General features: G+C 61.1%; 51 protein-coding genes and 3 pseudogenes (2 of these 54 running past the window's edge). 22 read left to right on the top strand and 32 right to left on the bottom strand.

Annotated elements, in window-relative coordinates:
* The 3 genes from BLW22_RS15125 to BLW22_RS15115 all read left to right on the top strand — a co-directional run.
* A protein-coding gene (locus tag BLW22_RS15125; protein WP_074846932.1) for an XAC2610-related protein crosses the window boundary here: on the top strand, positions 1-861 show its 3' portion. Its footprint begins 546 nt before the window's first position; 861 of the gene's 1,407 nt are visible here — the last part of the coding sequence; its start codon lies beyond the left edge, outside the window; the stop codon is at positions 859-861.
* A 130-nt stretch (positions 862-991) separates the two neighbouring features.
* A complete protein-coding gene (locus tag BLW22_RS15120) occupies positions 992-2,119 on the top strand; it encodes a saccharopine dehydrogenase family protein (RefSeq protein WP_065928076.1) in 1,128 nt (375 codons plus the stop codon).
* Between the two features lie 3 nt (positions 2,120-2,122).
* Positions 2,123-2,620 carry a DUF2269 family protein gene (locus tag BLW22_RS15115; RefSeq protein WP_065928077.1) on the top strand — a complete coding sequence of 166 codons (498 nt, stop codon included), beginning with the start codon at positions 2,123-2,125 and terminating at the stop codon, positions 2,618-2,620.
* 124 nt (positions 2,621-2,744) lie between these two features.
* On the opposite strand, the gene BLW22_RS15110 is transcribed toward BLW22_RS15115, so the two are convergent.
* The 6 genes and pseudogenes from BLW22_RS15110 to BLW22_RS15090 all read right to left on the bottom strand — a co-directional run bounded on the left by BLW22_RS15110 (position 2,745) and on the right by BLW22_RS15090 (position 9,067).
* Positions 2,745-4,082: an MFS transporter gene (locus BLW22_RS15110; protein ID WP_074846931.1), complete on the bottom strand. Its 1,338-nt coding sequence runs from the start codon at positions 4,080-4,082 to the stop codon at positions 2,745-2,747.
* Positions 4,083-4,230: 148 nt separating this feature from the next.
* Complete coding sequence (locus BLW22_RS15105; RefSeq protein ID WP_074846930.1) at positions 4,231-5,166, bottom strand: EamA family transporter; 936 nt, start codon at positions 5,164-5,166, stop codon at positions 4,231-4,233.
* Positions 5,167-5,298: 132 nt separating this feature from the next.
* Positions 5,299-5,919, bottom strand: a complete 621-nt coding sequence (locus BLW22_RS15100; protein WP_074846929.1) for a LysE family translocator — start codon at positions 5,917-5,919, stop codon at positions 5,299-5,301.
* A 321-nt stretch (positions 5,920-6,240) separates the two neighbouring features.
* Positions 6,241-7,338, bottom strand: a complete 1,098-nt coding sequence (locus BLW22_RS15095; protein ID WP_419790228.1) for a methyl-accepting chemotaxis protein — start codon at positions 7,336-7,338, stop codon at positions 6,241-6,243.
* Positions 7,339-7,533: 195 nt separating this feature from the next.
* Positions 7,534-7,722: pseudogene (locus tag BLW22_RS36150) on the bottom strand (PAS domain-containing protein); the annotation flags it as partial.
* A gap of 190 nt (positions 7,723-7,912) precedes the next feature.
* Positions 7,913-9,067, bottom strand: a complete 1,155-nt coding sequence (locus tag BLW22_RS15090) for a GGDEF domain-containing protein (RefSeq protein WP_074846928.1) — start codon at positions 9,065-9,067, stop codon at positions 7,913-7,915.
* A 266-nt stretch (positions 9,068-9,333) separates the two neighbouring features.
* Between BLW22_RS15090 and BLW22_RS15085 the strand changes: the two genes are divergently transcribed.
* The gene (locus tag BLW22_RS15085; protein WP_065925185.1) at positions 9,334-11,532 is read left to right on the top strand and encodes an OsmC domain/YcaO domain-containing protein; all 2,199 of its coding nucleotides are present in this window, start codon (positions 9,334-9,336) and stop codon (positions 11,530-11,532) included.
* A gap of 63 nt (positions 11,533-11,595) precedes the next feature.
* Here the strand turns inward: BLW22_RS15085 and BLW22_RS15080 are convergent, their stop codons facing one another.
* Together BLW22_RS15080 and BLW22_RS15075 are read right to left on the bottom strand one after the other, a co-directional pair.
* Positions 11,596-12,762, bottom strand: a complete 1,167-nt coding sequence (locus BLW22_RS15080) for a cystathionine gamma-synthase (RefSeq protein WP_074846927.1) — start codon at positions 12,760-12,762, stop codon at positions 11,596-11,598.
* A complete protein-coding gene (locus BLW22_RS15075) occupies positions 12,759-14,135 on the bottom strand; it encodes a pyridoxal-phosphate dependent enzyme (protein ID WP_027608450.1) in 1,377 nt (458 codons plus the stop codon). The genes BLW22_RS15080 and BLW22_RS15075 overlap by 4 nt, the downstream gene beginning before the upstream one ends.
* 246 nt (positions 14,136-14,381) lie before the next feature.
* Here BLW22_RS15075 and atzF point away from each other — a divergent pair, with 246 nt between their 5' ends.
* Positions 14,382-16,178, top strand: a complete 1,797-nt coding sequence (gene atzF / locus BLW22_RS15070) for an allophanate hydrolase (protein ID WP_074846926.1) — start codon at positions 14,382-14,384, stop codon at positions 16,176-16,178.
* Positions 16,179-16,180: 2 nt separating this feature from the next.
* Entirely contained in the window at positions 16,181-16,873 is a 693-nt protein-coding gene (locus tag BLW22_RS15065) for a GntR family transcriptional regulator (RefSeq protein ID WP_074846925.1), read from the top strand.
* 1,338 nt (positions 16,874-18,211) lie between these two features.
* Here the strand turns inward: BLW22_RS15065 and dapA are convergent.
* From dapA to BLW22_RS15035, 7 genes and pseudogenes are all read right to left on the bottom strand, one after another.
* Positions 18,212-19,075, bottom strand: coding sequence for a 4-hydroxy-tetrahydrodipicolinate synthase (gene dapA / locus BLW22_RS15060; RefSeq protein ID WP_074846924.1), 864 nt, complete (start codon positions 19,073-19,075; stop codon positions 18,212-18,214).
* A 323-nt stretch (positions 19,076-19,398) separates the two neighbouring features.
* Positions 19,399-19,878, bottom strand: coding sequence for a VOC family protein (locus BLW22_RS15055; RefSeq protein WP_065925190.1), 480 nt, complete (start codon positions 19,876-19,878; stop codon positions 19,399-19,401).
* A gap of 33 nt (positions 19,879-19,911) precedes the next feature.
* Positions 19,912-20,304 carry an ester cyclase gene (locus tag BLW22_RS15050; protein ID WP_065948286.1) on the bottom strand — a complete coding sequence of 131 codons (393 nt, stop codon included), beginning with the start codon at positions 20,302-20,304 and terminating at the stop codon, positions 19,912-19,914.
* Positions 20,305-20,314: 10 nt separating this feature from the next.
* On the bottom strand, positions 20,315-20,935 hold the full coding sequence (locus BLW22_RS15045) for a LysE family translocator (protein WP_074846923.1): 621 nt from the start codon (positions 20,933-20,935) through the stop codon (positions 20,315-20,317).
* Positions 20,936-21,071: 136 nt separating this feature from the next.
* Positions 21,072-21,506 (bottom strand): annotated as a pseudogene (locus tag BLW22_RS36020) (methyl-accepting chemotaxis protein); the annotation flags it as partial.
* Between the two features lie 105 nt (positions 21,507-21,611).
* A pseudogene (locus tag BLW22_RS36015) lies at positions 21,612-22,295 on the bottom strand (PAS domain-containing protein); the annotation flags it as partial.
* Between the two features lie 190 nt (positions 22,296-22,485).
* Entirely contained in the window at positions 22,486-23,280 is a 795-nt protein-coding gene (locus BLW22_RS15035; protein WP_074848172.1) for an AraC family transcriptional regulator, read from the bottom strand.
* Between the two features lie 116 nt (positions 23,281-23,396).
* Between BLW22_RS15035 and BLW22_RS15030 the strand changes: the two genes are divergently transcribed.
* The 4 genes from BLW22_RS15030 to BLW22_RS15015 are packed head-to-tail and all read left to right on the top strand — an operon-like array spanning position 23,397 to position 26,653.
* Positions 23,397-23,585 (top strand): DUF1656 domain-containing protein, encoded by a 189-nt coding sequence (locus tag BLW22_RS15030; protein ID WP_065925194.1) that lies wholly within the window; start codon positions 23,397-23,399, stop codon positions 23,583-23,585.
* Positions 23,586-23,595: 10 nt separating this feature from the next.
* The gene (locus BLW22_RS15025; RefSeq protein ID WP_065925195.1) at positions 23,596-24,504 is read left to right on the top strand and encodes an efflux RND transporter periplasmic adaptor subunit; all 909 of its coding nucleotides are present in this window, start codon (positions 23,596-23,598) and stop codon (positions 24,502-24,504) included.
* Positions 24,504-26,459 (top strand): FUSC family protein, encoded by a 1,956-nt coding sequence (locus BLW22_RS15020; protein WP_074846922.1) that lies wholly within the window; start codon positions 24,504-24,506, stop codon positions 26,457-26,459. Before BLW22_RS15025 ends, BLW22_RS15020 begins: the two co-directional genes overlap by 1 nt.
* Positions 26,456-26,653: a hypothetical protein gene (locus tag BLW22_RS15015; RefSeq protein WP_065925197.1), complete on the top strand. Its 198-nt coding sequence runs from the start codon at positions 26,456-26,458 to the stop codon at positions 26,651-26,653. The genes BLW22_RS15020 and BLW22_RS15015 overlap by 4 nt, the downstream gene beginning before the upstream one ends.
* A gap of 85 nt (positions 26,654-26,738) precedes the next feature.
* On the opposite strand, the gene BLW22_RS15010 is transcribed toward BLW22_RS15015, so the two are convergent.
* Both BLW22_RS15010 and BLW22_RS15005 read right to left on the bottom strand, forming a co-directional pair.
* Positions 26,739-27,323, bottom strand: coding sequence for a DUF6630 family protein (locus BLW22_RS15010; RefSeq protein ID WP_065948290.1), 585 nt, complete (start codon positions 27,321-27,323; stop codon positions 26,739-26,741).
* Between the two features lie 74 nt (positions 27,324-27,397).
* A complete protein-coding gene (locus BLW22_RS15005) occupies positions 27,398-28,036 on the bottom strand; it encodes a hypothetical protein (RefSeq protein WP_065925198.1) in 639 nt (212 codons plus the stop codon).
* 198 nt (positions 28,037-28,234) lie between these two features.
* Between BLW22_RS15005 and BLW22_RS15000 the strand changes: the two genes are divergently transcribed.
* Entirely contained in the window at positions 28,235-28,717 is a 483-nt protein-coding gene (locus BLW22_RS15000; RefSeq protein ID WP_065925199.1) for a DUF2867 domain-containing protein, read from the top strand.
* A gap of 54 nt (positions 28,718-28,771) precedes the next feature.
* Here the strand turns inward: BLW22_RS15000 and BLW22_RS14995 are convergent, their stop codons facing one another.
* Positions 28,772-29,701: a LysR family transcriptional regulator gene (locus tag BLW22_RS14995; protein ID WP_074846921.1), complete on the bottom strand. Its 930-nt coding sequence runs from the start codon at positions 29,699-29,701 to the stop codon at positions 28,772-28,774.
* A 137-nt stretch (positions 29,702-29,838) separates the two neighbouring features.
* Between BLW22_RS14995 and BLW22_RS14990 the strand changes: the two genes are divergently transcribed.
* Both BLW22_RS14990 and BLW22_RS14985 read left to right on the top strand, forming a co-directional pair.
* A complete protein-coding gene (locus BLW22_RS14990; protein WP_065941717.1) occupies positions 29,839-30,231 on the top strand; it encodes a RidA family protein in 393 nt (130 codons plus the stop codon).
* 98 nt (positions 30,232-30,329) lie between these two features.
* The gene (locus BLW22_RS14985) at positions 30,330-31,199 is read left to right on the top strand and encodes an AraC family transcriptional regulator (RefSeq protein WP_074846920.1); all 870 of its coding nucleotides are present in this window, start codon (positions 30,330-30,332) and stop codon (positions 31,197-31,199) included.
* A gap of 58 nt (positions 31,200-31,257) precedes the next feature.
* Here BLW22_RS14985 and BLW22_RS14980 read toward each other — a convergent pair whose 3' ends face one another.
* Positions 31,258-31,614, bottom strand: coding sequence for a VOC family protein (locus BLW22_RS14980; RefSeq protein WP_065925203.1), 357 nt, complete (start codon positions 31,612-31,614; stop codon positions 31,258-31,260).
* A 103-nt stretch (positions 31,615-31,717) separates the two neighbouring features.
* Here BLW22_RS14980 and BLW22_RS14975 point away from each other — a divergent pair, with 103 nt between their 5' ends.
* On the top strand, positions 31,718-32,461 hold the full coding sequence (locus tag BLW22_RS14975) for a class I SAM-dependent DNA methyltransferase (protein WP_074846919.1): 744 nt from the start codon (positions 31,718-31,720) through the stop codon (positions 32,459-32,461).
* A 179-nt stretch (positions 32,462-32,640) separates the two neighbouring features.
* Here BLW22_RS14975 and BLW22_RS14970 read toward each other — a convergent pair whose 3' ends face one another.
* Positions 32,641-33,288, bottom strand: a complete 648-nt coding sequence (locus BLW22_RS14970) for a hydrolase (protein ID WP_065941713.1) — start codon at positions 33,286-33,288, stop codon at positions 32,641-32,643.
* 175 nt (positions 33,289-33,463) lie between these two features.
* Here BLW22_RS14970 and BLW22_RS14965 point away from each other — a divergent pair, with 175 nt between their 5' ends.
* Both BLW22_RS14965 and alaE read left to right on the top strand, forming a co-directional pair.
* Positions 33,464-34,387, top strand: coding sequence for a LysR family transcriptional regulator (locus BLW22_RS14965; RefSeq protein WP_074846918.1), 924 nt, complete (start codon positions 33,464-33,466; stop codon positions 34,385-34,387).
* Between the two features lie 113 nt (positions 34,388-34,500).
* Positions 34,501-34,962: an L-alanine exporter AlaE gene (alaE, locus tag BLW22_RS14960; RefSeq protein ID WP_065948295.1), complete on the top strand. Its 462-nt coding sequence runs from the start codon at positions 34,501-34,503 to the stop codon at positions 34,960-34,962.
* A gap of 77 nt (positions 34,963-35,039) precedes the next feature.
* Here the strand turns inward: alaE and BLW22_RS14955 are convergent, their stop codons facing one another.
* On the bottom strand, positions 35,040-36,656 hold the full coding sequence (locus BLW22_RS14955) for an ATP-binding response regulator (RefSeq protein WP_370737673.1): 1,617 nt from the start codon (positions 36,654-36,656) through the stop codon (positions 35,040-35,042).
* A gap of 96 nt (positions 36,657-36,752) precedes the next feature.
* On the opposite strand from BLW22_RS14955, the gene BLW22_RS14950 reads away from it, so the two are divergent.
* Entirely contained in the window at positions 36,753-37,391 is a 639-nt protein-coding gene (locus tag BLW22_RS14950; protein ID WP_027608115.1) for a response regulator, read from the top strand.
* 21 nt (positions 37,392-37,412) lie between these two features.
* Here BLW22_RS14950 and BLW22_RS14945 read toward each other — a convergent pair whose 3' ends face one another.
* A complete protein-coding gene (locus tag BLW22_RS14945; RefSeq protein ID WP_027608114.1) occupies positions 37,413-37,820 on the bottom strand; it encodes a hypothetical protein in 408 nt (135 codons plus the stop codon).
* Positions 37,821-38,279: 459 nt separating this feature from the next.
* Between BLW22_RS14945 and BLW22_RS14940 the strand changes: the two genes are divergently transcribed.
* The gene (locus BLW22_RS14940) at positions 38,280-38,675 is read left to right on the top strand and encodes a hypothetical protein (protein ID WP_065925237.1); all 396 of its coding nucleotides are present in this window, start codon (positions 38,280-38,282) and stop codon (positions 38,673-38,675) included.
* Between the two features lie 103 nt (positions 38,676-38,778).
* Positions 38,779-40,413 (top strand): ATP-binding response regulator, encoded by a 1,635-nt coding sequence (locus BLW22_RS14935; RefSeq protein ID WP_083381373.1) that lies wholly within the window; start codon positions 38,779-38,781, stop codon positions 40,411-40,413.
* 13 nt (positions 40,414-40,426) lie between these two features.
* On the opposite strand, the gene BLW22_RS14930 is transcribed toward BLW22_RS14935, so the two are convergent.
* Positions 40,427-41,047, bottom strand: coding sequence for a LuxR C-terminal-related transcriptional regulator (locus BLW22_RS14930; RefSeq protein WP_074846917.1), 621 nt, complete (start codon positions 41,045-41,047; stop codon positions 40,427-40,429).
* A gap of 230 nt (positions 41,048-41,277) precedes the next feature.
* A complete protein-coding gene (locus BLW22_RS14925) occupies positions 41,278-41,991 on the bottom strand; it encodes a hypothetical protein (protein WP_074848168.1) in 714 nt (237 codons plus the stop codon).
* A gap of 268 nt (positions 41,992-42,259) precedes the next feature.
* On the opposite strand from BLW22_RS14925, the gene BLW22_RS14920 reads away from it, so the two are divergent.
* A complete protein-coding gene (locus tag BLW22_RS14920; protein WP_074846916.1) occupies positions 42,260-43,228 on the top strand; it encodes an OmpA family protein in 969 nt (322 codons plus the stop codon).
* 82 nt (positions 43,229-43,310) lie between these two features.
* On the opposite strand, the gene BLW22_RS36010 is transcribed toward BLW22_RS14920, so the two are convergent.
* The 3 genes from BLW22_RS36010 to BLW22_RS14905 all read right to left on the bottom strand — a co-directional run bounded on the left by BLW22_RS36010 (position 43,311) and on the right by BLW22_RS14905 (position 47,876).
* The gene (locus BLW22_RS36010; protein ID WP_256098205.1) at positions 43,311-44,003 is read right to left on the bottom strand and encodes a methyl-accepting chemotaxis protein; all 693 of its coding nucleotides are present in this window, start codon (positions 44,001-44,003) and stop codon (positions 43,311-43,313) included.
* Positions 44,004-45,035: 1,032 nt separating this feature from the next.
* Positions 45,036-47,198, bottom strand: coding sequence for a TonB-dependent siderophore receptor (locus tag BLW22_RS14910; RefSeq protein WP_074846914.1), 2,163 nt, complete (start codon positions 47,196-47,198; stop codon positions 45,036-45,038).
* Between the two features lie 186 nt (positions 47,199-47,384).
* Positions 47,385-47,876, bottom strand: a complete 492-nt coding sequence (locus BLW22_RS14905; protein WP_027606753.1) for an Lrp/AsnC family transcriptional regulator — start codon at positions 47,874-47,876, stop codon at positions 47,385-47,387.
* A gap of 121 nt (positions 47,877-47,997) precedes the next feature.
* Here BLW22_RS14905 and BLW22_RS14900 point away from each other — a divergent pair, with 121 nt between their 5' ends.
* Both BLW22_RS14900 and BLW22_RS14895 read left to right on the top strand, forming a co-directional pair.
* Positions 47,998-49,032, top strand: a complete 1,035-nt coding sequence (locus BLW22_RS14900; RefSeq protein ID WP_074846913.1) for a histone deacetylase family protein — start codon at positions 47,998-48,000, stop codon at positions 49,030-49,032.
* Positions 49,033-49,099: 67 nt separating this feature from the next.
* Positions 49,100-50,506 (top strand): amino acid permease, encoded by a 1,407-nt coding sequence (locus BLW22_RS14895; protein ID WP_074846912.1) that lies wholly within the window; start codon positions 49,100-49,102, stop codon positions 50,504-50,506.
* Between the two features lie 12 nt (positions 50,507-50,518).
* Here the strand turns inward: BLW22_RS14895 and BLW22_RS14890 are convergent, their stop codons facing one another.
* The 5 genes from BLW22_RS14890 to BLW22_RS14870 form a co-directional block, all read right to left on the bottom strand.
* Entirely contained in the window at positions 50,519-53,062 is a 2,544-nt protein-coding gene (locus BLW22_RS14890; protein WP_074846911.1) for an autotransporter family protein, read from the bottom strand.
* Between the two features lie 249 nt (positions 53,063-53,311).
* A complete protein-coding gene (locus tag BLW22_RS14885) occupies positions 53,312-54,073 on the bottom strand; it encodes a PIG-L deacetylase family protein (protein WP_027606749.1) in 762 nt (253 codons plus the stop codon).
* A gap of 177 nt (positions 54,074-54,250) precedes the next feature.
* On the bottom strand, positions 54,251-54,910 hold the full coding sequence (locus tag BLW22_RS14880; RefSeq protein WP_074846910.1) for a glycosyltransferase family 2 protein: 660 nt from the start codon (positions 54,908-54,910) through the stop codon (positions 54,251-54,253).
* Entirely contained in the window at positions 54,907-55,506 is a 600-nt protein-coding gene (locus tag BLW22_RS14875) for an SAM-dependent methyltransferase (protein WP_074846909.1), read from the bottom strand. The genes BLW22_RS14880 and BLW22_RS14875 overlap by 4 nt, the downstream gene beginning before the upstream one ends.
* A protein-coding gene (locus BLW22_RS14870; RefSeq protein WP_074846908.1) for a PIG-L deacetylase family protein crosses the window boundary here: on the bottom strand, positions 55,503-56,185 show its 3' portion. It continues 76 nt past the right edge of the window; the window shows 683 of its 759 coding nt (coding positions 77-759); the start codon falls outside the window, past its right edge; the stop codon is at positions 55,503-55,505. Before BLW22_RS14870 ends, BLW22_RS14875 begins: the two co-directional genes overlap by 4 nt.

The raw sequence follows: 56,185 nt of genomic DNA, 5'->3' as shown, positions 1-56,185 counted from the left end.
CGCGATGGCAAACTGGTGCGACTCAGCGCGTACACCCAGGCAGAAGTGCCGGCGACGGACGATGACGCCAACAACAGCATGCCCAGCGGCTACATGCTGCGCACCACCGGTGAGTGGAAGGACGGCCAGTGGCTGGAAACGCCCAGGCTGGAAGGGCCGGTCAACGAAGACCCCGAGTTCCTGACCGGCACCCTCAACGGCAAGATCCCGGTGCAGCTCTGGTACCAGCAACAAGGCGCGGTGCTGATCGGTGAGTTGCGCTACACCAAAAGCGGCAGCGGCAAGCCGATCAAGCTGGTGGGCGACCAGGGTGAGTACGGCGACCAGTCGTTTATCTACCTGCACGAATATGCCGATGATGGCCGTCAAACCGGCATCTGGCGCATCACGCGGGAAACCGTCGAACCTTATGCCTACGCGGGCACCTGGGTCAGTGGCGCCAAGGGCGACCAGCCCGAGCTGCAGATTCAACTGCACAGGCAGGACCGGGAACCTGAGTACGACAAACTCGGCGACGTGGCCCGCGACCAGCGCGATGGCCATTACCAGATGCGCGATGACTTCCTCGGCCGCGACGGTGACCTGGACCTGAAAATCCTTCCCGAACGCGACGCCCAGGGCCGGGAAGTGGCGGAACTCAGCGTGACGCTCAAAGACACCGGCACCGACAAGATCATCATCACTACGCACCAAAGCGTGCCGATGGAAACCGAAAACCTGATCATCGTGCGCGCACCCCAGGCGCCCCCTCGGGCCGGGCCGTATCACATCCAACTGGTGAAGGGCTTTGCCGTGATCGAGCACAACTCGGCGCCGGACAGCCAGGACTACCTGACCGGGTTTTATCGTAAGCAGCCCTGAGGCTTGGGAGCAATGCTGCCTGAGTGTCGATCCTGGCTCAGGCGATTAAACAAATCGGGTATCTTTAGCCGTTTCAGCTGCTGGCCTGTCTCAGGCCCCGCGCACAATTGATTGATCAGGGAAGCATGCAATGGCACTCAGGGTGATGGTGATCGGCGGCTACGGCAACTTTGGCAGCATCATTTGCCAGCACCTGGCGGGCGCGCCGGGCATTGAACTGGTGGTCTCGGGCCGCCACCCACACAAGTTGCAGGGCAAAGTCGATGCGTTGAAAACATCCTCCGGCCGCGTGTGCGAAAGCTGGTGCGGCGATGCCATGGCGGCCGGGTTCGCTGGCGTCTTGCAGTCGATGGACATCCAGTTGGTGATCCACACCGGCGGCCCGTTCCAGGGGCAATCCTATGCCGTCGCCCAGCACTGCATCGACGCGGGCGTGAACTACTGCGACCTGTCGGATTGCCGGACCTTCGTCAATGGCGTCGGCGTGCTGGATGCGAAAGCCCGGCAGGCGAGCGTGGCCGTCCTCAGCGGTTGCAGCTCTGTACCGACGTTGTCGTCCGCCATCATCGATCAGTACCGCGATCGCTTTACGCGCATCGACACCATCGAGCATGGCATTTCCTCTTCGGCGAAGATGCCGGGGCTGTCGACCATCGAAGGTGTGCTTGCCTACGCGGGCAAACCGATCAAGCAACTCAAGCAGGGCCAGGTGCACGAAGTGCTGGGCTGGCAGGACCTGACCCTGCGCAGGATGCCCCAGCTCGGCACGCGGGTGCTGGCCAATGTGGACGTGCCCGACATGGATATATTCGCTGGTCGTTATGGCGCCCATACCTTGCGCTTCAAGGCCGGTGCGGGGCTCAAACTGGGCGGTGTCGCCAATTATCTGCTGGCGCAAGCGCTACGCATGGGCATTGTGCGCGACCACCTTGCATGGGCCGCCAGACTGCATCGCCTGGGCACCTGGTTCGAACGATTGGGTGATGGCAAAAGCGCGATGTACATCGACGTGCAAGGCCTGGGCATGCACGGTCAGCCGCTGTCCCTGGCGGTGCAACTCACGGCCCTGGACGACAAGGGCCCTGAAATCCCCAGCTGTGCAGCCGTTGCCCTTGCCACCAAAATGGCCCACGGTTACGTGCCCGAGCCCGGTGCCCGCCCGTGCGTAGGCGAAATCAGCGTCGACGAATACATGGCCGCCATCAACGAACCGACGAAGCTGAGCCTGACGGTGCGCTTCTCTGACGGGCAGGCCTGACGGATGCTCTACCTGTGCCTGAAGTACCTGCACATCATCGCGGCGATTTTCCTGTTCGGCTTCGGCATGGGCTCGTACCTCTACCTGATCGCCGCCAGTCGCACGGCCAACCCGCAAGTGATCGCCCATGTGGCGCGTATGGTCGTACGGTTTGATACTTGGATTACCACGCCGGCGGGCGTTATTCAGATCATCACGGGCTTGCTGCTGATCCAGCTTGCCGGGCTGTCTGTGACCACGGAATGGGTACTGACCGCGTTGATCATCTTCCTCTGCGTGGGCTCGCTGTGGCTGCCGGTGCTGGTACTGCAGAAGCGCTTGCAGCAGATGGCCTCGCGGGCGGTCGAGACCGACACGGTGCTGGATGATGGATTCCGTGGTGTGTACCGGAAATGGTTCTGGCTGGGCGTCTTCGGGTTCTTGGGGATGTTTGTGATCGTGATGATCATGGTGACGAAGATGACGCCGTGGCAGTTGGTTGGGCTGTTGGCGGGGGGCTGAGTGCCCGCTCAAGGCTTGGCATCCCAAACCGGTGCAACGATGCATACCGCTGTGTTCATAGCGGCTCCTTCAAAAAGCGCTGCTCATGCGTCGGCCGCTGCTACGGTTTGGACGGTGTGGGTGCTTAACGCGAGAGCAGCGGCGCCGGGCTTTTGTCCTCTGCGCCCACGTCGTGCAGGGAAATCCTCGACGTCTCCGGCAATGCCAGCCCGCCCGCCAACGCCAGCAATGCCACGGCAATCAGGTAGAACGCCGGTGACAGGTTGCTGCCGGTGGTGCTGATCAACCACGTGGCCATCAGCGGCGCGGTACCGCCGAAGATCGTATACGCCATGTTGTAGGTAATCGCCGAGGCGGTATAGCGCGTGCGGGTCGGAAAGGTCTCCGACAGCAACGCCGCCGTCACCACACCACACAGTACTGCGCCGACCGCCAGCAACATCACCCCGACAATTGACGCCGTGAACGAACCGGAACTGGCCATCAGGAACGACGGATACACCACCACCATCAACAACACGCACGCCGTCATCACCGTGACCCGACGCCCCACGCGATCCGAATACAGCCCCGCCAGCGGGCAAATCGCCGCGGCGAAGATCAACGCGATCAGCGACACCAGCAACGCCATCGCCCGACTCAGCCCACCGGCCACTTGCAGGTACGTCGCGAAGTAGGTGGTGAACATATAAAACGACAGCGCCGTCAGTGACACAAAAGCGCCCAGGCAGCAGATCGCCGCACCATGGTTGCGCAAGGTTTCCTTGAGTGGCGAGTGGGCCACCGCGTGCTCCTGCTTCACGGCCTGGAAGGCGGGCGTCTCATCCAGCTTCCAGCGCAGGTAAAGGCCCACCAGGCCCAGCGGCGCGGCGATCAGGAACGGCAGGCGCCAACCCCAATTGCCCATGGCCTCGGCGGACAACGACGCTTCAAGGGCGTACGCCACCACGGCGGCGGCGGCGAAGGCGGAGAACGTCGACACCGGCACGAAGCTGCCGTACCAGGCGCGTTTGTCCCGGGGCGCGTGCTCCATCAGGTAGGCACAGGCACCGGCGTATTCGCCGCCGGCGGAGAAACCCTGGGCACAGCGGATCAGCGACAACAGGATCGGCGCCGTGACGCCGATGGCGGCGTAGGTGGGCAGCAGGCCGATCAAGGTGGTGGCGCCGGCCATCAGCAGGATGGTCATGGCCAGGGTGCGCTTGCGCCCGATACGGTCGCCGAGCATGCCGAAGAAAATCCCGCCCAGGGGCCGGAAGGCGAAGGCGACGGCGAACACCGCGAAGGTTTTGAGCAAGGCCGCGCTGGCATCGCCGCTGGGGAAGAACTGTTGGGCGATGGTGGTGGCGAGGAAGCCGTACACGGCGAAGTCAAACCATTCGACGAAGTTACCGATGCCGGCGGCGATGATGACCTTGCGCAGGGTTTGGGGGCTTACCTGTTCGGTGGAGGGGCTCGTCATGGGGAAGGCCTCGGACGGGGTCGGGGATGCTGGATTATCCGGGGAGGGTGTTGGACGGCCGGGCTCAAAAGAGTCGTCCGCGTAGTCAGTAGCGACCGGGTGGGATTGGGGAGGCAGGAATTGGGCCAGGTCAGGCGGGGATTTATCGTTACCGGGCAGACTTGCGATAGGTCAGCAGCACAATCCCGGTCACCACGATGACGCCGCCGACTATCTGGCCGGCGCTGAGCATTTGATCGAGCACGATCCAGCCCATCAGCAACGTCGCCAGCGGCTCAATGTTCATGACCGGCGCATTGCGCGGCATGTCCAGGCGCGGGACCGACATGAACAGCACGATAAAACCGGTGCCGTACAGCACCATCAACGTTGCGAGTGCCAGCCAGCCGGTACCCGTGGCCGGCGGGTTCAGGCCGCCGGGAAGGGCGCCGCTGAGGCCGGCGAGGTTGACACTGCTGAATACGATGAAGATGGTCAGCAGGCTGCGCACGGAGCCGCGTACCTGGGACAACTTGTGGTCGGTGATCCACAGCGCGCAGGCGAACACGAACGCGGCGCAGAAGGCCAGGCCGACGCCGAGCAGCCATTGCGGGCCGATATCGGCACTGCCTGAGAGGCGGCCGGGTACGTCCAGCACAAACACCAGGCCCACCAGGATCAAGCCCATCAGCAAGGCGGTGCGCGCCGTCGGACGTGGGCCGCCGAATGCCCAGGTGAGCAGGGCAAGCAGAATCGGGAACACGTTGCCCACCAGCAGCGCCAGCGCCACCGGCACGCGGGCCACTGCGGAGTAGAGGCACAGGCTCTGGGTAGTGATAAGCAGGCCCAGCAGCACTTGCCAGCGCCATGCACCTGCGGGCAGGCGCAGGCTTTGGCGTTGCCACAGTACTAGCACCGCCAGCACCAGCAAGGTGCCACCCGAGCGCAGCAGAATGGCCAACAGCACACCGGCGCCATCATCGAAGGCGACCCGAGCGGCGATGTGATTGCCGGCGAAGGCACAGCCCATGCAGAGCAGAATCAACACGGCAATGGGGCGGGAGAACAGGGCGGGGGCAGTTTGCGTCGGGGCAGGCGGAGTCATGCTGGGGCTCGGGCGGTTGGCGCCATCGTCGGGGATGGCGATTTATTTTTAGGTTGTCGTACAACTTCGTGAAGGGGGATTTGTAGCGTGTTTGCGCCGAGGGGGCAAGGAGGGATTTGGCATGGGGAAAACTCAGCGCTTGCTGAACGCCAGCTTTGCGGCAAACAGCACGAAGATCACGCCGGTGGTGCGATCCATCCACTGGATGACCTTTTCGCGGCGCAGGAACCCGGACAGCGACTGCGTGGCGCCGATCAATACCAGCGACCACAGCAGCCCGAGCAACACATGGATGCTCACCAGGCCGAAGGTCCAGGCAATCAGCGAATGCCCTTGGGGGATAAATTGCGGCAGGAACGACACGTAGAAAATCCCCACCTTGGGGTTCAGCACATTGCCCAGCATGCCCTTGATAAACCCGTTGCCGCCGGGCTTGCCATCGGCTGAAGCGGGTGCCAATGAGCGGCGCGGACACACCAGCATGTTCAGCCCCAGCCAGGCCAGGTAAGCCGCGCCGCAGTACTTGAGCAGGTTGAACGCCATCTCCGACACCGCGATCAACGCGCCCAGGCCAAAGGCAACCGCGGCGCCCCACACCAGGCAACCCGCGTTGATGCCCAGCGTGGCCTGCAGCGCCTGGCGCTTGCCTTCCACCGTGGCGGTGCGCAGGACCAAGGCGGTGTCGAGCCCGGGCGTGAGGGTCAGCAGGGTGGCGGCGAAGGTGAAGGCGATGAGGTTCTCGGCGATGGACATGAGCGGGCTTCATGCAGAGGGATGAGTGGACGTTAACCCAAGCTTGGCATGAGTGGTTATCTTGTTGCGAGCGGGCTTGTTGTTGCAAGCCGGCTTGTAGTGGTGAGCAGGCTTACTATGGTGAGCAGGCCTGTTGTGAGTGACCGGGCTTGTTGTGGTGAGCGGGCTTGCCCCGCGCTGGGCTGCGAAGCAGCCCCAAAACCAGGCACTGCGGCTTGTCTGATGGAACACAGTGATCTTGATTGGGGCCGCTTCGCAGCCCAGCGCGGGGCAAGCCCGCTCACCACAGTAAGCGGGCTTACTAGAGAAGCTTGTCTGCCTCTAGCGGTTGAAGCGCTCAACCAGCGCGTATTGGGTGGCCGCGGTATTGGTCAGTTCCTTGCTCAGGTCCGTGGATTGATGGGCTTGTATCGAGGTCTGGTCGGCCAGTTCGGCGATGGTGGTGATGTTGCGGCTGATCTCCTCGGCGACGGCACTTTGTTCTTCGGTGGCGGCGGCGATCTGGGTGGTCATGTCGGTGATATGCGACACCGCTTCGCTGATCCCCACCAGGGCCTGGTCCGCTTCCAGCACCCAGGCTACGCCTTCCTGGGCCTGGCGCTGGCCGTTTTCCATGCTTTGCACCGCGTTGCTGGAGGATGCCTGGAGCTTGGTGATCAGCCCATGGATCTGGGTGGTCGATTGTGAAGTGCGCTGGGCCAGTTGGCGCACTTCGTCGGCTACCACTGCAAAGCCTCGGCCTTGTTCGCCGGCCCGCGCCGCTTCGATTGCGGCGTTGAGGGCGAGCAGGTTGGTTTGGTCGGCGATGCCCTTGATCACATCCACCACGCTGCCGATTTCGTCGCTGTCCCTGGCCAGTTGCGCCACGGTCACCCCGGTCTCGCCGACCATGGTGGACAGACGCTCGATGGCTTCACGGGTATCGCGCGCCACTTCGCGGCCGCGCCCGGTCAGCACGTTGGCCTGTTGGGTGGCGTCGGCGGTGCGTTGTACATGGCTGGCGACTTCCTGGGTGGTCGCGGCCATTTGGTTGACGGCCGCCGAGACCTGTTCGGTTTCCACGCGCTGGCGGTTCAGGCCTTTGGCGCTGGCGGCAGCCAACTGATCGGATTGCCCCGCCAGGGTACTCAGTTGTTCGGCGCTGTCCTGCAGGCGGGTGAGGCAGGTTTTCAGGCGCGCGGTCTGGCTGAGAAACGCGGTTTCCAAACGCGACTGTGGGCCGCGTGCGTCACTGTACATCTGCGCGATCAAGGCATCCGACGTCGAGGGTTCGACCCCCTCCAATAGACGCAGGGTACTGCCCTGGCGCCAGCGCGAGCACAGCAGGCCCACCGGCAGCGCGACCGCCACGGCCACTGCGACGGCCACCGGTGCACTGAGGAACAGCCCGGCGACGCTGCCAGCCACACCGGTGGCCATGTACGGCACGCAACTCACTGCCGCCGGCAGCCAGGCATCCTGGCGCGGCACGCCCGGCTTGCCTTGGCTCAGACGCCGGTAGAGGGCCTGGGCGCGGCGGATTTCATCGGCCGTAGGCTTGACCCGCACCGACTCGAAGCCAACGACCCGGCTGCCGTCGAAGATCGGCGTGACGTAGGCATTGACCCAATAGTGGTCGCCGTTTTTCGAGCGGTTCTTGACGATGCCCATCCACGGCAGGCCTTGCTTGAGCGCGCTCCACATGTGGGCGAAAACGGCGGGTGGCACGTCGGGGTGCCGCACGATGTTCTGGGGCGCGCCGATCAGGTCGGCGCGTTCAAAACCGCTGATATCGACGAAGGCGTCGTTGCAGTAAGTGATCATCCCTTGAACATCGGTGGCGGAGATGAGTTTTTGCGAAGGCGCGAGTGAAATCTCGCGCTGTGTTACGGGCTGGTTGTTGCGCATTCCGACTACTCCCTGAATTGCCATAAGTTCATCGGCATCACACGGAATAAGTTGATGGCGATTGTTTGATATAAACCGGGACGTGACGAATGGCGTTCAGGAGGGCCTAAGTGGCGAATTGTCCTGGTGCGATACGAAAACAGTTTTTGCCTGCGCGCTTGGCTTCATATAACGCACCATCCGCATGGGCAATCACTGTTTGTGCGCAGGTATGTGACGTACTGTCGGCGCCTTCAAAGAGGGCAATGCCGATGCTGGCTTGCAAGGCATAGGGAAGAGCGCAACGCTCAGAGGCCTGTCGCAATGTTTCTATAATTCGTTGCGCTGCCAGGGTGGCAGAGGTCATGCCGGAATTATTCATCAGCAGAATAAATTCGTCTCCACCCAAGCGGCCGGCGCAATCCTGATTTAGCCTGACAATCGATTTAAGTGTTGCACCAAATTCGGCTAACGCCTTGTCACCTTCGGCATGTCCGTGGTTATCGTTGATGCTCTTGAAACCATCCAGATCTATATAGAGCACCGCAAAGTGTTTATCGGCATGCCGGCTGCGGGCCAGGGTGTTTTCAATCAGTTCGAGTATCCCCATACGGTTGTACAGGCCGGTGAGGGGGTCATGGGTCGCGCGGATTTCGTTTTTGGCCTCGGCCAGTAACGCGCGCACCAGGTTATCGTTCAACGTGTTGAGCAGTAGCCACATGCCCGTCAAGTACAGCGGGGCCTGGAGCAGGAATATCCTCAGCAGCGGTTCCGGCTGAAACAAGGTGGCGAGCTTCATGGGCACATCCGTCAGCAATATTTGAGTAAATGCATAGCGCGGTACACCTTGATTACGCATGGCGATCGCGGCATTCACGCTCACCATTGAGGTGCACCCGAGAACTTGAAGAATCGCATCGCCGCTGATCAGGCAACCAGCGGTACCCAGGCCCAGCTCCGCCGCCCAGACCAGGCCCAGTAATAACGATAGATCAATGACATAAGGATATTTTTGGCCGCCGTATTTATTGATCCAATACAGCAGTGCTAACCGTGAGACCCAGATCATCGAATCAATGATGAGCCAGGCAATGAAGAATTGGCTCGGGTGCAGTGTAACCGCGACTGTGCATATCACCAGGCTGTTAAACCAACCGACCCAGAGCACCCCCTTGGAAGAAAAAGGCCCGGCTATAAGTTCGCTGCGTATGCGCGTGTCATACGGTGCGTCTGCATTCGTCAGCCATCTCATCGCCTTTGTCGCAGGGAGTTGATATTCCATATTGACCCTCACCTGAAGCGCTGAAATCAAATAGTGTCACATGGCCATGCTGGCACCGTTCCAGCAGCTTTTCAAATGCTATGAGATAAAATTTGCGGGGCATTGATTCATGAAATATTCACTTGTTATTCAGCACATCCGTAGGGGAATCGCGCCGGTAGAACCGCTATCCATCACCCCGCATGATTGAAAAGCCTGAAACTTCCCGATGAAAAACCTCATAATGGCGGCCATTTTTGTTTAGCCCGTTATTCTGGTGTGCCCCCATGGAAATCAAGGTCAACTTTCTCGACAACCTCCGGCTTGAAGCCAAGTTCGATGACTTCACGGTGATTGCCGACCAGCCTATTCGCTATAAAGGCGATGGCTCGGCACCGGGGCCGTTCGATTACTTCCTGGCTTCGTCGGCGTTGTGTGCGGCGTACTTCGTCAAGTTGTACTGCAGCACGCGCAACATCCCCACGGACAATATTCGCCTGTCGCAGAACAATATTGTCGATCCGGAAAACCGCTATAACCAGATCTTCAAGATCCAGGTGGAGTTGCCGGCCGATATTTCCGATAAGGACCGCCAGGGCATCCTGCGCTCCATCGACCGTTGCACCGTGAAGAAAGTGGTGCAGGCCGGGCCGGAGTTCGTGATCGAAGAAGTGGACAACCTCGACGCCGATGCCCAGGCCCTGTTGATGCCGAGCGCGGGCAGCGAGGCGGGCACTTATATCGCTGGCAAGGACCTGCCGCTGGAGCAGACCATCGCCAACATGTCCGGGATCCTTGCCGGCCTGGGCATGAAGATCGAGATCGCCTCATGGCGCAATATCGTGCCGAACGTGTGGTCGCTGCATATCCGCGACGCCCATTCACCGATGTGCTTTACCAACGGCAAGGGCGCGACCAAGGAGGGCGCCCTGGCGTCGGCGTTGGGCGAGTTCATCGAGCGGCTCAACTGCAACTTCTTCTACAACGACCAATTCTGGGGTGAGGAACTGGCCAATGCGCCGTTCGTGCATTACCCGGACGAACGCTGGTTCCAGCCGGGCCCGAATGACGAGCTGCCCGGGGAAATCCTCGACGCCTACTGCCTGAAGGTCTACAACCGCGACGGCGAGCTGCGCGGTTCGCACCTGTTCGACACCAACTCCGGCAATGAAGCGCGCGGCATCGTTTCGCTGCCGTTCGTGCGCCAGTCGGATGGCGAGGTGGTGTATTTCCCGTCCAATCTGATCGAGAACCTCTACCTCAGCAACGGCATGAGCGCGGGCAACACCCTGGCCGAGGCCCAGGTGCAGTGCCTGTCGGAGATTTTCGAGCGGGCAGTGAAGCGCGAAATCATCGAGGGCGAATTTGCCCTGCCGGACGTGCCGGCTGACGTGCTCGCGAAGTACCCGAGCATCCTGGCGGGTATTGCAGGCCTGGAAGCCCAGGGCTTCCCGGTGCTGGTCAAGGACGCGTCCCTGGGCGGCGAATTCCCGGTGATGTGCGTGACCTTGATGAACCCGCGCACCGGCGGCGTGTTCGCCTCGTTCGGTGCCCACCCGAGCCTGGAAGTGGCGCTGGAACGCAGCCTCACCGAACTGCTGCAAGGCCGCAGCTTCGAAGGCTTGAACGACCTGCCGCAGCCGACCTTCGAAGGCCAGGCGGTGACCGAGCCGAACAACTTCGTCGAGCACTTTATCGACTCCAGCGGTGTGGTGTCGTGGCGCTTCTTCAGCGCCCAATCGGACTACGAATTTGTCGAGTGGGACTTCTCAGGCGAAGGTGAAGACTCCAACGCCCAAGAGGCCGCGACCTTGTTCGGCATCCTCGAAGGCATGGGCAAGGAAGCCTATATGGCGGTGTACGAACACCTCGGCGCAACCGCCTGCCGCATCCTGGTGCCGGACTACTCGGAAATCTACCCGGTGGACGACCTGATCTGGGACAACACCAACAAGGCGCTGTTTTTCCGCGAGGACATCCTCAATCTGCACCGCCTGGACGAAGCGGAATTGCAGGGGTTGGTCGAGCGCCTGATCGAAAGCGAGCTGGACGACTACACCGACATCACCACCCTGATCGGCATCGAGTTTGACGACAACACGGCCTGGGGCCAACTGACCATCCTCGAATTGAAGCTGCTGATCTTCCTCGCCTTGCAGCAGTACGAGGAGGCCAAGGAGTGCGTGGAGATGTTCCTGCAGTACAACGACAACACCGCCGAGCGTGGCCTGTTCTACCAGGCGATGAATGCGGTGCTGGAGATGGAGCTGGACGACGACCTGGAACTGGCGGACTACGAAGCCAACTTCCGCCGCATGTTCGGCAATGAGCGGATGGATGCGGTGATCGGCTCGGTCAACGGCAGTGTGCGTTTCCATGGGCTGACACCGACCAGCATGAAGCTGGAAGGGCTGGACCGGCATTTGCGCTTGATCGAGAGCTACAAGAAGCTGCATTCGGCGCGTGCCAACATCGTCCAGGGGTGACGCGTACCCAATGTGGGAGGGGGCAAGCCCCCTCCCACAGTTGATCCCTGTTGCCTGGGGGATTTATATACGGGCCAAGGCTTGCGCCAGGTCCGCCCGTAGATCCTCCACGTCCTCAACCCCCACCGACAACCGTACCAGCCCGTCGCCAATCCCCAACTGCGCGCGGGTCGCCGCCGGGATGCTGGCGTGGGTCATGATCGCCGGGTGTTCGATCAGGCTTTCCACGCCGCCCAGGCTCTCGGCCAGGGCGAAGAGCTTGACGTTCTCCAGGAAGCGCGTGGCGCCGGCCAGGTCGCTGTTCAAGTCGACTGAAATCATCCCGCCAAACCCGCGCATTTGCCTGCGTGCCAGTTCGTGCTGCGGGTGGGACGCTAGGCCTGGGTAGTAGACCCGGGATACCTGCGGTTGCCGTTCCAGCCAGGTGGCCAGGTCGAGGGCGTTGCTGCAATGGCGCTCCATGCGCAGGGCCAGGGTTTTCACACCGCGCAGGGTGAGGAAGGCATCGAACGGGCCGGCGATGGCGCCAACCGAGTTTTGCAAAAAGCCCACGCGCTCGGCCAGTTCGGGGTTGTCGCCGACGATGGCGATGCCGCCGATCACATCGGAGTGACCATTGAGGTACTTGGTGCTGGAGTGCACCACGATGTCGAAACCCAACTCCAGCGGGCGCTGGATCCACGGGCTGGCGAAGGTGTTGTCGGCCACGCAGAGAATGCCGCGGCTGCGACAGATACGGGCGATGGCGGCGAGGTCGGTGAGGCTCAGCAGCGGGTTGCTTGGGGTTTCGACCCAGACCATGCGCGTGTCGTCCTGCAGGGACGCTTCGAACGCCGCCACATCACTCAGGTCGACAAAGCTGAAACGGTGCCCGGCACTGCGCTGGCGCACCTTGTCGAACAGGCGGAAGGTGCCGCCGTAGAGGTCGTTGCCGGACACGATATGGGCGCCGGCATCCAGCAACTCCAGCACCGTGGAGATCGCCGCCAGCCCGGACGCGAAGGCAAACGCCTGGCTGCCGCCCTCGAGGTCGGCCACGCAGCGCTCCAGGGCAAACCGCGTGGGGTTGTGGGAGCGGCCGTAGTCGAAGCCCTTGTGTACGCCGGGGCTGTCTTGCAGGTAGGTGGAGTTGGCGTAGATCGGCGGCATCAGCGCGCCCGTGGTCGGGTCAGGTGACTGCCCGGCGTGGATCACACGGGTGGCAAACGCGCTTTTATCGGGCTGGCTCATGCAAGGGATCTCCGCAGGTGGTTGAGCAGGTCGACGCGGGTGATCAGGCCGTGAAAGCCCGCCGCGTCGGCAATGATGGCGACCAGGCCGCGGTCCAGTTCAGCCTGCAATTCGGCCAGGCTGGCGCCGGGGGCCAGGGTGTGGACTTTGTCGCTCATGGCGCTGGCGACCATCATGGAGAAGTCCGCCGCGTCATGGTGCAGGCCCAGCAGGATGTCGGACTCATCGATCACCCCCACCAGTTCGCGGCCATCCACCAGCACCGGCAGTTGCGACACGTCCGCCAGGCGCATGCGCTGGAAGGCGGTGAGCAGGGTGTCGTCGGGGCTCACGCTGATCACGCGACCATCTTCGAAGCGCCGCGCGATCAAGTCGCGCAGGTCGCCGTAGTGCTTGTAGTGCAGCAAGCCTGCATCGGTCATCCATTGGTCGTTGTAGACCTTCGACAAATAGCGGGTGCCGGTGTCGCAGACAAAGGTGACCACGCGCTTGGGCACCGTTTGTTCGCGGCAATACCGCAGCGCGGCCGCGAACAGGGTGCCGGTGGATGAACCGCCGAGAATGCCCTCGGCCTTGAGCAGCTGGCGGGCGTGGTCGAAGCTGTCTTCATCGCTGATGGAGTAGGCGTGGCGTACGCTGGACAGGTCGGCAATCGACGGGATGAAGTCCTCGCCGATGCCTTCCACCGCCCACGAGCCGGGTGTTTCCAGCTTGCCGCTGCGGCTGTATTCGGCCATCACCGAACCCACCGGGTCGGCGAGGACCATTTCCAGCTCGGGCTGCACCCGCTTGAAGAAGCGCGTCAGGCCGGTGAGGGTGCCGGCCGAGCCGACGCCCACCACAATCGCGTCTACATCGTGTTGGGTCTGGGCCCAGATCTCCGGCGCGGTGCTGGTCTCGTGGGCCAGGGGGTTGGCCGGGTTGTTGAATTGGTCGGCGAAGAAACAGCCGTCAATCTCCTTGGCCAGCCGCGCGGCCATGTCCTGGTAATACTCGGGATGGCCCTTGCCCACATCGGAGCGGGTGATATGCACCTCGGCGCCCATGGCCTTGAGGTGCAGCACTTTTTCCGTGGACATCTTGTCGGGCACCACCAGCACCACCCGATAACCTTTCGCCCGGCCCACCAGCGCCAGGCCCAGGCCGGTGTTGCCGGCGGTGGCTTCAATGATTGTGCCGCCGGGGCGCAGGCGGCCGTCGCGTTCGGCGGCGTCGATCATGGCCAGGCCGATGCGGTCCTTTATGGAACCGCCGGGGTTCTGGGATTCAAGCTTGAGGAACAGCGTGCAGGGGCCGGTATCGAAACGGCTGACCCGAACCAGCGGCGTGTTGCCGATCAGCTCGAGTACGGCAGGGCGGGGTAGTGTGGGCATGTCGTCACCTGGGGGCTTAGGGTGGGGGACAGCAAATCGCAGAGCATGGTCTGGAACAGTAGGTCGGTATTGGGTCGGTCGCAACCGAGGGGTCGATTGAATGACTTTTTTTGGCGCATGGGCGATGCCCGGGTGCGCCATCTACGCGCATGTTTTGCGGCGATACCCTTGTATTCATTGGCAGAGTGACCTGGCGTGGGCTTTGCTTTAGATAAATCCAAACTTGGATACAAGATGGAGTTTCCCATGCACAACGTTGTTGGCTGGACCCTCGGTGAATGGCAGGCTGCTTACCGCAGCGGCACGATCACGCCGGACATTTTGCTCACCCTGGCCGCGCAATACCCCGCCGAGGACAGCGCCTGGATCGCCCGCGCCCAGCCGTCGTCATTGGCCGAGCAGTTGGCACAGTTGAGCGAACGGCTGGCAGCCCTGGGCGGCGATATGACCCAGCTGCCGTTGTATGGCGTGCCGTTTGCGATCAAGGACAACATCGATGCGGCCGGCTGGTACACCACTGCCGCCTGCCCCGAATTTGCCTACCGCGCGACGCAGGATGCCTCGGTCGTGCAGAAGCTGCGCGCCGCCGGCGCAATCCTGATGGGCAAGACCAACCTCGATCAGTTCGCCACCGGCCTGGTGGGCACCCGCTCGCCGTATGGCGCGGTGGGCAACAGTTTCAATGGCGATTACGTCAGCGGCGGCTCCAGCTCCGGTTCTGCGTCGGTGGTCGCCCGTGGGCTGGTGGCGTTTTCCCTGGGCACCGACACGGCGGGCTCCGGGCGTGTACCGGCGGGGTTCAACAATATCGTCGGTTTGAAGCCGACCAAGGGGCGTTTGTCCAATACCGGCCTGGTACCGGCTTGCCGCACGGTGGATTGCGTCTCGGTGTTTGCGTTGACCGTGGAAGATGCCGAGACCGTGGCGCACGTTGCGGCGGGATACGACGCCAGCGACGCCTATTCCCGCGCCAACCCCAACACGGCGCCAGTGGCGGTGGGCGCTTCGATCAAGCTGGCCATCCCGGCGGCCCTGGAGTTTTTCGGCGATACCCAGAACCAGGCCGTGTTCGAACACGCGGTCGAACACTTCAAGGCGCTGGGCGCGGTGATCACCCCGGTGGATTTCACTGCGTTCAAGGAACTGGCGGACCAGCTGTACTTCGGCCCTTGGGTTGCCGAACGCACCGTGGCCCTGGAAAGCATGCTCGAAAACCAGCCCGAGGCAATCAACCCGGTGGTGCGCGGCATTGTCGAAAATGGCCGCCAGTACAGCGCCTGCGACGCCTACAAAGCCGAATACCTGCGGGCCGAACTGAGCCGCCGCATCAATGACAGCCTGGCCGGTTTCGATGCCTTGCTGGTGCCGACTTCGCCAACCCTGCGCACCATGGCCGAGATGGCGGAGGAGCCGGTGCGCTACAACTCGCAGTTCGGCTACTACACCAACTTCACCAACCTGGCCGACCTCTCGGCCCTGGCGCTGCCGGCCGGTATCCGCGCCGATGGCTTGCCCAGCGGCATTACCTTGCTCGCACCGGCCTGGCATGACACGGCGCTGGCGCACCTGGGCAAGCGCTGGCAATCCAGCCTGGAGCTGCCTTTAGGTGCCACCCAGCGCTATCTGCCGGCACCGTCCGCACCCGCCCAAGCCCCCGGCTGCGTGCGCGTGGCGGTGGTGGGCGCGCACCTCACCGGCATGCCGCTGAACGTCCAGCTGACGACGCGCAACGCGGTGCTGGTGGAGCAAACCCTGACGGCCGACACCTACCGCCTGTACGCGCTGCCGGGCACGGTGCCGCCCAAGCCCGGGCTGGCCAAGGCGGACAGCGGTCGGGCGATCATCGTCGAGCTGTGGGACATGCCCCTCGCACGCTTTGGCGAGTTCGTCGCCGAGATCCCCGCGCCGCTGGGGATCGGCAACCTGCTGCTGGCCGATGGGCGCAGCGTCAAAGGCTTCATCTGCGAGCCCTGGGCCCTGGCCGACGCCCTCGACATCACCGAGTTCGGTGGCTGGCGCGCCTTTATTGCGAGTCGCGGTTAAGCATGGGGGCCAAGACACGCCCCGACAGCCTGGCCGAGCAGATCTACGCACAGCTCAAGGCGGATATTTTCGACTTCCGACTGCTGCCGGGCGATCGTTTCAGCGAAGGCGAGGTGGCCGAACGCATGCACGCCAGCCGCACGCCGGTGCGTCAGGCGCTGTATCGCTTGGAACGGGAAGGGTATCTCGAGGTGTATTTTCGCAGCGGCTGGCAGGTGAAACCGTTCGATTTCGCCTACTTCGAAGAGCTCTACGACGTGCGCATCGTATTGGAACTGGCGGCTGTCGGCCGGTTATGTGCGATGGACGAACCGAACCCGATGCTGCAAGCGTTGCAGGCCACCTGGCAGGTGCAGGAGGACGAGCGCCTGGAGGACGCCCAGGCCGTATCGGCGCTGGATGAGCGTTTTCATTGCGCGTTGGTGGAAGCCACCGGCAACCGTGAAATGGCGCGCATGCACTACGCCATCACCGAGCAGATCCGCATCATCCGGCGGCTCGACTTTACCCAGGCGCCCCGCATTGCGGCGACGTACGAAGAGCATGGGCAACTGCTCTCGGCCATCGTGCAACGCCAGGCTGACCAGGCGCAGCACCTGCTGCAGCGGCATATCGAACTGAGCAAGCAGGCGGTGCGCGAGATCACGTTGCACCGGTTGCATACCGCCCGGCAGGTGGGGGGGCAGATTTCCTGATGCCCTGAGCTTCTGTGGTGAGCGGGCTTATTGTGGTGAGCGGGCTTGCTGTGGTGAGCGGGCTTGCCCCGCGCCGGGCTGCGCAGCAGCCCCAATCAGAATCTCTGTGTTCTGTCAGGTAAACCGCAGCGCCTGGTTTTGGGTCTGCTTCGCAGCCCAACGCGGGGCAAGCCCGCTCGCCACAGGTTAGGAGTAGTCCTCAGATCACGTGGGGCGTGGAGGTGCAATCTCGAATGGGTTATCGGGTGAGCCTGCGCAAGCTTATTGTGGTGAGCGTGCTTGCTGTGGTGAGCGGGCTTGCCCCGCGCCGGGCTGCGCAGCAGCCCCAATCAGGATCTCTGTGTTCTGTCAGGTAAACCGCAGCGCCTGGTTTTGGGTCTGCTTCGCAGCCCAACGCGGGGCAAGCCCGCTCACCACAGGTTACGAGTAGTCCTCAGATCACGTGGGGTGTGGAGGTGCAATCTCGAATGGGTTATCGGGTGAGCCTGCGCAAGCTTATTTTGGTGAGCGGGCTTGCTGTGGTGAGCGGGCTTGCCCCGCGCTGGGCTGCGAAGCAGCCCCAATCAGGATGCCTGTGTTCTGTCAGGTAAACCGCAGCGCCTGGTTTTGGGTCTGCTTCGCAGCCCAACGCGGGGCAAGCCTGCTCACCACAGGTTACGAGTAGTCCTCAGATCACGTGGGGTGTGGAGGTGCACTCTCGAATGGGTTATTGGGTGAGCCTGCGCAAGCTTATTTGGGTGAGCGGGCTTGCTGTGGTGAGCGGGCTTGCCCCGCGCTGGGCTGCGAAGCAGCCCCAATCAGGATGCCTGTGTTCTGTCAGGTAAACCGCAGCGCCTGGTTTTGGGTCTGCTGCGCAGCCCAACGCGGGGCAAGCCTGCTCACCACAGGTTACGAGTAGTCCTCAGATCACGTGGGGTGTGGAGGTGCACTCTCGAATGCGTTATTGGGTGAGCCTGCGCACGCTTATTGTGGTGAGCGGGCTTGCCCCGCGCTGGGCTGCGAAGCAGCCCCAATCAGGCTCCCTGTGTTCTGTCAGGTAAACCGCAGCGCCTGGTTTTGGGTCTGCTTCGCAGCCCAACGCGGGGCAAGCCCGCTCACCACAGGTTACGAGTAGTCCTCAGATCACGTGGGGTGTGGAGGTGCACTCTCGAATGCGTTATTGGTTGAGCCTGCGCACGCTTATTGTGGTGAGCGGGCTTGTTGTGGTGAGCGGGCTTGCCCCGCGCCGGGCTGCGCAGCAGCCCCAATCAGGCTTCCTGTGTTCTGTCAGGTAAACCGCAGCGCCTGGTTTTGGGTCTGCTTCGCAGCCCAACGCGGGGCAAGCCCGCTCGCCACAGGTTATTGGGCCTGGCGTGAAAGCCTTTGCAGCTTTGCGATGACCGCCTCGGTTGCCCGCTGCATCGGCGCCCGCAACTCACTGTCGATCAAGCCCTCCAGCGCCAGTGCGGCTTTCACCGGCGCCGGGTTGGGCTCCATGAACAGTGTGCTGATCAACGGCACCAAGCCAAGGAACGTCGCCCGCGCCTCAGCCAACTGGTTGTCCCGTACCTGTTGCCACAGCGCCACAAACTGTTCGGTGCACACATGGGCCGACGCGGCAATCGCACCGCTGGCACCCAGGCACAGCGCATTGAAGATCTGCAGGTCCTCGCCACACAACACATCGGCCTCACCGCTGGCCAACACCGCCAGGGTATTGCCCAGGTTGCCGCCGCAGTCCTTGATCGCCACGATCTGCGGGTGCGCGACGATGTTCAGCAAGGTCGCCTGCTCGAAGGTCACGCCGGTACGGTAGGGAATGTCGTAGAGAATGATCGGCACGCTGGACGCATCGGCCACCGTGCGAAAGAACGCTTCAAGGCCGGCCTGGGAAGGGCGAATGTAACTCGGCGCCGGCACCAGCAAACCCGCCAGCGGGCGCTTGAGGATCTCGGCCTGGAATTGCAGCAGCTCAATCTGGTTGTTGCCCGCCAGGCCCATCACCACGCGGTGGGCGGGCACCTGTTGCAATACCGCATCCAGCACGGCCAGTTGTTCCTGGCGGCTGAGCGATGCGGCTTCGCCGGTGGTGGTGCACACCATGATCCCGGCCACGTGCTTGCCCAGCAGGTGGCTGACCAGGCGGTGCAGGCCGACAAAGTCGATGGCGCCATCCTGGAACGGCGTGACCACGGGAACCCAGATACCTTGAAACGATGACATGCACTTTCTCCTGATGATTGACCGCTTGAGTCACCGTCAGAAGGGCATGGGGAATTGTGCAAAGGGGGAGGGAGTCCGCGCTCAATGTCCTGTCAGCTCATCTGACGGGACAGCGCGCCCCGGTCACATGAGCGACTGTTTCTTCGATTTGAGGGCGTGCGCCACGCAACCTTGCGCCTTGGCAATCAAGCCAATGACGGAAAGGTTAACCACTGAGGTTGCGGACATAAGCTGACACACCCATGAAGACTGGGGCTATCTTCATGGAATATTACAAGGTGTGTCAACTTCCTCCGTAGCTTGAATGCGCCGGTGCAGGTGGATCAGCCTTTTATCGCTGCTTCAATCGCCGCAATGTCGATTTTGGTCATGGTCATCATCGCGTCGAAAGCACGTTTGGCTATTGTCGAGTCAGGGTTGGCCACCGCATCGGTCAACACCCGAGGCGTGATCTGCCACGACAATCCCCATTTATCCTTGCACCAACCGCAGGCGCTGGCCTGGCCGCCGTTGTCGATAATGGCGTTCCAGTAGCGATCGGTTTCGGCCTGGTCATCGGTGGCGACCTGGAAGGAAAACGCTTCGCTGTGGGGGAATATCGGGCCGCCATTGAGGCCAATGCACGGGATGCCCATCACGGTGAATTCCACCGTGAGCACATCGCCCTGTTTGCCGGACGGGTAGTCACCGGGGGCCAGGTGCACGGCGTCGAGCGTACTGTCGGGGAAGGTGCTGGCGTAGAAGCGCGCAGCCTCCTCGGCGGTGTCGTTGTACCAGAGGCAGAGGGTGTTCTTGCGTTTCATGATCGGTCTCCACGGACAATGGGTCCATGGAGTTTAGACGGCCAACTGCCGTTCGATCGCCGCCTTGTCGATCACCGACCAGACCTGGGCGATTTTGCCGTCGACGAACGTGTAGAAAACGTTCTCCGAGAACGCCACCTGGCGACCATTGATCGCCAGCCCGAAAAACTCGCCCCGGGGCGTGACATTGAAGTTCAGCCGGCAGGCGACGGTGGGCGGGTCGGCGATCAGCAACTGGATGTGGAACACCAGGTCGGGGATCTCGCGGAAGTCGCGCTCCAGCATGGCGCGGTAGCCCTCCAGGCCGACTACCTTGGCGTTATAGGCCACCTCAGGGTGGACGAAGTCGCCCAGGCGGTTCCAATCCTGCCGGTTCAGGCAGTCGATGTAGCCGAGGTAAAGGTCGGCAAGTTGGTTGCGGGTCATGTTTTTTTCCTCAAGCCCTACGTGCGGTCAACAACACCGTCGCCGCCGCTGACAACAACCCCGCACAGCAGCGGTTGAATATCCGCTTGCCACGCGGCTCGGCAAACCAGCGGCGCATGTGCAGGCCCATATAGGCGTAGAGGCTGATGGCGATCCATTCCAACACCAGGAACAGCGCGCCCAGCACGGCGAATTGCGGGGTGATGGGTTGGCCGGGGACCACGAATTGCGGGAGGAACGCGGTGAAGATCAGGATCGCCTTGGGGTTGCCCGCCGCCACCAGGAACTCCTGTCGCGCCAGTACCCACAAACCCACCTTCGCGCCTGCCGATTGCGCCTCAGCCTGCGGATCAGCCCGCCACAGCTGAAATGCCAGATAAAACAGATACGCCGCGCCCACAATCTTGATCGCGTAGAACAACAACTCCGACGTCTGCAGCACCACCGCCAAGCCTGCGGAGGCGAGGGCGATCATCCCGGCGAACGCCAGCAGACGGCCGATACCGGCCAGGCACGAGGTGCGGTAGCCGTAGCGCGTGGCGTTGCTGACGGACAGCAGGTTGTTCGGACCGGGCGCCATGTTCAGGGCGAAGCAGGCGGGGAGGAACAGGGCGAGGGTGGCGAGGTCCATGGCGGCTCCGGTTTTGGACGGACGGGGAGCGTCGAGGATAAGGGGAGTGGAGGTGGTTGGACAATGTGCGGCTTGTTTCCCATGTCCGGCGTGCAGTTCGCCGCCTCATGCACAGGCGGCCCTGTGACTGCTCCGGCTAAGCCACCTGATTCGCAAACCTGCCCACCGCGTCGACCACCCGCTTGGCGCCATCCTGAATTTCCACAATGACCTGGCCTGCCTGCGTGGCGAGTTCAAGACCTTGCTCTGCCTGGGATTTGCTGTTGGCCATTTCGGCGACGGTCTCATCCACCAGTTTCTGGTTCTGCAGCACCACCGAGGCGATTTCTTCCGTCGCCGTGCTGGTGCGCCCGGCCAGTTGTCGCACTTCATCAGCCACCACCGCAAAGCCGCGACCTTGCTCGCCTGCACGGGCGGCTTCAATCGCGGCATTCAATGCCAGCAGATTGGTTTGCTGGGCAATGCTGCTGATGGTCTGAATGATCGAACTGATCAGCAGTGACTGTTTTCCGAGGGCTTCGACTCCGCCGGCAGCCGCCTGCATATCAGCGGCGATTTTATGCATGGTATGCATCGTGTCGTTGACCACGACGGCTCCGCGCTCGGCACTGACATCGGTCTGCCGGGAAATTTCAAATGCGGTTTGCGCCGCGCCACTGACTTCCTGTTCCCGGGCAACCTGGTCGGAGACCACCGTGGCGAACTTGACCACCTTGCACAGTGCGCCTTCAGTGTCGTACACCGGGTTGTAGGTTGCTTCCAGCCACACGGTCTGGCCGCGGCTGTCAACGCGTTCAAATCGGCCGGCTACAAACTCGCCCCTGTTCAGGGTTGCCCAGAAATCCTTGTAGTGCTGCGACGAGGTTTCCTCCGGCTTGCAGAAAATCCGGTGGTGGCTGCCTTTGGCTTGTTCCAGGCTGTAGCCCATGGCGTGCAGGAACTGTTCATTGGCGGTGATGACATGCCCGGAGAGGTCGAACTCGATCACCGCCGTCGAGCGCAGCAATGCCTGGATGAAAGAGGTGTTTTCCGAGGCTTTTTCTACCCGGGCGGTAATGTTCGTTGCATAGCAGGTGACATGACTCAGCTGGCCGCTCGCATCCGTGATCGGCTGCCAATGTGCATGCAGCCATATCAATGAGCCGTCGGCATGCAGGTAGCGGTAATCGTCGGTAATGGACTTGCCTGCGGCGACCGCCGCTCGGAAATTATGAAAGCAGGGCAGCTTGGAGACGTACTGCGGGACGATCTCGGCCATGGCACGGCCTCGAAGTTGCTCCGGGGTGCAGCCCAACGACTTGGCAAAGTTGTCGTTGCATGCGGTGATCTTGAATGTCGAGTCGATGCTCAACGTCAGCATTTCACGGTTCAGGCCATCGCGCAGTTGGCGCAGTTCCAACAGCTCGGCTGCCTGGGCGTGAAGCTGGTTCTTGGCTTTTGTATTGAACATGGGAAACCGCCTCCTTGGGTTATATCCAGCCTATCGGCACGTCATTCTGCAAATTTAGGCCGTTCGACGGGTAAAGCTTCATCAGCCAGCCGGATCCCCGCTAACGTGTTGCGGTCCGCCGCATGTACCGCGCTGGCGGCGAGCCCAGTGTCTTGCGAAACATGCTGATGAACGAACTGACCGACTCGTACCCGAGGGCTTCGGCGGTGCGTTGCACGGATTCGCCCTCGGCCAGGCTCTGCAAGGCCACGATGATTTGCCATTGCTTGCGCCATTGGCCAAAGGTTAGCCCAGTTTCGCTTTTAACCAAGCGCGCCAGGGAGCGCTCGCTCATGGCGACCTGGCGTGCCCATTGGGCCATGGTGCAGCGATTTGACGGGTCCTGGGCCAACCCCCGTGCGATGAAACGCAGCTGCGTTGTGGCCGGAAGCGGCAGGTACAGCTGTTCCGAGGGGGCCAGTTCCAACTGTTCGAGGAGCACGCTCGCCACGCGTGCATTGGCAGACGCCGGCGGATAGTCCTGGGCTTGGGCGCTCAAGTGCAGGATCAATTCCAGGACCAGCGGTGACAGCACCAGCGTGCAGCATGTGTGCGGTAATGCTGCGGCACCGGGCTCTACGAACAGATAGCCGATCTTGCCGTTGGCGGTCACCCGGTTGCTGTGGGCAATACCGCCCGGAATCCATACGCCGAACCCCGATGGCACCATCCACACGCCATCCTCTACGGTGCACACGATGCCGCCGTGATACGCCACCACCAGTTGGCCTTTGCGGTGCGTATGGACGGGGAATTCGGTGTCGTTTCGCTGGCTTCCCAGCATCAACGCCACTGCGGGTTGGTCGAAATTGTCCAGTTCGAATTGATCCACCCCGTAGAGATGTGTCTCGTCCACGTCGCGCACCTCGATTGTCTGAATTTGATTATATCTTGGCAGCATACTCAATATCGGCACGGCCTTGCAGTCCCTACCATCGTCAGCAAGGCCATTGCCGACTGCGAGATTCAACGATGCTGAGCGAAATCACGATTGCCCACCTCTACCTGCCGCCTTTCTTGCTCTACCTGGGCGTTACCGCCGTGGTTTACGCACTGCTGGAGCGGATCGTGCGGCCCTGGCTGGACTGGGCCTGGCACCCGAGCATGGCGCGTTTCTGCATGTCGTTGATCGTTCTCTCGATCCTCGTGCTGAAGTTTTGAGGCGCGGGCGATGACGATCAAACACCTGCTCAAGACCCTCGTCACCCTGATGCTCGGCTTGACCGCGCTGCTGTTGTGTACGCAGTTGTGGCGCGCCTATGAGCTGGCCCCCTGGACACGGGACGGGCGGGTCAGCGCGCAAGTCATCCGCATTGCCCCCGAAGTGTCCGGCCAGGTTGAACAACTGCTGGTCGAGGACAACCAGTGGGTCGCCAAGGGCGCGTTGTTGTATCAGATCGACCGCAGCGCCTATCTGCTGGCCCGGCAACAGCGAACGGCCGAGCTTGCCGAGGCGCGCAGCGTGTTCGAACAGCGCCGCTCACAGCTCAGCCGTCGCCAGCAACTCGGCGATGCCATTGCGCGGGAGGAGACCGACAATGCGGCCCGGGACCTGGCGGTGGCCAGGGCGCGGGTGGACGCGGCCCAGAGCCAGTTGGCCCACGCGCAGCTGGATCTGCAGCGCACGACGGTTCGTTCACCGGTCGACGGGTATGTGACCCAGCTGCGGCTGCAGCCGGGTGACTACGCGGCGGCGGGCGATACCAATATCTATGTGGTCGACAGCCATAGCTTCTGGGTCACCGGTTACTTCGAGGAGACCAAGCTGCCCGGTGTTCGCGTGGGGGCCGCAGCGTCCATCAAGCTCATGGGCTTTGCGCCGCTGCTTGAAGGGCATGTGGCGAGTCTCGGCAGAGGCATTGCCGACGGCAACGAGCTGCGCAGTAACAGTGGCTTGCCCCAGGTGGCTCCTACGTTCAGCTGGATACGCCTGGCCCAGCGTGTGCCGGTTCGGATTGAGCTGGACAAGGTGCCACCGGGCGTGGAGCTGGCGGCGGGGATGACTGCGAGTATCGAGGTCGCCGAGGCGGGGGCCGCCCCCCATTGGCGGCTTACCCAGTGGCTGCAGGATTTCATGTGATGGTCCGCGCACTGCGAATGCTCGGGGCATGGTCGCCCGAGACCTCGGGGTATGTGCTGCGCAGTCTTGCGGCGGCCACATTGGCCCTTTGGCTGGGCTTCCAATTGCACCTGGAGGCGCCGTTCTCGGCGGCTTCGACCGTGTTGCTGCTGATCCATCCGCTGCAGGGCGCGGTGGTCGGCAAGGGCTTCAATCGCGTACTGGGAACCCTGGTGGGGTTGCTCGCCGCCCTGGTCCTGACCGGCCTGTTCGCGCAAAAAATGCTGCTGTTCATCCTCGGGATCGGGGTGTGGCTCGGCCTTTGTGTCGGTGCCATGACCGTGCTTCGGCACTACCAGGCCACGGCGGCAGTGGTCGCAGGCTATACGGTTTGCCTTGCCCTGGGCCCGGCCATTGTCGCCCCGCAGCAAGGTTTCGAGCATATCGTGGCGCGGGGCACGGCCGTGGTCCTCGGGGTGTTGAGCCTGAGTCTGGTGGCGACGCTGTTCAGCCGCAAGACCGTCGAGTCCAAACTGAACAAGGCGCTTGAGGACATCGCCGCCCGTACCTTGGGATTGCTGGCCTTGCGAATTGAGGGGGAACAGGGCGCGCAACTGGCTAGTGTGCAGGGCCAGCTCACCATCGATGTGGGTAAGGTGGACGAGCTTCTCGGGATCGGCCGAGGTGAGTCCCGCCTGATCCGTTCCAGGCTTGCGACCCTGCAGGCAGGGCTTGCGTATGTGCATGGGGTGATCCTGGACGAGTCACCGCTCAACCGTGGTGGCTTGCCTTCCCTCGTTAGGATGGGCGCGCAGCTGCAACAGCTGGCCGAAGCAAAGCCGGGTTTTTCCGCGGCAGCCGAGCATGTCCGGGAGATGCAGCACTGCCTCGCCCAGGCCCATGAAAACTGTCAAAGCCAGCAGTGCTTGAGTGAACAATTGGCAGACCTGTCCAGCGCCTTGCTGAGCTTTGCTTGCCTTGAACGCGCGCCCCGGACGCCGGCCCGCGCCGTGGGGTTCCACCGCCATTACGGCGACGCGCTGCGCAACGGTCTACGCGCCCTGGTGGCCACGCTTGCAACCGCTGCGGTCTGGTACCTGACCGCCTGGGACCAGGGGCCAACCTTGCTGGCGGTGTTGGGCCCGTGCTGCACCTTGCTGGCCACCAGCCCGGCGCCCGCTCAAGGCATCGGCCGCTTCTTCGAGGGGACGCTCTACGGCATCGTAACGGCAGCGGCGTGCAAGTTCCTGGTGTTGCCGCACATCAGCGGGTTCGCGTTGCTCAGCATCGTGCTGATCGCTTTCTGGACCGTCGGCATTCATGCCACCACCCGGCCGCGCCACGCCTTGCAGGGCATTGCCTACCTGATCGCGTTCAACACCCTCGTCGGCACCGGCGGCACGGCCCAGTACGACTTCACGGACTTCGCCAATCAAGCGCTCGCCTGGCTGGCAGCGCTTGCCATCTGCCTGCTGGCCTTCCAGCTACTGCCGGGGAAATCCGCCCGCCATGTACACGTCCTCACCCAGGCGCTGCACAGGGACACCCGGCGCTTACTCCGGCACGGGCGCCGCATGGACCTGCTCAAGTGGCAGGCCCGGCAACAGCACCGATTGGTCGCCTTGCAGGCACTCTTGGGCGCTGGTCACCAACCGGCGGGCGGCGCCGGCTCTGTGTCCCTTCAATTGAGTCGCCGGCTGCTGACTTTACAACGCCAGACACGGGAGCTGGAACCTGACTCGGCGATCGCCACGTGCGCGCAAAGGGGCGAACAGCGTATTTCACGGTATGCCTCCACTCCCGCGATCAGCGCGGCTCAGGCACGTCGGACGTCGAGATCATTGACCCGGCTGGGGGCTCACGCTCTGGCGGCTGGCTACCAGGAGTTAGCCGGGCTGCTCGACACCTATTCAAGCATTACCAACGCGGATATCCGCATCCATTCCAGTTCAAACAACCAAGGTGAGATGAAATGAAGCAACTCCTTATCTGGACGCTTTTCGGCATGATCGCGTCGACGCCATGGGCCGTGCAGGCATCGGACGGGGCTGAGGCGCTGGTGCGCTGGCAGCAGCAATTCAAGCAGGAGCAAAAACAGCGGGCTGAACGCCCGAGGGGGGATCAGGGCTCCAGGTCCAAGGCCGCAATGACCGGGAAAGGGAAAACCTGATCGGATAGCGGCCGGGGCAGGGACATTCCTCGGGCGAGGGCTTGATTGAACAGGTTTTGCAGAAGCCCCTCACCCCGCCGCAGAGTCAGAAGCTCTCAAGACGCACGTGGATTCCCGCTCGTCCAGCCAGCTCGATAACGTCTTCCAGTCGATCCGCGTCAACAATGAAACCGTCGTAATTTTCACCTCCGGAGTCCAGGTGAAGAAACCGTTTACCGAACCGGGCGAGCCACTGATCAAAGTTATCGAGAACCTGTGGCATGGAGGTAGCGTCTTCCCGTACATAGGCGTAGGGCGCCTTCAAGCCACTGGCGCTGACCAGAAAGGGCGCTTGATACTCAAACACGTCATAGCCCTTCCAATCCACGCTGAGGAGTACAAGGTGTTCAAGTTTTTGCCCCTTGGCGTCATTCAGGAAACCTTCGGTGAGGGCACTGCAGGGGTCATCTCCCATCGCGTATCTGCGCATAACGCGGCGGACAAGTCTGGCGCCTTCTTTTTCCGCAGTGGTCGCCACCAGCGCCTGGGCAAAGGCTTCGAGGGCTTTTTTCTGGGTGGGGTCGCTGCGCTCGGGCCGTAGCTCTTTCATGATCGCTGAAGCGCTGAGGTTGGTTTCCTCGGGAGGCGGCATGGTAAAGCGTCCACCAAACAACCGATCCAAAATGCCCATGTCTGTCCCTGTATGAGTGTGAGGAAAACCATTGAGTCAAGCACAACTGCCGTTCAACAACTGTCCCGGGACGATCAAGGCAAGGACGCTGGGGTCACGGTGTACCAGCCCGACGGCGTTTTGGCACACACCTGGGGTTTCAGCGGCGTTTCTACGGTGGTGTCGGCCTGGGTGGAGAGTTGGCGAACGGCAATCACGCAGCCGGCCTTGAACGTGCTGATTTTCATCATTTGAAGTTCCATTTCATAGTCTTTACCGGGCTCGGGGATGAGCGTGACAGGCGCGGGAAAGCAGGAGAGTTGCGATCCCCCCATGGCGAACCCTGCAATAAACGGTTTACCGGCCGGGATGACATGTTCGTCAAACACCTTGGGCGATTGATTGATGGCTTTGCTCGCCTTGCTGGCAGGCATGCCAATCACGCTGTTCTGGCGGTCTGTCGCCCGGAAAGGGTAGAGTCCCGCCGAGTCGACATGGGCTGTTTGCCATCCGGCTTCTTCAGGGGTTTTGGTCAGCAGGGACTCGTTGTAGAACATCTCGCAGGTCTGGCCACTGATAAAGCCTGCGTGGGTGGTGTCACCGGTGATCAGGCGGACACGCGCCGTATTGGCCGGGTCATATCGACTGATTTGTGCTTCGTTGCGAACGTCGGTCTTGGTGGTGGCGCAGCCGATCAGCGTCAAGCTGACGGCCAGGGGAAACAGTAAACGCATGGGTAACCTTCATATCCTGTGAGGGTTGGGGGCCGCAACCATACTATGGCGGGGATATGTTCGCCCACTTGCGATACACGGGGGAAGGGACAGGGAGGGGACGTTCATGGCGGCTGTACATTGACGTAACATAGCCGCATAACACTCAGCCTCGGATGTTATCGGGAATGAAAACTGGCCCACTGGACGGGATGAAAATTGCCTATCACATCACCAGCTCACACGTTGCGTGCACTGTCGGAGCTCGATTACTACCACATTAGGTCGGTTCAGCTCCCCGTTGAAATCACCATGCTTGACGCGTGGAACATCACAACGGCTGAGCCGGGGCTGGCCATGCGGCTGGCTTTCCGAATAAGGGACGCAATTTCTTCGTTATTCGGTGTGAGGCGAATCGGCGGGTTCTCGGGCGTTGCGCGAAAAACGGTACACGCAGGCGAACACCTGGATTTCTTTCTGGTGGAGCACAGCGCCTCCAATATCCTGGTTCTTACCGAGCGTGACAGGCATCTGGATGTCATGATCTGCCTTTCGATAACAGATCGTGTGCTCACCATCACATCATCGGTCGTCACGCATAACCTCTATGGACGCATCTACATGTTACCGGTAGGGCTCGCCCATAAAGTGATCGTCAGTAGTCATCTGCGCCGACTGAAGAGAAGCCTTGAAGGGCAGTAGAGGTTGGTTGTTCCGGCTGCATTTCATCGATCAGCGAACCCGTACACGACTCCATCAGCACCCATCCTGTCGCCCACTGACAGGCGCATGCACGGCCAGCAACTCAGTCACCCATTCGATAAACACACGCAGCTTGAGGCTGATATGCCGGTTCGGCGGAAAGGCCACGTAAAGCGGCATCGGATCAAGGTGCCAGTCCTTGAACAAGGGCACTAATTCGCCCCGGTCCTCGAAGGCTTTCGACATGTAGGTGGGCAGCCACAGCACGCCAAGGCCCGCCAGGCCGGCAGCAAGGTAGGCATTGCCATCATCGACCGCCAGGGCGTAGCGGCCCTTGATCTGGAGACTTTCCTGGTGCTTGCCCATGGCATAGGGCAAGGGCTTGCCGGTGCGGGCCCACAGGAAGCCGACGATACGATGGTTGGCGTCTTCCAGTTCCCGTGGGTGGGCGGGCGTACCTACGCGTGCCAGGTAGCTCGGCGCGGCAAACACGCCGAGCGCCAGGTCGCCTACACGTCGGGCCATCAGGGATTGGTCGGTGAGTTCACCGCCACGCACCACGCAATCGACGTTCTCATCGATCATGTCGACGATACGGTCGCTGACGCCCATGTCGATCTGGATGTCCGGGTAGCGGGCGTAAAACCCAGGCAACGCGGGGACGAGGATCATGCTGGCCATTGGGCTCGGCACATCCACGCGCAGGCGGCCCCTGGGCAGGGTTGCCGCGCCGGACAGGCTGGTCTCGGCGTCGTCCATATCGGCCAGCAGCTGCAGCACGCGTTCGTAGTACACGGCGCCGTCGGCCGTGACGTTGACTTTGCGCGTGGTGCGGTTAAGCAATTTAACCCGCAGGCGTGCCTCCAACTGCTGCACCAGTTGCGTCACGGTGGTCTTGCTCATGTGCAGGGTCTCGGCGGCCTTGGTGAAGCTGCCGGCTTCCACCACGCGAGCAAATGCCTGCATTGCATCAAAACGGTCCATTAAGGCCTCGGCGATCGATTGTTTGGGTTTCACAAACAGTGCTGGCCAAGGTTGCTGGTTTATCGCCCTGGCACAAGCCCCTAGAGTCTGCCCATCGTTAATTGCGGGTCAATCTCGACCCTTTGATGGAGGCTTCCATGACGCAGCGTAATGTGGTTTTTCCGCCTGGACGCCAGGCGCTGTATGAGCGCAATCGCTATTCACCGGCCATTAAGTCCAATGGCTTTTTATTCGTGTCGGGACAGGTCGGCAGCCATGCAGACGGCTCGCCCGAGCCCGATCTGGAGGATCAGGTCCGTCTGGCGTTCAACAACCTGAATGCGATCCTGGGGTCTGCCGGCTGCACCTTTGACGATGTGATCGATGTGACGGTGTTTATCGTCGATCCCGAATCCAGGTTCGAGACGATCTGGAAGGTGGTGCCGGAGTTCTGGGGCGAAGCGCCGCACCCGACGCTGACTGGCGTGGGGGTTACCTGGCTGTATGGGTACCAGTTCGAGATCAAGGTGATTGCCAGGCTTCCTTTGTGAGTCCGTGCTGGCACATCCACCTCAGCAAGCACGGCTAGGCGCAGGCTGTCGGTATAGTTGATCCTATCGTCCAACGCCTATCCCGGAGCTTGCAACCCGTGTCTGACTTGCCAGGCAACGCCGCCTACACACAGCGTTTCGACGCCGTACTCGCCTATATCGACGCGAATCTTGAAGGTGACTTGTCGGTGAAGACGCTGAGCGGGGTGGCGCATTTTTCGGTGTTTCACTTCCATCGGCAATTCACCGCGTTCGTGGGCATGCCGGTTGCGCGCTATGTGCAACTGATGCGCCTGCGCCGCGCGGCACATGACTTGTCTTCCCGCGCTGATTATTCGGTGCTGGAGGCGGCGCTGGGGGCCGGCTTCGAAAGTCCTGAAGCCTTTGCCAGGGCGTTCAGGCGAGCGTTCGGCATGGCGCCGAGCGCATTCCGGAAACGACCGGATTGGCAGCTCTGGCGCGCGGTATTCAGCGTCCCTTACTTTTCCAGGAGCATCATCATGCAGGTACGAATTGTGGAGTTTCCTGCGGTCAAGGTGGCCGCATTCGAGCACCGCGGCGCCCCAGGGCGCGTGAATGAAAGCGTGCAGACGTTCATTGCGTGGCGCATGCACAGCGGGCAGTCGCCGGTGGCTTCAAGTCGCAGCTTCGGTATTCCCTTCGACAATCCTGATACGACCCCGGCCGATGCGTTCCGGTTTGCCATTTGCGGCGAGATTCACCAGGCGCTGGCCGCGAATGAGTTCGGCGTCACTGAACGCGTCATCCCCGGCGGGCGCTGTGTGGTGGTGCGTCACGTGGGTTCGCCGGATCACATCGCAGAGTCGATCTATCCGATCTACCGCGACTGGCTGCCTGGCAGCGGCGAGGAGCTTCGGGACCAGCCGTTGTTTTTCGAATACCTGAGCATTTTCCCCGAAACACCGCAGGATCAATGGCAGACCGATATTTATGTGCCGTTGCAATAGCGGCGCTCGCCAGCCTGTGGGAGCGCGACTGCGCTTCCACGCCCGGTGTTGCGGCCGGCTACGGCTGAGCGGTCCACACCGCCAGCTCATAACCATCCGGGTCAATGAAGTGAAACCTGCTGCCACCGGGGAACGAAAAGGTCTCGCGGCTGATCACGGCGCCGACGGATTTGAGCCGCTGCTGCGTGGCTTCAAGATCATCCGCGTACAGGATCACCAGCGGGCCACCCGGTCGAACGGGCTCTGCGGTCGTGAACCCGCCGGTCAGCCTGCCATCGCTGAACTCGGTGTAGGTGGGGCCGTAGTCGACGAATGCCCAGCCGAACACTGCGCCGTAGAAGGCTTTGCTGCGGGCGATATCGCCCACGTTGAACTCGATATTGTCGATCTGTCGGTCTGGACCGCGAACGCTCATGGTTGCCTCCTTGGCGGATGGTTGAGGGGCGAGTGTAGCGGTTTACACCCGGGACTGGGTTACCATGCCGGCGCGAAATTTCCGCCGAACCCTCTGGCCACTTATGTCCTCCAACGCGCTGTACACCGACCTGTCCATCTACTACGACCTGATGTGCGCCGACATCGACTACCGCGCGCAGAGCCACAGCGTGCGCCGGCTGCACCAGTTGTTCGGCAATGACGGGCGCCGCCATCTGGACCTTGCCTGCGGCACCGGGCCCCATGTGCGCCACTTCCTCGACTTCGGCTACCGCAGCACCGGCCTGGACATCAGCCAATCGATGCTGGACCTCGCCCAACTGCGTTGCCCCGAGGCAGGGTTCAGCCGCCAGGACATGGCCGGTTTCCAGGTGGACGAACCGCAAGACCTGATCACCTGCTTCCTGTACTCGACTCACTACAACCCTGGGCTGGCCCAACTGCGTGCCTGCCTCGCCAGCGTGCACGGCGCACTCGCCGACAACGGCGTGTTCTGCTTCAACGCGGTGGACAAACTGCATATCGACAATCGCTTGCTGGTACGCCATAGCGTGGAGTTTGAAGGCAGTCATTTCACCTTCGGTTCCGGCTGGCATTACCGCGGAGAAGGGGAGCAGCAGGCACTGCGCCTGAGTATTGAGAAGACCACGGCGGGGGTGACCCAGGCCTGGCAGGATGAGCACACCATGGTGGCGCTGAGTTTCACGGAGTTGCAGGGGCTGTTACAGCCGTATTTTGAGGTGCAGGTGTTCGAGCATGACTATGAGCGGATCACGCCCTGGGCGGGCGTGACCGGCAATGCGTTGTTTGTGTGTGTGAAGCGGTAATGAACTGCCAGGCGGCCCTGATGCTGACGCGCTGGATCGCAATGACGCCAGCGCGGGTTCAGTTGATTTGATTTAACTTGCTGGCGCTTCTTCTGCGGCTGAAACCTGGGCACGCAAGCGTTGACCGATGATCGCCACATCAGGCCAGGGCCATCACGCAATCATCAACTGCCCTTTGATCAGGTTTTCTTGCCCGCTTCCTCCAGAGCCTTTTCAGCGTTGAACCCGTCGAAGTTCTCGAACACGCCCATAAAGCCCGGCACGGTCACTTCTCGCGCCCAGTCGCGCTGCAGCTCGCAATACATCTGCACGCGACTGATGAGCTTCGCGCCCGCCTGCTCCATTCTGCGTAGCGCCGCCTCGTGTGCGGCGAGCGATGTGCCGCCAACCGCGTCGACCGGCACATACACTTCATAGCCTTCCTGGATAGCGTCGAGCACCGGGAATGTCAGGCAGGCCTCGGTCCAGAGCGCCGTCATGATGAGTTTCCTACGCCCAAGCGCCTTGACCGCCTGTTTGAATTCCATGTCCTCCCAACTGTTGATCGAGGTGCGGTCATAGGTCGGCAGGTGGCCGAGTACCTCTTGCAGTTCCTGGATCGGCGGTTTGTTGCGACCGGTCGCTACATTGACGGTCGAATGGATGATCGGAAGGTTGTAGTTGACCGCCGCCCTGGCGACGCTGGTGATGTTGAAGACGAGTTCGTCACGCGGCATCGAGCGGATCGAGGAAACCTGAACAGGCTGATAATCGATGATGATCAACGCTGAGTTTTCCGGGGTCAGTAGTGGGTCGGTATGGGGGTTGCGCAGAGTCTCGCTTGCCATGGGCAAATCCTTTTTATGGGTGCACGTTGGTAAAAAGGCCTGAGCCCGTGCGGGTAATGGATTCCAGGGCACGGGTAGAGGATGCTGTGCCTGGAAAATCCATTGTGCTGTTCCCATGTTCGACACAGTAGTAGCATCCTGCGATGTGCTGTGTCGCATGACGGGGAACGCAAGCATGGATATCGAAGAACTACAGACCTTCGTGGAGGTGGCTGATGCCGGGGGCATTTCGCAGGCAGCAGTGCGTCTTGGCGTATCGAAGTCGATCGTCAGTCGTCGCCTGGCTCGGCTTGAAAGCGAACTCGGCGTGCAACTGCTGGCACGCTCCACTCGCGGCGCGGCACTCACTGAGTCCGGCGCGACATTCAGGGACTACGCCGCCAGAGTCTGCACCGAGATCGACATCGCCAAGGAAACGATCCTGCCTGCCGGCGCTCTTCGCGGCCGCCTGCGCGTGGCCGTCCCGCTGTCGTTTGGCCCGACTCATTTCGCACCGGTGCTGGCGGAAATGGCACGCCGTCACCCTCAGTTGCATATGCAGACTTGCTACAGCGATCGCTTCGTTGACCTCATCACCGAGGGCTACGATTGCGCCATTCGCGTGGGGTATCTGAAGGACTCCAACCTGATCGCAAGGCGCATTGGCCCGGTCTATACCAAGCTTGTCGCGAGCCCGGATTACATCAAGGCGCACGGTACCCCCGCGACGCCGGACGACCTGGTCGACCATCAGGCGCTCCTGCAAGGCACTGAAGCCTGGCAGTTCATGGACGGCGACAAGATCATCACGGTTCGTCCGCAAGGACGCTTCAAGGCCGACAACGGCATCGCCCTTGTTGCCGCTGCGATTGCTGGCCTCGGCGTCGCCTACCTGCCTGACTGCCTCACCCATGAACACGTGGCATCCGGCGCACTGGTACCGATCATGACAAACCATCCACCACCACCGGCCGGGGCCTACATCCTCCGCCCGCCGGGTCCGCATCCCGCCCGTAAAATACGCGTGCTCACCGAACTGCTGATCGAGTTCTTCGGTGAATCTCCGCACCTGGCGGTGCAGCCGCTGTCACATCGGCAAGATGCGCCGCCGAATAGCTGAATCATGGTGGGCCGAGTAACCGGGCTGAAGGTTGGCACTGTTGGCTGAGCTGGCGTCGTGCGTGAATCAAGGTCCAGCGCTTTGTTTGTTCAAGCCAGGACAGGAGATGTGATGTGCTTCAACGCTCGCGACAGTCAATGGGCCGGACTGCGTTTTTTGCAGACACAACGGCGCTGATCGTGTTTTTCACAATCACCGGCATCGTCAATGAACGTTTCATTGCCGGCATGGCGTGGGATCAGGTCCTTCATGCGCGCCTTCTGGGCGCAGTGCTGATGGTGCCGGTCGCGAGACCTTACGGTCTATGGCGGGATTGGGTGATGACGCGCGCCAGTCAGGGGCGGGTTTCCAGGTTGCTATGGGACAGTCTCGCCCTCGTCAGTTTCCAGGTGCCCATCTATGCAGCGATCATTGCCTTCAGTGGTGCATCGGGCAGTGGGCTGGTGCGCGGCACGCTCGGTGCGGCGTTGATGATGCTGGTTCTGGGCCGGCCTTATGGGGCGTTTCTCAATGGGGTGCGCAAGGTGTTTGGATTGCCTCCGGGTGGAGACAAGCCGATGTCGCTGAACAGCTGAGCGACCGCTGCTGGGCGATTCTGTTGCGGTGGTCGGACGGACGTCCTTCGATATATCCGGGCATGGACATCCCCCAGCTAACCCATTTCCCTGGCGAAATGCTTGGTCAGTTCGAGCAGGGTCGTTCGCAATTCAGGCGGACGCACGGGCTTGGACAGGATGGAGATATTCATATGGATCAATGTGCTGCGGATACGCTCGATTTCATGGCCGGTCATGATCATGGCCGGTACTTCCCAACCACGCTGTTCGCGAATTGCAGCGATACACTCGGAACCTGAAATCCTAGGGCCCAGGTCGAAGTCGGCAATGATGATGTCGCATTCCGTGGTCACGTTCAGTCCATCGCTATGACTTTCTACCTCGCATCCCCATTTTTCCAGCAAGGCCGAGGTCGCCATCAGTACGTTGGAATCGTCTTCCACCAGGCATACCCGCAGACCCTGCAGACGGCTTTGCGTGGGCGCTGGCCGTTGCGTCTCGATGCCTGGCGCGACGCTTTCCAGGCGCTGGATAGTGGCGCGGGTGCCTTGGCCGAGTCGGGAGTCCAACTGGATATCCAGATTGAGCAACTGGCTGATGCGCTTGACGATGGACAAGCCCAACCCCAGGCCCTCGACATCCTTGTCGCGTGCGTGGCGCACCCGGTAAAACTCCTTGAATACTTCCGGCAGATGTTCAGCGGCGATGCCGCGTCCCTTGTCGTAGATGACAATGGCCAAGCCCTTGCCTCTGGGACGCACACCGATCAAGACCGGTTGGCCGGACGCGTATTTGAGTGTATTTGACACCAGGTTCTGCACCATGGTGGTCAACAGCCCCGCATTGACATTAACCCAGTGCTCGCAAGGGCGCAGGCGCAGTTGAACCCCGGCCCAGCGCGCGGCCTCGGTGTTCTGTTTGACGACGTCCCGCAGCAGCGCGCCCAGGTTCACCGGTTCCGCTTGCGGCTCCAGCTTTCCGTTGTCGAGGGTGTAGATATCCAAAATCGAACGGAACAGCTGAGAGACGGTGTGCAGCGAGCGGTCGATGTTGTCCACCAGTCGCAGTTCTTCGCCGCCCAGATTCGCGTCACGCAGGCACGCGGTGAACAGGCCGATGGAGTGGATGGGCTGGCGCAGGTCGTGGCTGGCCTGGGCGAGAAAGCGTGATTTCTCCTGATTGGCGGCGATTGCCTCTTCCGATGCGATACGCGTGCGCTTGAGTAGAATGTGCGCATAGGCCGGCACGACGATGGTGGTCACGATCAGCATCAGGAACATGTAGGGCTGTGCGCGCCAGAACGGGGTAAGCATGAAGATCATGACCAGCATGCTCAGTGCGATGAGTGTCGCGGCGGTCAAGTAGCGCGAGCCAAAGCGCATGCCATTGCCCAATGTGACCCAGAGCAACGCGGCATAAACCGGCAACGCGCCTTCTCCACCCACGATCATGGCGAAAGCGATGCCGGTATAGTCATGGGCCATGGCGAACAATCGGCGCCAGAAAAAGTGCCCTGGCCAGCGCTTGATCGCCATGCGCAGGGGGACTGCCACGCTGATGAAAAACGCCATGTACCACATGATCGGTACATAGGTGGCGAAGTCACTTGAAGGAAGGAGGGCCACCACCAAGATGTACAGCGAAGCACAGGTGCTGACCGTCAACCGCAATGTGGCCTGGTCCAGTTCACTGTTCTTTTCCGTCATGTTCATTGCGATTCTCCAGGGCAAGAAGTCGCTTAAAAGTTGAAACCTGGCGTTACAGTTTGCGTTACGATGCGCCGGACCTGAGGTGAGATGGACCTTGACATGACGCACAGAATCATAGTGGCAGATGACCATCCTCTGTTTCGCGAAGGTATGCTGAGAACCATAGAACGGCTTATGCCGACAGCGATGATAGAGCAGGCGGGCAATCTGGATGAAGTACTGGCGCTGGCGCGTGCGGGCGCAGAAGTTGATTCGTTGATTCTGGACCTGCGCTTTCCCGGTATCACGTCTATGCAGGTCATAGGCCAGCTGCGCAATGAGTTCAAGCGCACCTCGATCATTGTGGTGTCGATGGTCGATGACCTGGACATTATTTCCCAGGTCATCGCCCAAGGCGCTGATGGCTTTATCGGCAAAAACGTTGATCCGGCAGGCATTGCCGAAGCCATCCTGGCGATTCGGGAAGGGGAAGTCGTGGTGAAGTACAACCCCGAAAATCCCCTGCTGGACCCAAGCCTTGCCTCACTCACCGCCCGCCAGCGGCAAGTGCTCGGCCTGGTTGCGGCGGGCAAGACCAATAAGGAAATAGCCAAGCAACTGGGTATCTCCCCGTTCACCGTACGCATCCATGTTTCCACTCTGCTTAAATCCCTGGGTGTGCCCACCCGTGCGGCGGCGGCGGCTCAATTCAGTAACTTTCCCGGTGCCAGTGGGTGGCCGGGCAAGCTCGATACGTGAATCAAGACGGTGCAGTGACCATTAGAGCGTGGGTTGGGGCACGGGGGTGTTACCGGGGATCAACTTGGCGCCTTTAGGCCTTTTTGGACAGTCGCCAGATGAATACCAGCGGGTCACCACCCCCTTTTCAATCATGAACCGCTGTTCGCAACGGGCGTAATCAGGCACATAACCCCATTCCATCGAATGGCTGCCGTTTGTAAGCCATACGTAGTCGTAGCCGATGATTTTCGAGTTGCCATCACTGAGGCCATGGCTGTTTTTCGGCGCCCCCCATGACGTCACCAACTCATCTTCGGATGCACCTACCCATGAAGCAGTAATGTCCGATGTCGTTTGATAACGCTGGTTCATGACCAGATTACTCAAGGGAGAACCCGCACACCCGGACAGCATCAGAATGGATAAGACGGTGATCCATGATTTCATATTTCGACTCCATTCCCGCGGCTTCAATAATCGGGCATTACATCAACTGGCGAGCAATTTATTACATTAATTCAAGCCATTAATATCCATCTGTCTATGCTAGACAAGTCCCTGTTGGTCGCCTATAGCACACTTGTACTATAGCGTCAGCTCACGCGCCCTCATAAGCTGTACACGCTCGAAAAAGTCTTAAAGGCTTTGAGCCCGAGCGCACACCGGAATGCACTTTAACTTCAGCGTTGAAGTGTTCCAGTGTGTTTGCCCGCCTGTGAATCCAAAGGCTCGATTAGTTGCACTACGTTGTGTCAACTTCACCGTGCATCCGGTCGAAATGGAATGGTATTAATCACAACTCAAGGTAAGTCTATGTGCTTGAAATATGGAAAACTACTTAGAATCGGATTCACGCTGTGCATACTGACCGCAGGCCTGGGAGGCTGTGCTAACACTGGGGATTTGATGAGTTCCTTAAATCCTGGAGCACAAAAGTACGATGTTGCTTACCTGAAGAAAACCATCATCCCGGGGAAAACTACCAAGACTCAGGTGACGCAATTGTTCGGCGCTCCAGCCGAAGAGCAACTTGATTCAACGAGCAGAAGCAACGGGTCCAACTGGACCTATGATAAAAACCAGGAGGGTCTGGAAAAGTACATGACCCTGGCCCACAAATATGTCTCGACCGAGACAAGCCTGAAGATGTACGACGCCTCGTCGCAAGTGTCCAAGGCACAGGGTGTCGCCAATGATGTCGGCAGTGTGACGGGCACGAAAAAAGCTCAAAGCCAGACCCAGGGAACGAAGTTGATAATTTACTTCGTGGATGACGTGGTGGATTACTACAGGCTTTACTGACACGTTCCGCTTCTGATACGACACGCCGTGTCGTTTGATGCCTTAACACGCCAACCTACGCCTTATTGTTCTCAAGGGGGCGGCATCCAGCGATGCATCCCCCATGGTCCATGAGGTTGAACGCGTGGAAAAGAACAGCGAACTCAATCAGGCCACGTTGCGCCTGACCGTCAGCGCCTGTGCGCTGCTGTACATCATCGTACTGAGCGGGCTGCGCCCCAGCGATACCGCAGCCTACACGCCCATCATCGTGTATATCTCGACCTTCATCGTGGTGTCGATATTCCTGCGCATGGCGATCAAGCGCTGGCCAGGACACTTTTTTTGGCGGCGCTTGCTCTCAATGCTCCATGACTACACCGGTATCGCTTTCGCCATGGTGTTGGGAGGCGAAGGTGCATTGCCTATCTATGCCGCGCTGCTCTGGGTGACCCTGGGTAATGGCATGCGTTTCGGCTCACACTATCTGGCCCTGGCAACTGTGATCGCGTTGTCTACCCTTATCGTTATTTTCTTGTTCAACCCCTTCTGGCGCGCGCAGCCCTACATGTTCCTGATGCTGATCGTGACCACCATCGTCGTACCGACCTATGCACACATTCTGCTCAAACGCACGCGTATCGCATCGGAAGAGGCAATCGCCGCCAATCAGGAGAAATCACGCTTTCTCGCCCAGGCCAGCCACGACCTGCGCCAGCCCATCCACTCCATCGGCCTGTTCACCGCGTGCCTGCGGGACGCGAATCTGGGCGGCGAAGAACTGCGCCTGGTGGACAACATCGACCGCTCGCTGCACACCGTCTCTCAGCTGTTCCGTTCGATCCTGGATATCTACACCCTCGACAACGGGAAGCTGGAGCCGCGAGCGGAACCGGTGAACCTGGGCGCGCTGTTGCAGGAGGTCGTCAAACAGAACACCGAGGCCGCGCGCTGGGCCGGGGTTCAACTGCGCCTGCGCCCTTGCGAGCACTGGGTTAATGTCAATGGGGGGCTGTTGACCACCATGGTGCAGAACCTGGTGTCCAATGCGATCAAGTACGCATCGGGAGAGCCCGTGCTGATCGGTGTCAGACGCCAGACAAAGGGCTTGGCCGTGGTGGTTTACGATAAGGGCTGCGGTATCGCCGCCGAACATTTACCGGACGTGTTCAAAGAGTTTTACCGGGTGCGCCACGCACGCGACAAGGATGTCGAGGGCCTGGGATTGGGCTTGTCCATCGTCAAGCGCATCAGCCAATTGCTCAATGTCGATGTACATATTCGCTCCACGCCCGGGCGCGGCACCCAGGTGGCAATCAGCGGGTTGAAACACGCCGCCCCAAAGGTCATCGCGCCTCGGATGAAAAGCACCCATGAGCGCCTGAACGGACTACGGATATGCCTGATTGAAGACGACGCCAATGTGTTGCTGGCCACCAAGGCCCTGCTGGAGAAATGGGGCTGCGTCGTCGAGACCCACAGTGATGCGGATACCCTGGCCAGCGATTGCGACATCATCATTGCCGACTTCGACCTGGGCACAAAGGTCTCGGGGTCCGAATGTATCGCGGCAATACGCGAGTTCCGGGGTCAAGAGATACCGGCATTGGTCATCACCGGGCACGAAATCGAGCGCATCCGTCAATCACTGCACGCATTCAATATCTCGGTACTGGCCAAACCGGTGCGACCGCCGGAACTGCGCAACGTGTTGCTTGAGCAGGTCAAGTCAATGAAGTGCGGTGCGAGTTACCCGTAGATCCATCAAGGGACTAGCAGGTGTAGCGCCCCGCGAAACGCGCGGCGGCTACTGCTCTATTGGGTACGTTCAAGGCACGTATCAGCGAAGACACGTGAATACGCACGGTATAGGGAGAGATTTCCAGTTCAGCGGCAATTTCCTTGTTGGTTTTACCTTGTGCGATCAAATGCCAGACTTCCCGCTGCCGCGACGTCAGTTTGCCCATCGCATGATCACTTTCAAATGATGGTGATTCGGCCGGTTCGTATTTGACCACTACTTGGCCATTCCGAATATCATTGATGGCGTTACGTACCTCTTCGGCTGAAATGTTCTTGCCAATAAAACCATTGGCGCCGGCCTCCATCACTCGCGTAATGACCACGCTGTCATCGACTGTCGAAACAACAACGACTGCAGTAGTGCCTCTTTCCCCGCACAGTTTCGCAAGCTCTTTCAAGGAGCAAAGCCCTGGCAAATATACTTCGATAAACAGCATGGCGACAGGTTGCCAGCGTTCCAGGAGAACCCAGACTTCCTCCAGGTTTCCTGCCTGTTTTATCGTTGCTTCAGGTATTAAGCACTCCAGTAGCCCTGTCATGCCCTCTCGATAAAGTGGGTGTTCGTCCGCCACCACAATTCGGCAACTCATATCAGCAAGCACAACCCGTCCAGATCAATGAAAACACGCTTTGATCATGTCCGACTCATACAACTTATGATATAGAACAGCTGAACTAGTACACCTGTGCTAGTTACTAAAGGCCATTAAGCAATTAAGTACATTTTGGTCGATGCAACTGCGGCACAAACAGCGGGCTTGAACCCGTTGCCAGGAAGGGCAGTGCTATCCTCCTTCTCATCGCCTGGGCATAAAGCTACCTAGTTGGCTCGCGTCTCATATCGCATCTTGACCACTTCAACGAGCCGCTCCTGTCCTCCATTGGTTCCGGAGAGGCTGGCCGACCTGATTGATTGCCCACGGTAGGGCCCTTCGGCAGCAAACCAATTCTGCACCACGACCTTCTGGGTCGGTTGCTGACCGGACGTTGATCCAGTGGAAATTTCATTGGTGAAACGACAGGTCTCGAACGTCCCGAGTGCTGTCTTGATCGTCTCGCGTCCGTTGTAGGTCAGCTTTTCTGATACCTCAAACTCAAGCGTGGTGCCGCCGCTGACGACCTGGTTCTTGTAACTGACGGCGACTGTCTGCCCGGGTTGTAAATCCAGCGGCGTGGTGGGAGGAGGGGTGTAAAGGGTCGTGGTCAACGAAGGCCCGGCACCGTGTCGATCACCATAGCGAATCAACTGGCCGTCCTTGATTTGCGCAAAGGTGGTCGTTAAATACACCGGCGAATTGCTTATGACCGTGGTGTGTAACGACGCCACCGGGTTGGCCCCGGCGAAGTCTTCATGGCCCAGCGTTTCGGTTTTACTTCGATTGGTTACTGCAGAGGTGTTGTCGCGACTTTCAGACTCCACAATGGTGCCGGCCTGGAAATCCGCTTCATTGGTACACGGTGCCGAGGAGGCCGTTGCACCAACGGCTGCCTCGGTCCAGGTAGCGCTGGTGGTTAACAGCGAGATCAAGGCCATCGCCAGCGCAGCGTTCATTTCAATTTTTCTGGTGGTTATAGGTTTCAAAAAAAGCATCCCTGTTCAATACGATCGGCAGCGTCGAATAGCGTAGAAAAGACCTGTTAGAGCGCGAACAACTGTGATCCAGCGCCAAAGCGCGATGCAATAGGGCAGCTGTGCTATTGAGTTATCTCGATTGCCCCGGTTTTATAAGCAGCCAACGACAGCAACACCCTTTATCCGGTCGACCATCACACCCTGGGTGTTAAGGATTTGCGGGAATAACATGACGTTAGTGAAAAAAACAGCAGCGACTACCCTGGTTTTAATCGTCACCCTGGGGCTGAGCATTCAAGCCTCGTCATTCGAGAGCGGAGCAGACAACAAGGTATTCGATGCCGCGAGCCTTGAGGTGTCGAACGTGCCGTTGGGCGCCTTTCCCTACATCGCCCTTCCCGACGGATATGTCATCGCCACCGCGCCCGATGTCTCCGACTTCGATCAGGTACCCTTCTGGACCGGTGATCGCCTGGCAGTAGTAGAAGGCAAGGTCTGGTCAGCCCATATCGACGCCGCGCAAGGCAAGGCGTTCTCCGACCTGGAATTGCAGCGCAACCTCGAGTCCGTCGTGTCCTCGTTGGGCGGCAGCAAGATCTTCGATGGCAGGATTCCGGAAGACCCCGGCCAGAAGATCAAAGAATGGCCGCGGGACTTCGCGCTCAAATACAACAGTGGCCTGGGGGACATTTGGAATAACGCCGCGCAGGTGTTTGTTATCCATCGCGCCGACCGCGATATCTGGATTCATTTGTGCAGCTACGCGTTCGGCGGCGGCCTGCTGATTGCCGAAACCAAACCGCTGCAAATAACGGCCAGCCTGTTGCCGGCCAGTGAACTGAAAGCGCAGATAGATAAAACCGGCAAGGTGGCATTGCACATCAACTTTGCGACTGACCAGACCCGCATCCTTCCGGGTTCACAGCCACAGATCGAGCAAGTGTTGTTGTTACTCAAGCAAAATACATCGTTGAAACTGGCCATTAACGGCTACACCGATCACACCGGTGACCCCGCGCACAACAAGACACTGTCATACGGCCGCGCCAAGGCCGTCGAGGCCGCCATCACCGCCAAGGGCATCGACGCGGCGAGGTTATCTGCGGCCGGGTTTGGCGAGGCTGACCCGGTGGCCGACAACGCCACCGAGGCAGGCAAAGCTGAAAACCGCAGGGTCGAGCTGGTCAAGCAAGACTAAGCGAACGCTCAGGATCAGGGGCGGCCCGGGCCGTCAAGACGAGACCCGTGATGGCTTCCGGCCGATGGCGAGCCCCAAACTATCACGGGTGAAACCGCCGCCCCAACGCATCCAACCGCACCGCAATCGGCGGCAACTGCTCGCTGCTCCTGGCCAACATCTCCACGTCGTCAGCGGTGTTTTGAGCAATGCTCTGCACCGATTGCAAGCGCCCGACAATCTCCTGATTCGCCGAGGTCTGTTCGCGTGTGGTGGAGACAATCCGCCCATTCAGCGCATCGATCTGGGTAATGTCATTGCCCACCGCTCGCAGCATTTCCACTGCCAGCTGACTGTCCTCCACACACCGTTCCACGCCCTGGCGGCTGTCGTGCATGGCTTCCACGGCCTGGCGGCTGCCTTGCTGCAGGCCCTCGATGATGGTTTTGATTTCCTGGGTGGAAACGGCGGTGCGTTGCGCCAGGCTGCGCACTTCGTCGGCGACGACGGCGAAGCCGCGGCCTTGTTCGCCGGCGCGGGCGGCTTCGATGGCGGCGTTGAGGGCAAGGAGGTTGGTCTGGTTGGCGATGCTGCTGATGACTTCCAGTACCGAGCCGATTTGTTCGGCCTGGACCGCCAGGCCTTGCACGGTGTGGTTGGTGCCTTCCAGGCGTGTGGCCAGTTGGGTGATTTCGTGTTGGGCGCGGCCGACGCTTTCCTGGCCACGCAGGATTTGTTGGCTGGCGACGCCCGCGTGCTCAACCGCTTCTTCGACGTGCACCGTAATGTGGCCCATGGCGTCTTCCATGCGCTGCATGGAGTCGGTCATTTGCGCGATTTCGGCCAGTTGGTGGCGAGCACCTTTTTCCAGGGTGCCGCTGGCGTGGGCCAGTTCCTGGCCGAGTTGGCCGAGACCGTGGGAGTCGCGGGCGACGCCGTCGATGAGGTGGGTGATTTGTTGCAGGAAATGGTCGAAGCGCTTGGCAAGAGAGACGTGCACCTTACCTTCACCTTTGGCGCTGTCCACGGTGAATTGGGTGGTGACGGCGAGCATTTTTTCCAGCATTTCCTCGCTTTCCACCGCCTCGGCCTGGCTGTTTACCGCGAGGTAGAGCAGGGCGATGGTTTCCATCACGACGTAGAAGGCGTGGACAAATACCATGGTCCAACCGCCGTGATGCGCCATCACGAACACCGGGAAGCCTTGATGCTGCAACGCATGGAACACCACGTGGTGCACGGCAATCGTCAGGGCGGCCACCAGGATCGGCAGCCAGTCTCGATAGAACGTCAGCACCGCCAGCAGCGCGAAAATCCCGAAGTGCGCTTCGATCACACCCTGGGCCTGGTTGATGTGCAGCGCCGCCATGACCATCAAGCCCGCGCCCAGTGCGCAACGCATCACCCGCGTGCCGCCGATGGCGCGGTAGAGCGCGGTGAGCACCGTGCTGGTGCCTCCTCCCACGACAATCGCCTGGGTCAGGGTGTCGTGCCAGAACGCAAGCCCGACGGAGAACAGCGTCATCAGCCAGATCAATGCCAGCATGATGCGGTCGGCCTTGCGGTAGTGCTCCAGGAAACGTGCGCGTGCGGGCATTCACTCTTACTCCATGTGGTCTGGCAAGGATCAAAGCATGCGGCGTGCCACTACGGCCCGCGTTCAGGCACTTTGCGGGTGCAGGGAAACCAAAAAGTTTATCGGCTTTGCGGGAGGGGACTTTAAGCGCGAATGCGTTCGGAGGGGGCAGAACACATTCGTGGTGACAAGCCGGGGGGCAATGTGGGAGGGAGCAAGCCCCCACATCAGGACCCCCGTTCGCCAGGTGGATCAGAAGCTGTATTTGGCCGTCAGCATCATGTTGCGTGGGGTGCCGTAGGCGTCGCCGCCATAGCTCACGGAGTTGGCGATGGTGGAGTAATAGCGGCGGTCGAAGATGTTGTTGGCGTTGAGCTGCAGGTCGAGGTGGTCGTTGACCTTGTAGCCGGCCATCAGGTCGGTGACGGCGTAGGCGCCCTGTTGGAGGCGGTAGGTGCTGCCGTCAGCCAGCTTGACGTCGTTGTACAGGCGGCTTTGCCAGGAGATGTTGCCGCCCACGCGCAGTTTCTCCAGCGGGCCCTGGAAGTTGTAGCGGGTGGTCAGCTTGAACAGGTGCTCCGGAACATCCGTGTCGTACTGCTTGTTGACCTTCTGCGGGTTGGCTTCATCCTTGATGGTGTGGGTACGCGCGTAGGTGTAGCCACCGCCGACCTGCCAGTTCTCGGTCAGCGCGCCTTGCAGTTCGAAGTCGATCCCCTGGCTGCGAATCTCTCCGGAGGCCTCATAGCACTCTGTCTGTGGGCAGTTTTGCACGGTCACCTGGGTGGCGCGGTTTTCCTGGTCGACACGGAACAGCGCCACGCTCGCATTCAGCGCGCCACCCAGGTATTCGCCCTTGATGCCGACCTCGTAGTTTTTGCCGACAATCGGCTTGACCGGGGTACCGGAGGTGTCCTTGGCGCTCTGCGGCGTGAAGATGTCGCTGTAGCTGACGTACACGGAGTGGTGATCGTCCAGCTCGTAGATCAGCCCCGCGTAGCGGGTAAGGTTGCGGGTGACGTGATAGTCGCCGTCGTTGCTGCCGTGGGCATCGTAGTCATACCAGTCCAGGCGCCCGCCGAGGATCAGCTTCAACGGGTCCGCCAGGCTCAGGCGCGTGGTCACGTAGACACCGTCCTGGGTGGTGACCTCGCGATCGTCCGTGGTGTGGACGAAGTCCGGTTTGCCCGCGGTGAGGGGCCAGTTGGTGTCGTAGGGGCTGTAGTTGTGGGTGGTCATGTCGTAGATGCGTCGGCTGGCACCCACCACCAGTTCATGGGTGCGCCCGAATGCCTGGAACGGGCCGCTGGCAAAGGCGTCGACACCGGCCTGGTTTTCATCGTAGGCGGCCTGGTAGACCGTGCGCGCCAGGGTGTTGTTGACCCAGCGCGACTGGTAGGAACCGGAAAACAACGCGTTCTGTTCGGCGTAGTTGGCGTTGACCTGAAGCTTCCAGTCATTGGCCAGGCGCTGGCGCAGTTCGGCGAAGACCGTGTTGATTTCCTGGTCCTTGTTCTCCCAGTCGGTACCGGGATTGTAGGAGCGCGGCAGATCCAGGTGATGGCCGTCCTGGCCGATCATCGACGAGCCCCAGAAGTAGTTGGTCTTGTCCTTCTGGTTCGAGAAACCGAGGGTGAGGGTGGTGTCTTCGCTCAGGTCGACCTCGGTGACGGCATAGAACAGGCCGTGATAGGACTCGGCGTTGTCGATGAAGCTGTTGGCGTCTCGGTAGGAAGTGACCACCCGGCCGCGCCAGGTGCCGCTGTCATTGAGCGGGCTGGACGCGTCGAGCTCGCCACGGTAGTCATCCCAGCTGCCGGCGGCACCGGTGAGGGTGACTTTCTGTTCGTCCAGCGGCCGCTTGCGGACCAGGTTGATGGCCGCCGACGGGTTGCCCGCACCGGTCACCAGGCCGGTGGCGCCACGCACGACCTCGACACGGTCGAACATCGCCAGGTTCGGCTGGGCGCCTACGGAAACGCCGTTGTAGCCGCTGGGGATGCCGTCGTACATCAGGTTGTCGATGTCGAAACCGCGTGAGGTGTAGGACTGCCGGCCCGGGCCGCTGGAATAGTTGAGGAATAGCCCAGGCGTGGCATTGACCACGTCGTTGATGCTGGTCATCCCCTGGTCATCCATGCGCTGGCGTGTGATGACGGTGACGGCCTGCGGGGTTTCACGCAGGGTGAGGGGCAGTTTGGTCGCGGTTTTCATCGCGCCGGTGGTGTAGGACTGCGTACCCTCGGTGGTTTCGCCCAGTTGTTGCTCGCCGGAGATCTGGGTCGCACCCAGTTCCAAGGTGGTTGCCGGCGTTTCAGCGTCGGCGGCGAAGGCCGCGTGCGAGGTGGCGAGACACACCGCCAAAGCGATCAGACTGGGTGTAAAACCTTTACCGCCGTGTTGTTGCACAGACATGGAACGGACTCTCCCCTAAGTGCCGTCCGTGGCGAATAATAAATCTGTTGATAATTATTCGCATTAGTTTGGCAGATTAAATCTGTCGGAAAAAGCCTTTGGGGAGAATTAGTTAACGAATTTTTCACATCTGCAGGGCAGGCTTTTTGCCATTACCTGCCGTCGGCGAGTTGTTTTTTTGCGTGTTCAATCGCGTTTCGGAATCGCCATCCGACTCGTCGCTTTCACCTCCCGCAGCGCCAGGCTCGACTGGATCGACGCAATCCCCAACTGCCGCCGCAGCACGCTTTCGACAAATTCGCTGTAGCTGTCCAGATCCTCCGCCAGCACCTGCAAGAGGTAATCCGCGTCGCCGGTGATCTTGTGGCACGCCAGCACCTGAGGAAGCTCCTTCACCACCGCTTCGAACGCATCCGGAGCATGGTCGGTGTGGATCGCAAAACGCACATGCACAAACGCCATGATGTCCAGGCCGAGCAACTTGCGATCGAGGTTGGCCTGGTAGTCCTTGATCACGCCTTCTTCCTCCAAGCGTTTGCGCCGCCGCCAGCAGGGGGTGAGGCTCAGGGCCAGGCGCTCGCTCAGTTGGGCGTTGGAAATACTCGCGTCTTCCTGCAGCAGGGCGAGGATGGCGAGATCGGTGTCGTCCAGAACGACCTGCTTGGTTTTATTTTTCATATTTGGCTGTAACCAGGGTAAAAACACCCGATAAAGCTATCAGTGTCAGAAGTAAAAGCAAAGAAAGCCCTGCGCAGCCAGAACAAAATAGACCCTGTCTTTTTCTGGCGGATGTATCCAAATGCTGACTGTTTTTAGTGATGACCACCGTTTGCACCACGGCACCGAACTCAAGGACGGCGTGCTCAAGCCCTCATTCGAACAACCCAGCCGCGCCGACACCGTGCGTGACCGCGTCCGGCACGTCGGGCTGGGCGATATCATCGTGCCGCGCAGCTTCGAGCGCGCCTGCTACGTCAACGCCCACAGCGAGCGCTACGTCAGCTTCCTCGAAACCGCCTGGGCCGAATGGACCGCCATCGGCCGCCGCCATGACGCGCTGCCGCTGGTGTGGCCGGTACGGGACCTGGCCAATGAGCAGGTGCCGGACTTCATCGACGGCAAGCTGGGCTTCTTCGCCATGGACGCCGGCTCGCCGATCACCGCCACCACCTGGCAGGCGGTCAAGACCAGCGCGGACATCGCGCTCACCGGCCTGGCGCTGATCGACGAAGGCCATCACAGTGCCTTCGCCCTGTGCCGCCCACCGGGGCACCACGCGGCCCGCGAATACATGGGCGGTTATTGCTACCTCAACAATGCCGCGATTGCCGCGCAACAGGCCATCACCCAAGGTGCCAGGCGCGTAGCGGTGCTGGATGTGGATTTCCACCACGGTAACGGCACGCAGAATATTTTCTATGACCGCGCGGAGGTGCTGTTCATCTCCCTGCACGGCGAGCCTGCGGTGTCCTATCCGTATTTCTCCGGTGCCAGCAGCGAGCGCGGTGCAGGTGCCGGGGAGGGCTTCAACCTGAACTACCCCTTGCCGAAAAACACCACGTGGGCCCAGTACAAAACCGCGCTGATCCACGCCTGCCAGCAACTCAGACACTTCGCCCCCGAGGTGCTGGTGATCTCCCTCGGCGTCGACACCTTCAAGGACGACCCCATCAGCCACTTCCTCCTCGACAGCCAGGACTTCCTCAGCATGGGCGAACTCATCGCCAGCGTGGGCGTACCGACGCTGTTCGTGATGGAAGGCGGCTACATGGTCGACGAGATCGGCATCAACGCCGTCAACGTCCTGCACGGCTTCGAAAGCAAGACTGCCTGACCTAATAACAACACTCGCTCGATTCTTTTTTCTGCCAAAACTCAAAAACATAACAAGAGGTTTTGTGATGAAAACAACCACGTCCGGGCTGTGTGAAAAGCCTGCGTTGCAACGCACCCTGAGCAACCGCCACATCCAGCTGATGGCCATGGGCGGTGCGATCGGCACCGGCCTGTTCATGGGCTCCGGCAAGATCATCGCGTTGTCCGGCACCTCGATCATCCTGATCTACATGATCATCGGGCTGTTCGTGTACTTCGTGATGCGCGCCATGGGTGAGCTGCTGCTGTCCAACCTCAACTTCAAGAGCTTCGCCGACTTTGCCGGCGCCTACCTGGGCCCGCGTGCGGCGTTCTTTCTCGGCTGGTCGTACTGGCTGAGCTGGAGCGTGGCGGTGGTGGGGGACGCGGTGGTGGTCGGCGGGTTTTTCCAGTACTGGTTCCCGCATGTGCCAGCGTGGATGCCGGCGGTGGGCATGCTGTTGACGCTGTTCGCGTTGAACGTGCTGACGGTCAGGCTGTTCGGCGAAGTGGAATTCTGGTTCGCGATCATCAAGATCATCGCGGTGCTGACCCTGATCGGTGTCAGCGTGGTGCTGATTGCCAGCTCGTTTGTCTCGCCCACCGGGGTCACGGCCTCCGTGAGCCACTTGCTGGACAAACAGGCGGCGTTTCCCAATGGCCTGTTCGGTTTTTTCGCCGGCTTCCAGATGGCGATCTTTTCCTTTGCCGGCACCGAACTGATCGGCACCGCAGCCGCCGAAACCCGAGCACCGGAAAGGACCTTGCCCAAGGCGATCAACTCGATTCCGCTGCGGATCATCCTGTTTTACGTGCTGGCCCTGGGGTGCATCATCGCGGTCACCTCGTGGCAACAGGTGTCGCCGAGCAAGAGCCCGTTCGTGGAACTGTTCCTGGTGGCGGGCTTTCCAGCTGCGGCGGGGATCGTCAATTTCGTGGTGCTGACCTCGGCGGCATCGTCGGCCAACAGTGGGGTGTTCTCCGCCAGCCGCATGTTGTTCGGCCTGGCTGACCTGGGGGACGCCCCGGGTATCTTTGGACGCTTGTCGAAAAGCAGCGTGCCGTTTATCAGCCTGGCCTTCACCACCTTGCTGATGCTGCTGGGCCTGGTATTGCTGTTTGTGGTGCCGGAGGTGATGACCGCCTTCACGATTGTGTCGACGGTGTCGGCGATCCTGGTGATTTTCACCTGGTCGACCATCCTCGCGTCCTACATTGCCTACCGCAAAAAGCGCCCGGACCTGCACGCCAGATCTCTCTACAAGATGCCTGGCGGTGTGCCGATGGCCTGGTTTTCCCTGGCCTTCATGGCCTTCGTCCTCGGCCTGCTGGCGTTGCGGCCGGATACACGCCTGGCGCTGTACGTGATGCCGGCCTGGTTTATCTGGCTGGGCATTGCCTTTCAGTTTTCACGCTTCAAGGCTGCCGGGGTGGTCAATCCCGGTCATAGGTGATTCACGGGTTCCCTAGAACTCCATTCTCAAGCCCACCGTGCCCTGGCGGCCGTTGAAGGTGTTGCTGTCCAGGTTGCGGTTGTAGCCCAGCTCGCCGTACAGGCTGATGCCCGTGGCCACCTTCAGCATGGCGCCGGCGCTCAGGTCCAGGGTGGTGGACTTCTGCTCGGTGTCGATGGCCGTCACACCGTTGAAGGTGACGGTGTTCTGCCCGGCGCTGGTGTGCCAGACATTCGCCCGTACGTAGGGTTGAAGCGGCATGCTGCGGACCAGATAGTCACCGCGCAGGCGCACCCCGAGGCGGCTGGTGACGTTAGTGTCGGCGTCATAGGCGACGTCGGAGATCCCGTCGTTTTGCTTATCCAGTCTGGTCTTGCCGACGATCAGTTGCGCCTGGGGTTCAACCACCCAGTTACCCACCCACGCAAACGGCCAGCCGACTTCGGCGGACGCCGTGACATTGTGCCCCCGGGTGTCCATCTTCACGCCACGATCCGACTCGTTATTGCCGTCGAAGCGGGTGCCCATCAGTACCAGGTCGAGGTAGGCCTGGTTGGCGCCGATCAGCGTCCAGTAGACCCCCAGGCTGTCCCCGCGCAAGGTGGTCTTGCCGGCGTCCTTGTCCTGCCAGCCGCCGTTGAAGCCCTTGATGTTGCCTTTGAGGGTGCTGTGGCCGACAAAGAACCCGCTCCGTTGGGTCAGGCCATTGTCGTAGGTGCTGGCGTACAGGTCGGTACCCACTTGGAAGCCGGTCACCGAACTGTCGAGCGACGGGCTGACCGTTCCGGTGAAGCTCTGGCGCGTGCTGTTGCCGTAGGTCCGTCCCCAGCCCGACGTGAATGGGCCGGTATGCAACTGCTGGCTTTGGTCACCCATACGCTGGTGGAAGGTGCCGAGCATGCCCTGCACGAGTTGCTGTGCGGCGGGAAACAACGCAGCGTAGATCGGCACTTCCGGACGATAAATAGGGATCGGTTCGGTCCCGGGATTGGGCGGCAGCGGTGGTTCACCGGGAACGGGGGTGGGTAACGGCACGATAATCACCGGGCCAGGCGGCACCACGGGGATCGTCGAGCGCAGGTAGTAGTTCTCCGCCGTACCGGCCGTGACACCGCCTTTGAACAGGTAGTAGTCGAACGCGCCGGCAGACACCGGGCCCGCCAGTGTAAACGCGCTGCCACTGCCAGACGCGCCGTTGAGGGCCTGCACCACCTGGATGCCGTCCTGCAGGGTGGCCGCACCCGTGCCGCCGAGGTTGGTGACGCTGATGGCGGTGGTACCGGCGAGGATGCCCTGGTTGATGATCAGTTTGTCGCTGGGGGAATCATCCGCGCCCAGGGCGCTTTGCAATGCAAGCCGCCCGTTGTCGCCGGTGTAATTGCCATTGATGGTCAAGGTGTCGCTGGTGCGGGTGTTGCCGGTGGTCATGTTGAGGGTGCCGCTGTTGGTGACGTTCACCCGTTGGCCGGCCGTAAACGGGTCGATCACCCCCGTGCCGATCAACAGTTCACTGGTCCCGTCGATGCTCAGGCTGCCCGTGCCGGTGTCGCTGTCACCCAGTTTCAGCGTTCCGCCCAGGATCAACTGCGACTGGTTGTCCAGCCGAATGCTTTCCCAGTTGGGAAACAGGCCCGGATCGCCTGCCTTGGTATTGTCCAGTGTGAGCGTGTCGACACCCAGGCCAGCGTCGATCAACTGCGCCGCGGCCAGTTGGGTGTTGACCAGGTTCTGCAGCACCGCCGTGTCGTCACCGGCGCCCAGCAGTACGAACGAATGCAGGTTGCCACCGGTCCATTCGAAGTCATCGTTGCCAAAGCTGAGGAGTATCTGGCCGTTGACGTCGCCACCGGACACCGCTACGTGATCGTTTCCCCCGCTGACACTGATGTTGCCGCCGACAAAGGCCGTGCCCGAGATCAGGATGGTGTCGTTGCCGAAGCCGGTCACCAGGTTGCCGATGATCCTGCCACCCGACATGTCGAACAGGTTGTTGTCGAGCTTCATGTCGACCCGGCCGATGGTGCCGCCGCTCATCCTGGCCTGGTCGCCATCCTCGAAGGCTCCGGTGATGGTGCCGCCACTCATGTTGAAGGTGTCCAGGCCATCGCCCTGGGCCAGTGAGGCAATGGTGCCGCCGCTCTGGGCGTAGCTGTCGACGCCTGCGCCCTGGCTGACGGCGCCGGCCTGTCCGCCGGTGATCTGCGCCACATCCGCGCCCGAGCCCTGGCTGACGCTGCCGGTGATGCTGCCCAGGTTGAGCCGGAAAATATTACTGCCATCGCCCTGGTTGAGGTTGCCATCAATCCCGGCACTGGGCCCGTTCACATCCACCAGATCGTTGCCGGCGCCGTAGGTGACATTCCCGGTAATCCGCCCCGTGGCGCTGAGGTTCAGGGTGTTGTTGCCGGCACTGTCGGTAAAGCCCGGTGCCGTGCCGCTGTCGCAGGAAGAGAGGTCGTCCCCGGCGGTGTTGCTGATGGTGCACGCCCCGTAAGAGGCGCTCGGCAGTGCCGCCAGGGCAATCAGGTACAGCAGGGTCAGAGTCCGTAAGCGCATGATCCATCCTCGTGCGAGGGGAAAGTTGCCCCGGCACCGGCAAAGGCCGGTGCAGGCCAGACCATGACAACGTGACACGCGATACGGAGCAGGGAGTGCGGGTTACCTGTTCGAAAACACCGGCCAATGCAAGGAGTTGGCATGGCTTTCTCGACTGCACCTCAACGGGTGCAGCGCTGTTTGCACCCTAGCCATACATCGTGCAGGGCGCTACTGTCAGAGTTGACAGGTATAGACGAGCTGCCGGTCTTACGAAAACACAATCTCGTAAGGCTCGCGCATACGCTCCAGCAGCACCTGGGCCAATATCGGCGCCAGGCCGATCTGCGGGTCGCCCGCCAACTGGCTGGCATACGCATGGACGGCGTGGAGTTTGCGCGCCACGGTCCAGGTGTCCAGGCGTACCTTGCGCGCCCGTTGCCAGGGGATCGTCGCACCCTCGCGGGCGGGGCAGTGCCAGGCCCAGATCGGCAGTTCATAGAGTTGCGCGCCCACCAGCCTGCAGGCGTTGGCGCTGGCACGGCCGACGGCCTCATGGTCGTCATTGCCGTCGTTGCGCCAGGTGGAAAACACCACGTCGCCCGGTTGCAGGTAGCGCGCGATGAATTGGCTCAGTTGCGGCTCGCGAGCGGCGAGGGCGTTGTCGCAGAAACCGCCGCGAATCCACTTCAGGCTGTGCAAGGGCATGCCCAGGCGGCGCAGCGCCTCGGCGCTTTCCTGGGGCCGCACCACACTCAGGCGGCTGGCCGGCCATACGTGGGAACCCGGGTGGCTGGCACTGCCGTCCGTGATGGAGATCATTTGCAGGGGGTGTTCCAGGGTGCTGAGCAATTGCAGTAGACCGCCGCAGGCCACCACCTCGTCGCCGGGATGGGGCGCGATGATCACCACACGCGCGCCAGCGGGCACCAGGGAGGTGGTAGAGATAGGCGGGATTTGCGCCAGCTGCGGTGCGCTGTTCCAGATTTGCGCGGGGCCGCGACGGCCTTCACTGAGGGAGGCAGGCTTCATGGGCGTTACGTCCTTGTCGATTGATGCTGGGTCGTGCCCCGTTGACGGGACGACTCTATTTATTCACCACAGACTCCGCCGTGGTGCACGCGTGGTAATCCAACCCTGAATTACCAGCAAGGCGTCATCAGCATAGACAAGGATTGGTCGCTTTTACATTTTGCAATGTCGTTTTTTTCAAGACGCGCACATCAGGCTCTTCAAATAATCGCCGAACCCGCCCTGGGCACGGGCCTCCAGGCGCGCGCTGGTGATGACTTGCGGGGCGTGGCTCCAGGCGATGGAGGCCCCGCAGCGCTCGAGGTCACGCACCAATTGCACATCTTCGTGACAGGCCAGCGGTTCGAACCCTCCGGCGCGCACATAGGCCCCGGCACTGATGCCCAGGTTGGCGCCGTGGATATGCCGGTGACCGTCACGGGCGTGGTACGCCGCCTGGTAACGGATCTGCGCCGCCGGGTCGAACTCTTCGCTCCAGGTGTCGACGGTCACGGTGCCGCACACCACGTCGGCGCCCAGTGCCAACTGGGCCACCAGCCAATCGGGGGCCACGCGGCTGTCGGCGTCGGTGCACGAAATCCAGCGTGCACCCTGGTTGAGCAGGTGTCGCGCGCCCACCCCGCGCACATGGCCCACATTGCGCGCCTGTACCTCCAGGCGCTGCACCGGGAACCCCTCGGCAATCTCCGCACTGGCATCGCTGCAACTGTCGAGCAGCACCAGGATCTGCACCGTTTCACCCAGCAGGCCTGGGTGACTGGCGGCCACCAATGCTGCCTCCAGACACTCGCCGAGCAGCGCCTCTTCGTTATGTACCGGGATCAGAATGCCGATCATCGCAGGCCCTCAAGGGTGGCAACCGAAGTGCCGTCGCGGCTCCACAGGTCGAGTAGAAAGTCGGGTTCGTGGTGGGTGGCGACCAGGGGTATCCCCAGCCGCTCATGGAGCAGGGCATGCACCTGTTCGGCGGTCTGCGGGCACCCGTCGATCGTCGGGCGCCAGTGGCAGGCCAACACCTGGCCGTTGGCGGTGAGGCTGCTGAGGGCGCGATCGATCAAGCGGCACAGGTCATCGCGATCGAGGTAGTAGCACAACTCGCTCAAGACAATCAGGTCGAACTCGCCTATCGGCCATTGCTCGGGCAGGCGGCTCTGCTCCACACGGGCATGGGCAAAGCCCAGCAGGCGGCTGCGTGCCAGGGCGACGGCGGCCGAGGCGGTGTCGCAACACAGCAGGTGATCACAGCGCGGGGCCAGCTCGAAGCTCAATTCGCCATTGGCGCAACCGGGTTCGAACACCGAGGCATAGCGCGGCCGGGTCAACAGTGCCAGGGTCAGCGCCCGTTTGCGACGCTCGTACCAGCGTTGGCGAAAGGCCCAGGGGTCGTCGTTACCGGCAAACAGTTGATCGAAATACGGTGTCGCCACACTCATACGAATACCACTTCAAAAGGTTGTAGCAGACGCTCCACCACATAGGGCGCCAGCACCGGCGGCAGGCCGATCTGCGGGTCACCCTCCAGCTGGCTGGCGAACGCATGAATGGCATGGCGCTTGCGCGCGACGGCTTCACAGCTCAGGGGGATTTTGCGGGCACGGTGCCAGGGCACCAGGCTGTTCTCGGGAGACGCCCAGTGCCAGGTCCACACCGGCAGCTCATAGAGGGCCGCACCCACCGCGTGCGCTGCCTTGGCGCTCGCGCGGCCAACGGCCTCGTGGTCGCAATGGCCGTCTTCGCGCCAGGTGGTAAACACCACATCCGTGGGTTTGAGGTGGCGCTGGATAAAGGCGCTGAGCTGGTCTTCCCGCGCTGCCACCTGGCTGTCGCTGAAGCCGGCCCGCAACCATTTCAGGCTGTGTAACGGCACACCGAGGCGGTGCAGGGCCTGGGCCGACTCCTGGGGGCGTACCACGCTCAAGCGCTCCACCGACCAGTGGGTGGAGCCGGGATGACTGGCGCTGCCATCGGTTACCGAAATCAATTGAATGGGCCGGCCCAGTTCGGCCAAACCTTGCAACAGGCCGCCACAGCCCAGTACTTCGTCATCCGGGTGTGGGGCGATGATCACCGCGCGGTGGCCCTTGGGTACCAATTGTTCGACGCTGATCTGCG

This window comes from Pseudomonas marginalis (genome assembly GCF_900105325.1).
GTDB classification, from domain to species: domain Bacteria; phylum Pseudomonadota; class Gammaproteobacteria; order Pseudomonadales; family Pseudomonadaceae; genus Aquipseudomonas; species Aquipseudomonas marginalis.
This window is presented reverse-complemented; position numbering and strand designations above follow the sequence as displayed.

What these genes read in the sequence shown, in the direction of transcription:
- BLW22_RS15120 (WP_065928076.1), top strand. Translation starts at nt 992, where the DNA reads ATGGCACTCAGGGTGATGGTGATCGGCGGCTACGGCAACTTTGGCAGC.
- BLW22_RS15115 (WP_065928077.1), top strand. Translation starts at nt 2,123, where the DNA reads ATGCTCTACCTGTGCCTGAAGTACCTGCACATCATCGCGGCGATTTTC.
- BLW22_RS15110 (WP_074846931.1), bottom strand. Translation starts at nt 4,082, where the DNA reads ATGACGAGCCCCTCCACCGAACAGGTAAGCCCCCAAACCCTGCGCAAG.
- BLW22_RS15105 (WP_074846930.1), bottom strand. Translation starts at nt 5,166, where the DNA reads ATGACTCCGCCTGCCCCGACGCAAACTGCCCCCGCCCTGTTCTCCCGC.
- BLW22_RS15100 (WP_074846929.1), bottom strand. Translation starts at nt 5,919, where the DNA reads ATGTCCATCGCCGAGAACCTCATCGCCTTCACCTTCGCCGCCACCCTG.
- BLW22_RS15095 (WP_419790228.1), bottom strand. Translation starts at nt 7,338, where the DNA reads ATGGCCACCGGTGTGGCTGGCAGCGTCGCCGGGCTGTTCCTCAGTGCA.
- BLW22_RS15090 (WP_074846928.1), bottom strand. Translation starts at nt 9,067, where the DNA reads ATGGAATATCAACTCCCTGCGACAAAGGCGATGAGATGGCTGACGAAT.
- BLW22_RS15085 (WP_065925185.1), top strand. Translation starts at nt 9,334, where the DNA reads ATGGAAATCAAGGTCAACTTTCTCGACAACCTCCGGCTTGAAGCCAAG.
- BLW22_RS15080 (WP_074846927.1), bottom strand. Translation starts at nt 12,762, where the DNA reads ATGAGCCAGCCCGATAAAAGCGCGTTTGCCACCCGTGTGATCCACGCC.
- BLW22_RS15075 (WP_027608450.1), bottom strand. Translation starts at nt 14,135, where the DNA reads ATGCCCACACTACCCCGCCCTGCCGTACTCGAGCTGATCGGCAACACG.
- atzF (WP_074846926.1), top strand. Translation starts at nt 14,382, where the DNA reads ATGCACAACGTTGTTGGCTGGACCCTCGGTGAATGGCAGGCTGCTTAC.
- BLW22_RS15065 (WP_074846925.1), top strand. Translation starts at nt 16,181, where the DNA reads ATGGGGGCCAAGACACGCCCCGACAGCCTGGCCGAGCAGATCTACGCA.
- dapA (WP_074846924.1), bottom strand. Translation starts at nt 19,075, where the DNA reads ATGTCATCGTTTCAAGGTATCTGGGTTCCCGTGGTCACGCCGTTCCAG.
- BLW22_RS15055 (WP_065925190.1), bottom strand. Translation starts at nt 19,878, where the DNA reads ATGAAACGCAAGAACACCCTCTGCCTCTGGTACAACGACACCGCCGAG.
- BLW22_RS15050 (WP_065948286.1), bottom strand. Translation starts at nt 20,304, where the DNA reads ATGACCCGCAACCAACTTGCCGACCTTTACCTCGGCTACATCGACTGC.
- BLW22_RS15045 (WP_074846923.1), bottom strand. Translation starts at nt 20,935, where the DNA reads ATGGACCTCGCCACCCTCGCCCTGTTCCTCCCCGCCTGCTTCGCCCTG.
- BLW22_RS15030 (WP_065925194.1), top strand. Translation starts at nt 23,397, where the DNA reads ATGCTGAGCGAAATCACGATTGCCCACCTCTACCTGCCGCCTTTCTTG.
- BLW22_RS15025 (WP_065925195.1), top strand. Translation starts at nt 23,596, where the DNA reads ATGACGATCAAACACCTGCTCAAGACCCTCGTCACCCTGATGCTCGGC.
- BLW22_RS15020 (WP_074846922.1), top strand. Translation starts at nt 24,504, where the DNA reads ATGGTCCGCGCACTGCGAATGCTCGGGGCATGGTCGCCCGAGACCTCG.
- BLW22_RS15015 (WP_065925197.1), top strand. Translation starts at nt 26,456, where the DNA reads ATGAAGCAACTCCTTATCTGGACGCTTTTCGGCATGATCGCGTCGACG.
- BLW22_RS15010 (WP_065948290.1), bottom strand. Translation starts at nt 27,323, where the DNA reads ATGGGCATTTTGGATCGGTTGTTTGGTGGACGCTTTACCATGCCGCCT.
- BLW22_RS15005 (WP_065925198.1), bottom strand. Translation starts at nt 28,036, where the DNA reads ATGCGTTTACTGTTTCCCCTGGCCGTCAGCTTGACGCTGATCGGCTGC.
- BLW22_RS14995 (WP_074846921.1), bottom strand. Translation starts at nt 29,701, where the DNA reads ATGGACCGTTTTGATGCAATGCAGGCATTTGCTCGCGTGGTGGAAGCC.
- BLW22_RS14990 (WP_065941717.1), top strand. Translation starts at nt 29,839, where the DNA reads ATGACGCAGCGTAATGTGGTTTTTCCGCCTGGACGCCAGGCGCTGTAT.
- BLW22_RS14980 (WP_065925203.1), bottom strand. Translation starts at nt 31,614, where the DNA reads ATGAGCGTTCGCGGTCCAGACCGACAGATCGACAATATCGAGTTCAAC.
- BLW22_RS14975 (WP_074846919.1), top strand. Translation starts at nt 31,718, where the DNA reads ATGTCCTCCAACGCGCTGTACACCGACCTGTCCATCTACTACGACCTG.
- BLW22_RS14970 (WP_065941713.1), bottom strand. Translation starts at nt 33,288, where the DNA reads ATGGCAAGCGAGACTCTGCGCAACCCCCATACCGACCCACTACTGACC.
- BLW22_RS14965 (WP_074846918.1), top strand. Translation starts at nt 33,464, where the DNA reads ATGGATATCGAAGAACTACAGACCTTCGTGGAGGTGGCTGATGCCGGG.
- BLW22_RS14955 (WP_370737673.1), bottom strand. Translation starts at nt 36,656, where the DNA reads ATGAACATGACGGAAAAGAACAGTGAACTGGACCAGGCCACATTGCGG.
- BLW22_RS14950 (WP_027608115.1), top strand. Translation starts at nt 36,753, where the DNA reads ATGACGCACAGAATCATAGTGGCAGATGACCATCCTCTGTTTCGCGAA.
- BLW22_RS14945 (WP_027608114.1), bottom strand. Translation starts at nt 37,820, where the DNA reads ATGAAATCATGGATCACCGTCTTATCCATTCTGATGCTGTCCGGGTGT.
- BLW22_RS14940 (WP_065925237.1), top strand. Translation starts at nt 38,280, where the DNA reads ATGAGTTCCTTAAATCCTGGAGCACAAAAGTACGATGTTGCTTACCTG.
- BLW22_RS14935 (WP_083381373.1), top strand. Translation starts at nt 38,779, where the DNA reads ATGGTCCATGAGGTTGAACGCGTGGAAAAGAACAGCGAACTCAATCAG.
- BLW22_RS14930 (WP_074846917.1), bottom strand. Translation starts at nt 41,047, where the DNA reads ATGAGTTGCCGAATTGTGGTGGCGGACGAACACCCACTTTATCGAGAG.
- BLW22_RS14925 (WP_074848168.1), bottom strand. Translation starts at nt 41,991, where the DNA reads ATGGCCTTGATCTCGCTGTTAACCACCAGCGCTACCTGGACCGAGGCA.
- BLW22_RS14920 (WP_074846916.1), top strand. Translation starts at nt 42,260, where the DNA reads ATGACGTTAGTGAAAAAAACAGCAGCGACTACCCTGGTTTTAATCGTC.
- BLW22_RS36010 (WP_256098205.1), bottom strand. Translation starts at nt 44,003, where the DNA reads ATGGGCCACATTACGGTGCACGTCGAAGAAGCGGTTGAGCACGCGGGC.
- BLW22_RS14910 (WP_074846914.1), bottom strand. Translation starts at nt 47,198, where the DNA reads ATGTCTGTGCAACAACACGGCGGTAAAGGTTTTACACCCAGTCTGATC.
- BLW22_RS14905 (WP_027606753.1), bottom strand. Translation starts at nt 47,876, where the DNA reads ATGAAAAATAAAACCAAGCAGGTCGTTCTGGACGACACCGATCTCGCC.
- BLW22_RS14900 (WP_074846913.1), top strand. Translation starts at nt 47,998, where the DNA reads ATGCTGACTGTTTTTAGTGATGACCACCGTTTGCACCACGGCACCGAA.
- BLW22_RS14895 (WP_074846912.1), top strand. Translation starts at nt 49,100, where the DNA reads ATGAAAACAACCACGTCCGGGCTGTGTGAAAAGCCTGCGTTGCAACGC.
- BLW22_RS14890 (WP_074846911.1), bottom strand. Translation starts at nt 53,062, where the DNA reads ATGCGCTTACGGACTCTGACCCTGCTGTACCTGATTGCCCTGGCGGCA.
- BLW22_RS14885 (WP_027606749.1), bottom strand. Translation starts at nt 54,073, where the DNA reads ATGAAGCCTGCCTCCCTCAGTGAAGGCCGTCGCGGCCCCGCGCAAATC.
- BLW22_RS14880 (WP_074846910.1), bottom strand. Translation starts at nt 54,910, where the DNA reads ATGATCGGCATTCTGATCCCGGTACATAACGAAGAGGCGCTGCTCGGC.
- BLW22_RS14875 (WP_074846909.1), bottom strand. Translation starts at nt 55,506, where the DNA reads ATGAGTGTGGCGACACCGTATTTCGATCAACTGTTTGCCGGTAACGAC.